The sequence below is a fragment of the Ruegeria sp. BHSA162 genome (assembly GCF_059613385.1).
This window is the reverse complement of sequence record NZ_JBXWSK010000006.1, coordinates 55,790-105,420: the sequence shown is the minus strand read 5'-3', so window position 1 is coordinate 105,420 and position 49,631 is coordinate 55,790. Positions and strand designations below refer to the sequence as shown.

49 protein-coding genes (1 of these 49 cut by a window edge) are annotated in these 49,631 nt (G+C 61.7%); 18 read left to right on the top strand and 31 right to left on the bottom strand.

Features of this window, described 5'->3' with window-relative positions; genetic code table 11:
* The coding region (locus AC2FM5_RS03970) for an ABC transporter substrate-binding protein (RefSeq protein WP_496734035.1) at positions 1-751 on the bottom strand (751 nt) is incomplete at its 3' end.
* 397 nt (positions 752-1,148) lie between these two features.
* Between AC2FM5_RS03970 and AC2FM5_RS03965 the strand changes: the two genes are divergently transcribed.
* Positions 1,149-1,811: a DNA-3-methyladenine glycosylase I gene (locus tag AC2FM5_RS03965; protein WP_170357254.1), complete on the top strand. Its 663-nt coding sequence runs from the start codon at positions 1,149-1,151 to the stop codon at positions 1,809-1,811.
* 40 nt (positions 1,812-1,851) lie between these two features.
* The gene (locus tag AC2FM5_RS03960) at positions 1,852-2,538 is read left to right on the top strand and encodes a hypothetical protein (protein WP_496734034.1); all 687 of its coding nucleotides are present in this window, start codon (positions 1,852-1,854) and stop codon (positions 2,536-2,538) included.
* Positions 2,539-2,541: 3 nt separating this feature from the next.
* On the opposite strand, the gene AC2FM5_RS03955 is transcribed toward AC2FM5_RS03960, so the two are convergent.
* A complete protein-coding gene (locus tag AC2FM5_RS03955; RefSeq protein WP_170598535.1) occupies positions 2,542-2,946 on the bottom strand; it encodes a c-type cytochrome in 405 nt (134 codons plus the stop codon).
* A 95-nt stretch (positions 2,947-3,041) separates the two neighbouring features.
* On the opposite strand from AC2FM5_RS03955, the gene AC2FM5_RS03950 reads away from it, so the two are divergent.
* On the top strand, positions 3,042-3,479 hold the full coding sequence (locus AC2FM5_RS03950; RefSeq protein WP_170340233.1) for a DMT family transporter: 438 nt from the start codon (positions 3,042-3,044) through the stop codon (positions 3,477-3,479).
* Here AC2FM5_RS03950 and AC2FM5_RS03945 read toward each other — a convergent pair.
* The 3 genes from AC2FM5_RS03945 to AC2FM5_RS03935 form a co-directional block, all read right to left on the bottom strand.
* Entirely contained in the window at positions 3,463-4,149 is a 687-nt protein-coding gene (locus AC2FM5_RS03945; protein WP_496734033.1) for an ABC transporter ATP-binding protein, read from the bottom strand. The two genes, AC2FM5_RS03950 and AC2FM5_RS03945, sit on opposite strands and share 17 nt — an antisense overlap.
* A complete protein-coding gene (locus AC2FM5_RS03940) occupies positions 4,142-5,428 on the bottom strand; it encodes a lipoprotein-releasing ABC transporter permease subunit (RefSeq protein ID WP_170404544.1) in 1,287 nt (428 codons plus the stop codon). The genes AC2FM5_RS03945 and AC2FM5_RS03940 overlap by 8 nt, the downstream gene beginning before the upstream one ends.
* 81 nt (positions 5,429-5,509) lie before the next feature.
* Positions 5,510-6,514, bottom strand: a complete 1,005-nt coding sequence (locus AC2FM5_RS03935; RefSeq protein ID WP_170527880.1) for a DUF6492 family protein — start codon at positions 6,512-6,514, stop codon at positions 5,510-5,512.
* A gap of 312 nt (positions 6,515-6,826) precedes the next feature.
* Between AC2FM5_RS03935 and AC2FM5_RS03930 the strand changes: the two genes are divergently transcribed.
* A complete protein-coding gene (locus AC2FM5_RS03930; protein WP_170340824.1) occupies positions 6,827-7,186 on the top strand; it encodes a hypothetical protein in 360 nt (119 codons plus the stop codon).
* Here AC2FM5_RS03930 and AC2FM5_RS03925 read toward each other — a convergent pair.
* Positions 7,183-8,076, bottom strand: coding sequence for a glycosyltransferase family 2 protein (locus AC2FM5_RS03925; RefSeq protein WP_496734032.1), 894 nt, complete (start codon positions 8,074-8,076; stop codon positions 7,183-7,185). The genes AC2FM5_RS03930 and AC2FM5_RS03925 overlap by 4 nt on opposite strands.
* The gene (gene proS / locus AC2FM5_RS03920) at positions 8,060-9,400 is read right to left on the bottom strand and encodes a proline--tRNA ligase (protein WP_170340821.1); all 1,341 of its coding nucleotides are present in this window, start codon (positions 9,398-9,400) and stop codon (positions 8,060-8,062) included. The genes AC2FM5_RS03925 and proS overlap by 17 nt, the downstream gene beginning before the upstream one ends.
* A gap of 165 nt (positions 9,401-9,565) precedes the next feature.
* On the opposite strand from proS, the gene AC2FM5_RS03915 reads away from it, so the two are divergent.
* From AC2FM5_RS03915 to AC2FM5_RS03895, 5 genes are all read left to right on the top strand, one after another.
* Positions 9,566-10,930 carry an FAD-dependent oxidoreductase gene (locus tag AC2FM5_RS03915; RefSeq protein ID WP_496734031.1) on the top strand — a complete coding sequence of 455 codons (1,365 nt, stop codon included), beginning with the start codon at positions 9,566-9,568 and terminating at the stop codon, positions 10,928-10,930.
* The gene (locus AC2FM5_RS03910; RefSeq protein WP_496734030.1) at positions 10,930-11,904 is read left to right on the top strand and encodes an isopenicillin N synthase family dioxygenase; all 975 of its coding nucleotides are present in this window, start codon (positions 10,930-10,932) and stop codon (positions 11,902-11,904) included. Before AC2FM5_RS03915 ends, AC2FM5_RS03910 begins: the two co-directional genes overlap by 1 nt.
* 87 nt (positions 11,905-11,991) lie before the next feature.
* Positions 11,992-13,065 (top strand): AI-2E family transporter, encoded by a 1,074-nt coding sequence (locus tag AC2FM5_RS03905; RefSeq protein ID WP_170357245.1) that lies wholly within the window; start codon positions 11,992-11,994, stop codon positions 13,063-13,065.
* Positions 13,066-13,755 (top strand): HdaA/DnaA family protein, encoded by a 690-nt coding sequence (locus tag AC2FM5_RS03900; protein WP_170460490.1) that lies wholly within the window; start codon positions 13,066-13,068, stop codon positions 13,753-13,755.
* A gap of 49 nt (positions 13,756-13,804) precedes the next feature.
* A complete protein-coding gene (locus tag AC2FM5_RS03895; RefSeq protein ID WP_170420360.1) occupies positions 13,805-15,346 on the top strand; it encodes a Ppx/GppA family phosphatase in 1,542 nt (513 codons plus the stop codon).
* Between the two features lie 9 nt (positions 15,347-15,355).
* Here the strand turns inward: AC2FM5_RS03895 and AC2FM5_RS03890 are convergent, their stop codons facing one another.
* The 6 genes from AC2FM5_RS03890 to scpA form a co-directional block, all read right to left on the bottom strand.
* On the bottom strand, positions 15,356-15,727 hold the full coding sequence (locus tag AC2FM5_RS03890; protein ID WP_170420359.1) for a hypothetical protein: 372 nt from the start codon (positions 15,725-15,727) through the stop codon (positions 15,356-15,358).
* Between the two features lie 39 nt (positions 15,728-15,766).
* Positions 15,767-16,780, bottom strand: coding sequence for an endonuclease/exonuclease/phosphatase family protein (locus AC2FM5_RS03885; RefSeq protein ID WP_170390975.1), 1,014 nt, complete (start codon positions 16,778-16,780; stop codon positions 15,767-15,769).
* A gap of 4 nt (positions 16,781-16,784) precedes the next feature.
* Positions 16,785-17,465 carry a TerB family tellurite resistance protein gene (locus AC2FM5_RS03880; RefSeq protein WP_496734028.1) on the bottom strand — a complete coding sequence of 227 codons (681 nt, stop codon included), beginning with the start codon at positions 17,463-17,465 and terminating at the stop codon, positions 16,785-16,787.
* Between the two features lie 45 nt (positions 17,466-17,510).
* Positions 17,511-17,999 (bottom strand): GNAT family N-acetyltransferase, encoded by a 489-nt coding sequence (locus tag AC2FM5_RS03875; RefSeq protein ID WP_496734026.1) that lies wholly within the window; start codon positions 17,997-17,999, stop codon positions 17,511-17,513.
* Positions 17,996-18,598, bottom strand: coding sequence for a VOC family protein (locus AC2FM5_RS03870; RefSeq protein ID WP_496734024.1), 603 nt, complete (start codon positions 18,596-18,598; stop codon positions 17,996-17,998). Before AC2FM5_RS03870 ends, AC2FM5_RS03875 begins: the two co-directional genes overlap by 4 nt.
* A gap of 155 nt (positions 18,599-18,753) precedes the next feature.
* The gene (gene scpA, locus AC2FM5_RS03865; protein ID WP_496734036.1) at positions 18,754-20,919 is read right to left on the bottom strand and encodes a methylmalonyl-CoA mutase; all 2,166 of its coding nucleotides are present in this window, start codon (positions 20,917-20,919) and stop codon (positions 18,754-18,756) included.
* 144 nt (positions 20,920-21,063) lie between these two features.
* Between scpA and AC2FM5_RS03860 the strand changes: the two genes are divergently transcribed.
* Positions 21,064-21,510: a DUF4174 domain-containing protein gene (locus AC2FM5_RS03860; RefSeq protein WP_170390971.1), complete on the top strand. Its 447-nt coding sequence runs from the start codon at positions 21,064-21,066 to the stop codon at positions 21,508-21,510.
* Between the two features lie 115 nt (positions 21,511-21,625).
* Here AC2FM5_RS03860 and AC2FM5_RS03855 read toward each other — a convergent pair whose 3' ends face one another.
* The 5 genes from AC2FM5_RS03855 to AC2FM5_RS03835 all read right to left on the bottom strand — a co-directional run bounded on the left by AC2FM5_RS03855 (position 21,626) and on the right by AC2FM5_RS03835 (position 27,047).
* Entirely contained in the window at positions 21,626-23,671 is a 2,046-nt protein-coding gene (locus AC2FM5_RS03855; protein WP_496734022.1) for an ATP-binding protein, read from the bottom strand.
* 117 nt (positions 23,672-23,788) lie between these two features.
* Positions 23,789-23,992: a hypothetical protein gene (locus tag AC2FM5_RS03850; RefSeq protein ID WP_093964781.1), complete on the bottom strand. Its 204-nt coding sequence runs from the start codon at positions 23,990-23,992 to the stop codon at positions 23,789-23,791.
* A gap of 485 nt (positions 23,993-24,477) precedes the next feature.
* Positions 24,478-24,831 carry a hypothetical protein gene (locus tag AC2FM5_RS03845; protein WP_170340793.1) on the bottom strand — a complete coding sequence of 118 codons (354 nt, stop codon included), beginning with the start codon at positions 24,829-24,831 and terminating at the stop codon, positions 24,478-24,480.
* A 127-nt stretch (positions 24,832-24,958) separates the two neighbouring features.
* Positions 24,959-25,444: a DUF6497 family protein gene (locus AC2FM5_RS03840; protein WP_170404581.1), complete on the bottom strand. Its 486-nt coding sequence runs from the start codon at positions 25,442-25,444 to the stop codon at positions 24,959-24,961.
* Between the two features lie 70 nt (positions 25,445-25,514).
* Positions 25,515-27,047 (bottom strand): acyl-CoA carboxylase subunit beta, encoded by a 1,533-nt coding sequence (locus AC2FM5_RS03835; RefSeq protein ID WP_170340194.1) that lies wholly within the window; start codon positions 27,045-27,047, stop codon positions 25,515-25,517.
* 172 nt (positions 27,048-27,219) lie between these two features.
* Between AC2FM5_RS03835 and AC2FM5_RS03830 the strand changes: the two genes are divergently transcribed.
* The gene (locus tag AC2FM5_RS03830; RefSeq protein WP_170369477.1) at positions 27,220-28,425 is read left to right on the top strand and encodes a multidrug effflux MFS transporter; all 1,206 of its coding nucleotides are present in this window, start codon (positions 27,220-27,222) and stop codon (positions 28,423-28,425) included.
* Positions 28,426-28,490: 65 nt separating this feature from the next.
* Complete coding sequence (locus tag AC2FM5_RS03825) at positions 28,491-29,891, top strand: helix-turn-helix domain-containing protein (RefSeq protein ID WP_093964777.1); 1,401 nt, start codon at positions 28,491-28,493, stop codon at positions 29,889-29,891.
* Between the two features lie 46 nt (positions 29,892-29,937).
* On the opposite strand, the gene AC2FM5_RS03820 is transcribed toward AC2FM5_RS03825, so the two are convergent.
* From AC2FM5_RS03820 to AC2FM5_RS03795, 6 genes are all read right to left on the bottom strand, one after another.
* A complete protein-coding gene (locus AC2FM5_RS03820) occupies positions 29,938-30,177 on the bottom strand; it encodes an HP1242/YdcH family protein (protein WP_093964776.1) in 240 nt (79 codons plus the stop codon).
* Between the two features lie 127 nt (positions 30,178-30,304).
* Positions 30,305-31,963 (bottom strand): choline dehydrogenase, encoded by a 1,659-nt coding sequence (gene betA / locus AC2FM5_RS03815; protein WP_496734010.1) that lies wholly within the window; start codon positions 31,961-31,963, stop codon positions 30,305-30,307.
* A gap of 86 nt (positions 31,964-32,049) precedes the next feature.
* Positions 32,050-33,558, bottom strand: a complete 1,509-nt coding sequence (betC, locus tag AC2FM5_RS03810; protein ID WP_496734008.1) for a choline-sulfatase — start codon at positions 33,556-33,558, stop codon at positions 32,050-32,052.
* On the bottom strand, positions 33,555-34,127 hold the full coding sequence (gene betI, locus AC2FM5_RS03805) for a choline-binding transcriptional repressor BetI (RefSeq protein ID WP_170369485.1): 573 nt from the start codon (positions 34,125-34,127) through the stop codon (positions 33,555-33,557). Before betI ends, betC begins: the two co-directional genes overlap by 4 nt.
* 94 nt (positions 34,128-34,221) lie before the next feature.
* A complete protein-coding gene (locus tag AC2FM5_RS03800; protein WP_170357230.1) occupies positions 34,222-35,130 on the bottom strand; it encodes a DMT family transporter in 909 nt (302 codons plus the stop codon).
* Positions 35,131-35,170: 40 nt separating this feature from the next.
* Positions 35,171-35,770 (bottom strand): LysE/ArgO family amino acid transporter, encoded by a 600-nt coding sequence (locus tag AC2FM5_RS03795; RefSeq protein ID WP_093964771.1) that lies wholly within the window; start codon positions 35,768-35,770, stop codon positions 35,171-35,173.
* An 84-nt stretch (positions 35,771-35,854) separates the two neighbouring features.
* Here AC2FM5_RS03795 and AC2FM5_RS03790 point away from each other — a divergent pair, with 84 nt between their 5' ends.
* Positions 35,855-36,739: a LysR family transcriptional regulator ArgP gene (locus AC2FM5_RS03790; RefSeq protein WP_496734004.1), complete on the top strand. Its 885-nt coding sequence runs from the start codon at positions 35,855-35,857 to the stop codon at positions 36,737-36,739.
* A 21-nt stretch (positions 36,740-36,760) separates the two neighbouring features.
* Here the strand turns inward: AC2FM5_RS03790 and AC2FM5_RS03785 are convergent, their stop codons facing one another.
* Both AC2FM5_RS03785 and AC2FM5_RS03780 read right to left on the bottom strand, forming a co-directional pair.
* Positions 36,761-38,026, bottom strand: a complete 1,266-nt coding sequence (locus AC2FM5_RS03785; protein WP_170585624.1) for a permease — start codon at positions 38,024-38,026, stop codon at positions 36,761-36,763.
* 177 nt (positions 38,027-38,203) lie between these two features.
* Complete coding sequence (locus AC2FM5_RS03780; protein ID WP_170340180.1) at positions 38,204-38,944, bottom strand: YebC/PmpR family DNA-binding transcriptional regulator; 741 nt, start codon at positions 38,942-38,944, stop codon at positions 38,204-38,206.
* Between the two features lie 110 nt (positions 38,945-39,054).
* On the opposite strand from AC2FM5_RS03780, the gene AC2FM5_RS03775 reads away from it, so the two are divergent.
* From AC2FM5_RS03775 to AC2FM5_RS03760, 4 genes are all read left to right on the top strand, one after another.
* A complete protein-coding gene (locus AC2FM5_RS03775) occupies positions 39,055-40,827 on the top strand; it encodes an SLC13 family permease (RefSeq protein WP_170365637.1) in 1,773 nt (590 codons plus the stop codon).
* Positions 40,828-40,867: 40 nt separating this feature from the next.
* Entirely contained in the window at positions 40,868-41,602 is a 735-nt protein-coding gene (locus AC2FM5_RS03770) for a glutamine amidotransferase (RefSeq protein WP_170441819.1), read from the top strand.
* Positions 41,603-41,674: 72 nt separating this feature from the next.
* Positions 41,675-42,532 (top strand): bile acid:sodium symporter family protein, encoded by an 858-nt coding sequence (locus AC2FM5_RS03765; RefSeq protein ID WP_170404604.1) that lies wholly within the window; start codon positions 41,675-41,677, stop codon positions 42,530-42,532.
* An 11-nt stretch (positions 42,533-42,543) separates the two neighbouring features.
* Positions 42,544-44,205, top strand: coding sequence for an FAD-binding dehydrogenase (locus AC2FM5_RS03760; protein WP_496734000.1), 1,662 nt, complete (start codon positions 42,544-42,546; stop codon positions 44,203-44,205).
* Positions 44,206-44,218: 13 nt separating this feature from the next.
* Here the strand turns inward: AC2FM5_RS03760 and AC2FM5_RS03755 are convergent, their stop codons facing one another.
* From AC2FM5_RS03755 to AC2FM5_RS03745, 3 genes are all read right to left on the bottom strand, one after another.
* Positions 44,219-44,956 (bottom strand): YbaY family lipoprotein, encoded by a 738-nt coding sequence (locus AC2FM5_RS03755; protein ID WP_480632720.1) that lies wholly within the window; start codon positions 44,954-44,956, stop codon positions 44,219-44,221.
* A gap of 99 nt (positions 44,957-45,055) precedes the next feature.
* Positions 45,056-46,834 carry an SLC13 family permease gene (locus tag AC2FM5_RS03750; protein ID WP_496733998.1) on the bottom strand — a complete coding sequence of 593 codons (1,779 nt, stop codon included), beginning with the start codon at positions 46,832-46,834 and terminating at the stop codon, positions 45,056-45,058.
* Between the two features lie 90 nt (positions 46,835-46,924).
* Complete coding sequence (locus tag AC2FM5_RS03745; protein WP_496733996.1) at positions 46,925-47,737, bottom strand: TIGR00282 family metallophosphoesterase; 813 nt, start codon at positions 47,735-47,737, stop codon at positions 46,925-46,927.
* A 129-nt stretch (positions 47,738-47,866) separates the two neighbouring features.
* Between AC2FM5_RS03745 and AC2FM5_RS03740 the strand changes: the two genes are divergently transcribed.
* Positions 47,867-48,097: a putative hemolysin gene (locus AC2FM5_RS03740; RefSeq protein ID WP_496733994.1), complete on the top strand. Its 231-nt coding sequence runs from the start codon at positions 47,867-47,869 to the stop codon at positions 48,095-48,097.
* 3 nt (positions 48,098-48,100) lie between these two features.
* Here the strand turns inward: AC2FM5_RS03740 and AC2FM5_RS03735 are convergent, their stop codons facing one another.
* Positions 48,101-48,658 (bottom strand): 5-formyltetrahydrofolate cyclo-ligase, encoded by a 558-nt coding sequence (locus AC2FM5_RS03735; protein WP_496733992.1) that lies wholly within the window; start codon positions 48,656-48,658, stop codon positions 48,101-48,103.
* Positions 48,655-49,631 carry the 3' portion of a magnesium transporter gene (mgtE, locus tag AC2FM5_RS03730; RefSeq protein WP_170357218.1) on the bottom strand. Its footprint extends 418 nt past the window's final position, so the window shows 977 of its 1,395 coding nt (coding positions 419-1,395); its start codon lies off the right edge, out of view; the stop codon is at positions 48,655-48,657. Before mgtE ends, AC2FM5_RS03735 begins: the two co-directional genes overlap by 4 nt.

Here is a 49,631-nt window from a genome sequence, read left to right as displayed (position 1 = left end):
TGAAGATGCGCGAGGGCGAGAAATCGCAGTCATTGACGGCATTGGGGTTTGGCCCCCAGGCCGGATCGTTGAAGCAGGCGTCTTCACCCGGCGGCAACTCAACGAATTTAACATCATAGGCCGACATGGCCCAATGCGGCTGCCAGAAGGTGATCAGCAGGGGCGACTTGCGTTCTGTCGAAGCGCGGAGTTCGGCAATCAGCGCGCCCTCGGACCCGGCAGGAATAGCCTTGAACGGCAGTTCAAGCCCGACCATGCGGTCTGCCCCGGGCGTACCCCAGTCAGCCGGATAGTCGACCAGACGTCCCATCGGCAGGGTCTCAGCCGTCGCAAAATTCTGTGCGCAGTCCTTCAGCGCTTCCCACGCGGGCAGGCCCGGGCAAAGGTCGGCGACATGGGCCGGATATGCGATGCCTTCCTTCGCATCGAGGCCAAGGTCGCCGATTTCGACCACGGTGCCCTCTTCGATTTTCTTGGCGTATTCGTCCGACACGTTCGACGACCAGATCTCGAGCGTGGCATCGATGTCCCCGTCAGCCAGCGCCTGGAACTGGTTCAACATGCCCGCGGTGACGAATTCAACCTGGTAACCGGCGGCCTTGAGCATCTCTGCAGCGACATGCGTGGTGACGTGCTGGCCCGTCCACTCGTTGATCGCCAGTTTGATCGGCTCGTCCACCGCGCCCATGTCAGCCGCGTGCGCGGCGCCAGCGACCATGATCGCCAGAAGGCTTACATTCAGTTTTTTCATGGATTTTCTCCCTGTTTCTTTGTTTTGCCCACCCCGGCGGAAACGTGCCCGCCGGCTGACTTGTCTAACGACAATACCATGTCGCAACATGCACAAATTTGGCCGGAAAAGGAAAGCGAACAGTTCGCGTCATTCCCAATAAACGGCCTCGGTACCGCATTTCATTCCTCTCGCGCCCTCGTGTCATGGGGCGGCTTGCCCGAGGTTTCGCAGACCGGACATTGATTGACGAGTCAATCACAAACCCAATTAGGGTCGTTTGTCGAGTATTTCTTGTGACGATGGGGCAAAATCCTGACTTTCCGACTGTTTTGCCCAAATGGCAGACCGTACCGGGCGGCTGCCCTTGCATTTACCGGAACAAATTGGCAACATTTGGCGCGAAGGGAGCTTTGCGATGCACCATTTCGATGAGATCTATGGGCTGGCGGCCGACCGGCACGGCGGACCGCACGCGCTTGAAGACAAACTGTCCAAGCCCAAATCCGCCAAGGAATTGGGCGCCCTGTCAGAGGATCGGTGGCTTTCGACAATCACCAAATGCATCTTCCAGGCTGGCTTCAATTGGAAGGTCATCGAGGCGAAATGGGACGGTTTCGAGGCGGCCTTTGACGGGTTCGACGTTGGGCGCTGCGCCTTCATGGATGATGAGAAATTCGACGCGCTGTTGCAGGACACGCGCATCGTGCGCAACGGCACCAAGATCGCCACCGTGCGCGACAACGCAGCGTTTCTTATGGAACTCCGCACGGAAGGCGGCGTTGGCAAAGTGTTGGGCGGCTGGCCATCGACCGACTATGTCGGACTTTTGGACATGCTCGCAAAACGTGGTTCTCGGTTGGGCGGGGCTTCAGCCCAGTATGCGATGCGCTTTACCGGAAGAGACAGCTTTATCCTGTCACGCGACGTAACCGCCCGTTTGATCGCCGAAGGCGTCATCGACAAGCCAGCCACCTCCAAGAAAGCGATGGCTGCGGTACAGGACGCCTTCAACACCTGGATGCGTCAATCCGGCAGGTCGTTGACCGAAATCAGCCGGGTGCTTGCGATGAGCCTCTAGAATCGCTTGCGACCGAACCACAGCGGGCTAGGGTTTGGTCATGGTCCGGTTGATTTCGATCCTGCTTTTTCTTGCTCTGTTGTCCTGCGGTCGCCCTCTGACCGAGAACGAGCGCGCCTTTGCAAGCAAGGTTCAAGGCGAAACGCTGGATCTTGACCGGGTTCGGCTGGTCGAAGGCGCGCCGGTCGCCTCCATCACCTACGAACGAAAAGCCAGACCGAGGCTGGCTTGCCGCGAGCGTATCCTGCCGCCGGTCAAGGACGAGATCGTAACCGGAAAACCGGCGGCGATCGCGCTGTTCAACCGGGTATACTTCACCAAGGACTGGTATCTTGACGACTACATGGCGCGGTACCCCGACCAGATGAACCTTGTGGCCGCCATGATCTTTGCCCATGAACTGACCCATGTCTGGCAATGGCAGAACAGGAAAACCACCGGCTATCACCCGTTGCGGGCGGCTGCCGAACATGGTGGCCGCAAGGATCCTTACCTGTTCGATCTGGATAACTCGGCCGATTTTCTGGACTACGGGTTTGAACAGCAGGGCGCCATCGTCGAGGAATATGTCTGCTGCCGCGCATTGGATCCGGACGCCCCGCGGACCCAGCGTTTGCATGACATGCTGGCCAAGCATTTCGCCCCGGAAAAACTGCCGGGTGCCCGGCGAGAAAGCGACGTGGTTATCCCTTGGAGCGGTGCCAAGGTGGAAGGCATCTGCAGATGAGGTTCACTTGCCTTGCAAGGTCTTTAGATACGCGACCAGATCGGCAATCGGCTTGCTGGTCAGGATCGGCTGGCCGGCATCTGTCTTGATGGCGGTGTCCTGCCCTTCGAAATATGGCCCGTAGACCGGCATCGGACTGCCATGGCTGACCAGAGGATCACGGCCGTCTATCCGCTGCACCACACGCGCGGTCGGAAATTTACCGCCCGCGTTCCCAAGCGTCTTCAGATTGGTAGGTTGGATCAACAGCACGCCGGCCATTGGCCCATGTCCAGTCGCATCCAGTCCATGACAGGTGGCGCAGTGGTGCAGGTAAAGCTGCTCCCCGGCTTCGGCATCCTGGGCTTCAGCACCTGTGGCGGCTATCGTACTGGCCATAGCCAATGCCGTAAACGTCAACAGTTTCATTGCGTTCCTCCGTTCTAACGCCAAAAGCAGGGTTGCCCGAACCGTAACGACCCGCAATGATCCAGATCAACGAAATCGGCTAAGGGGTCCGGGCCATGACACATTATGCAGCCATCATGCTCGCCGCCGGGATCGGAGTTCCGATTCTCGCCGCGCTGAATGCGGCGCTCGGAAAGCTGATCGGCTCGCCCACCACCGCTGCGGTCATCCTGTTTGCCGTGGCGTTTGGATCTTCGGCGCTGGTGATGCTGCTGTTCCCCGGAACACAAGCTTTGGCAAAGGTTGCGCAGACCCCGAAACATCTGCTGTTGGGTGGGGTTCTGATTGCCTTCTACGTGCTATCCATTACCCACGTCGCACCGCATTTCGGCGTCGGCAACGCGGTGTTCTTCGTGCTGTTGGGGCAGTTGATCAGCACCGCGGCCATCGACCATTTCGGCCTTTTCGGCGCGCAGGTCACACCGCTGACCCTGATGCGCGCCGGCGGGATCGCGGTGATGGCCGTAGGCGTCGCGATCACTCAGCTGGCCTGAGCACACCCCCATCCAGCCGCAGCATCCGGTCCATACGCGCCGCAAGGTCAAGGTTGTGCGTGGCAATCAACGCCGACAGGCCGGACTCGCGCACCAAATCCATCAGCGCGGCAAAGACCTGATCCGAGGTACCCGGGTCCAGATTCCCTGTTGGCTCGTCCGCCAGCAGGACACGCGGTTCATTGGCTAGGGCCCGGCAGAAGGCCACCCGCTGCTGCTCGCCCCCCGACAAAGCTGCCGGGCGGTGGTCGGCACGTTCGGCGACGCCGACACGTCCCAGCAGATCCATCGCGCGGGCCTTGGCCGCCCTGTCGGACACCCCGTTGGCCAATTGCGGAAGCACGACATTTTCCAGCGCGGTGAATTCCGGCAGCAGGTGATGAAACTGATAGACAAAACCCACATCCCGCCGACGCATCGCGGTGCGGGTACGGTCGCCCTTGCCGGTCGCATCCTGCCCGCCGATTTCGACCGTCCCGAAATCCGGCGTATCCAGAAGTCCGGCGATATGCAGAAGGGTCGACTTGCCCGCCCCCGAAGGCGCCACAAGCGCCACCGCCTCGCCCGCCCGCAGCTCCAGATCGGCGCCGCGCAGCACCTGCACCTCGGCGGGCGTGCCTTTCAAATAGGTCTTGGTCAGGCCGGTCAGACGCAAGGTGACATCATTCATAGCGCAGCGCCTCGACCGGGTTCAGCCGCGCCGCACGGCGGGCCGGGAAATAGGTGACGAAGAAGGACAGGCCCAGCGACAGCCCCACCGCCTTGAGCACGTCCGACAGGTGCAGCTCGGCCGGCAAGGCATAGATGCCGCGGATCGCCGGATCCCAGACGCCGCCGCCCATCACGTAGTTCACGAAAGAGAAGATCGGATCGATATAGAGCGCGAACAGGCAGCCCAGGATGACGCCCATCGCGGTGCCTATGATCCCGGTGAAGGCGCCACAGATGAAGAACACCCGCAGCACCGAACCCTCGCTCAGCCCGATAGTGCGCAGGATGCCGATGTCGCGGCCCTTGTTTTTCACCAGCATGATCAGCCCCGAGACGATGTTCATCGCGGCGATCAGCACGAGGATCGACAGGATGATGAACATCACGTTGTCCTCGACCTCGAGCGCGCGCAGAAAACCGCCTGAGGCATCCTGCCATGTCCAGATCTGCGAGCGTTCTCCCGCCGCCTCAAGGATAGGGATCAGGATGGGGTTCAGGTCCTCGGGGCGATCGACCATCACTTCGATCTCGTCGGCGACGCCCTCGCGGTTGAAAAAGCTCTGCGCCTCGGAAAACGGCATGTAAACGCGGGTGCGGTCGATGTCATAGCGCCCGGCCGAAAACACGTAGACGACTTCATAGGCACTCACGCGGGGCGAGGTACCGAAGGCGGTCTTGACCCCGTTGGGCGAGGTCAGCTTGACCCGATCCCCCACCGTTGCACCGATGGCGCGGGCCACGCCCGAGCCGATGGCGATCCCCTCTTCGAACCGGGACAGGTCGCCGTAGGCCTGATCGCTTTCGGCAATACCGGGCAGGCTGTAGAGGTCGTCGGGGCGGATACCGAACACCTCGACCCCGCTGCTGCGATCGCGGTTGGTGATCAGGACCTGCCCCTTGACCAGCGGCGCAGCGCGTTGAACGCCCGGCACCCGCGCGATGCGCTCGGCCATGGCGTCGAAATCAACTATGGTGCGATCAACCTGCCCTTGCGCGTCCAGTTCGCCGGCCGAGTAGACTGTTACATGAGCGTTGGCCCCAAGAATGGTGCCCACGAATTCGGACCGGAACCCTGACCGGACCGCCAGCGTGGCGATCAGCGCGAACACGGCCAGCGTGATCCCGATCAACGAGATCCACGTCATCACGCTTACACCGCCTTCGGCACGCCGGGCGCGCAGATAGCGCCAGGCGATCTTCCATTCGAAGGCGGCAAAGGGAGGGGGTGTTCTGGCCATTCCTGCTCCGGCAAATCTGTGGTGGGGACATTTTCGGGATTTGGCTGGATGGTCAAGCCGGTTCTGGATGTACGCGCCCGTTCAACCGGCCAGCGACGCAGTTGCACTCAGCACGGACTGGGTCGTCTCACGATCACTGATCCCCCGACGCGCCAAGGCATCGAACAAGCGATCTTGGGTTTCAGGCGTCAGCATGGAAACCGCCCGGTTGTGTAGACCAAGGCTCAACAGTTCCGGTTCGTCGATCCTGGCGATCAGGTCTTCCAGCTTCTGTTGCGAATAGGTCGGCCAAAGCCCCAGCGCAGTGCTGGTTGCGTCCTCGAACCACGGGCGCAAAGCCAGATCCGACCGGAGGCAAAATGCATTCAGCAGCATGAATTCCGAGGGTCTACGGCGCGATCCGAAGAGCGACTGCACCGAACCGTAGTGTTCGTTGATCTCGTCCAACATCTCCAGAACCAACGACCTACGCACCGGGAACGGCGTCGAAAACGTCGTGGTCTTCAAAGCCTCGATATCCGGAACGGTGACCTGCAAAGCGTCCAGGCTCTGCTGCAGCCAGTTGCGGTGAAAGTCGCTGTTGACCGAAATGAACGGAAGCCGGGCGGCTCCGCCATCCGAAAAGAACTCTGACTCAGTGAAAGTCCGCAGAAACAGGTTTTTGGTGTCCAGGATAACCATCTGCTCCGCCTCGGCGATCCGTGCGGCACCCAGCTTGAGCACCTGCTGCGCGCGGTATCCGTTGTTGCCGCGCCAGCCCCCCTTTCGCACGAAAGGGATACGGTGCCGTCCTTCAATCAGAAGCCGGTCGCCCAGTGAACGCCAGGCGCATTGACCTGCCCCAAGCAGAAGGTCATCGCCCCCGACGACCCGAACCTTGGATTGCAAAGGACCGTAGGCCGCCAATATGGGCTCGATACGCGCCCGCAATGCGGTTTCGTCGACGTCATTCAGGACAACATGGATGGATGCAACCTTGGCCGGATCAGCAAATCGCGCAAAAGAACGCGCCTGCAACTCGAGCAGCGGGTAATCCTTGGAATACACTATCGTGGCAAAACTCAGCACGGTCGGGTTGCCTTTCATAATCACTTGGCGCCGCTGTATCAGCTTCTCGACCGGCCGCCAAATCCGCTTTGCCGTGTTGGCGCAGAATCAGCCATCGGGCGCAAATTCCAGCAGCGGATGATTTTCGAAAGACGATTATACCGCTGGTTGTGAAGCCCATCACAGACAGGCCCTTATTGTTTCAGGTATGAAGTCAATGTGAGGTTCAGACATTAAACTGAACTTGAAATGCAACATTTTCACAGCAACTTTGTTTCGCATTTTGCTTCTTTTAAGAAATTTTGGCACCCTGATTGTGGGGGAATACATTTTAAAGAGCGGGGGTCGCTCATGAATATTGAAAAGGAAATTGAACAGGTTGGTGCGCCAGCCACGACGATCACTTCTCAGGACATGGATTGCGAAACCGCAGCGTTGCTGCGGGCCGTCATCCGACCGCTGTTTGCCGGTGCGGCCAGTTGGGCCAGTCTAGCCGACACGCTGCGCGAAAAAGGCTATCGCCTGGCATTCCAAAGCGGGCGCATGTGCCTGATGGACCGGGCGACCGGCAAACGGCTTTGCGGGTTGCGGTTCCTGGACATCGAATTGAAGGATCTGGTCCGACGTATGGGCCGCCCCGTCGTAGTCGCCCGAGGTGACAGGGCGGATGGGGAACTACTTCGCGCGCGTCCGGCGACGGGCGGGTCCTAGTACCGCCGCCAGAACTGGACGGACCTGCGTAGAGACTTGGCAAGGCCGTGTTTGGCGGCCCGCCGGATCGGCAGTGGCGTTTCCGGGCGCCTCAGCACCTCGATGAGCAGGTTTGCCGGCATATGCCCGCGGCGATAGAACTCCGCGAAATCATCCAGATCCAATCCTTGTGCCGCACGATAATCGGCAAAGAACCGTTGCCAGACTCGGGCATAGTCCTGCCCCGTCGCTTGCTGGTCGCTGGTCTCGCCCCGGTCCCAGAACAATGAAATCGGCTCATCCATCCTTTCGCCGCGATAGCCCCCGGCAACCAGTCGCAGCATCAGGTCATAATCGCCAGCAATACGGAACTGAGTGTCGTGTCCACCCAATTCCTGAAAAACATCTCGCCGCAAAAAAACAGAGTTATGGCAAAACGGCATCCGCTGAAGGATGGCTTTGACCGACATCCGTTTTTCCATCTTTTCGCCACCGTCAGCGGACCGGTGCAGGGTTGACCCAAAAAGATAGTCGGGGTTGGTCGCGGTCAATCGCTCGGCCGCCCGGTTCAGAACATCATCCGCTGCCAACGAGTCGTCGGAATTGAGGAACAGCACGTATTCGCCGCGTGCGGCCTTGACGCCGCGATTCATCGCGTCGTACAGGCCTTGGTCCGGTTCACTGATCAGCCGCGTGCGCGGAGCGTCGGCGATCAAATCCTGAATGAATTCGACCGTCCCGTCCGTCGATGCTCCGTCCTGAATGATGTGCTCGGAACGGTCGCAATTCTGCCGCGCCAAGCATTCGATGACGCGAGGAAATGTGTCCTGACGCCCTTGGGACAGCAGGTTCCAAGTTGCCGTGATCACCGAGATCAGCGGCGCGTCACCGGTTTCAGACGGAGCGCTCATAGATCTCGGCAATGCGGGTTACGGCGGCCTCGGGGCTCAGCTCTTCGCTTTCGCCCGTGCGGCGGCTGGTCAGTTCGACCACCCCGTTCTTCAACCCGCGCGGGCCGACGGTGATACGCCAGGGCAGGCCGATCAGGTCCATCGTGGCAAACTTGCCCCCTGCCCGCTCGTTGCGGTCGTCATAGAGCGGCTCGAGCCCAAGCGCCGTCAGGGCCTTGTAGATCTTGTCACAGGCCGCGTCGGCCTCGTCATCGCCCTGTTTCAGGTTGACGATGCCGCAGTGGAACGGGGTCACGCCCTCGGGCCAGATGATGCCCTTGTCGTCGTGGCTGGCCTCGATGATCGCACCGATCAGTCGGCTGACGCCGATGCCGTGGCTGCCCATGTGCACCGGAACCTGCTTGCCGTCGGGGCCTTGCACCGTGGCGCCCATCGGCTCGGAATACTTGGTGCCGAAATAGAAGATCTGCCCAACCTCGATGCCACGCGCGCTGCGGCGACGTTCCTCGGGCACCTGCTGGAACAGGGCCTCGTCATGGGTTTCGTCCGTGCGGGCATAGAGCGAGGTGAACTCCTCCATGATCGCCTGGCACTGGGCCTTGTCGTCATAGTCGATGTCGCGCTCGCCCAGACGGATATCAGTAACCGCGCTGTCATAGAACACCTCGGATTCGCCGGTATCGGCCAACACCAGGAATTCATGCGTGTCGTCACCGCCGATCGGGCCGCTGTCCGCGCGCATCGGGATCGCCTGCAGCCCCATGCGTTCATAGGTGCGCAGATAGCTGACCAGGTGGCGGTTGTAGGCGTGCAGCGCGTCTTCTTTCGTCAGGTCGAAATTGTAGCCGTCCTTCATGTAAAATTCGCGGCCGCGCATCACGCCGAAACGGGGGCGGATCTCGTCGCGGAACTTCCACTGGATCTGGTACAGGGTCAGCGGCAGGTCCTTGTAGCTGCTGACGTGACCGCGGAAGATGTCGGTGACCAGTTCCTCGGCGGTGGGGGTATAGAGCATATCGCGGCCGTGGCGGTCCTGCATACGCAGCATTTCCTGACCATAATCATCATATCGCCCGGATTCCCGCCACAGATCGGCCGATTGCAGGATCGGCATCTGGATCGGGATGTGCCCGGCGCGGATCTGTTCCTCGTGCACGATGTTTTCCAGTTTGCGCAGCACCTTGAAACCCAGCGGCAGCCACGAATAGATCCCGGCGGCAGCCTGCTTGATCATCCCGGCGCGCAGCATCAGCCGGTGGCTGACGATCTGGGCCTCGGACGGGTTTTCCTTGAGTACGGGCAGAAAGTAACGGCTGAGGCGCATGTTTTTACCTTGCAGGTGAGAATTCCACGGCCACGTGATTATGCGAAAGCCCCGCCGGGGGCAATCGGGCAATGGCGGATTTGCGACCTCAGGTAAGTCGGAATTTTGATTGACCCGCCAATCAGGCCTCGAAACAGTGGGAAAACTTCTGAAGACGAGGCTCCAATGCAGACCATCCGCGAACCCGCCCGAGACATCCCCGTGGTGCACAAGACTGACGTACTGGTGGTGGGCTCTGGCCCGGCAGGGCTGGCCGCGGCGCTTGCTGCCGCGCGCGCCGGGGCCGAGGTCGCTCTGCTGGACCGTTTTGGCTGCATGGGCGGCAATATCACCGCCGTCGGGGTCGAGGGCTTTGCCTGGTACCGGCACGACAAGACCATCGAGGCTGGCGGCATCGGATGGGAGTTCGAGCAACGCGCCAAGGAGATGGGCGCGGCGGTCCCGGAAAGCCAATCGCTGAGCTACGAGTTGGACAGCGAGGGTTTCAAGCTGGTGGCCGATCGGTTGGTGGAAGAGGCCGGGGTCCGCCCGATGCTGCATCGCCAGTTCGTGGCCCCGATCATGGACGGCGACCGGATCACCGGTGTGATCACCGAGTCGAAGGCGGGGCGCGAGGCGATCCTTGCCCGCATCGTGATCGACGCCACCGGCGATGCCGACGTGGCCCACCGTGCCGGCGCCCCAACCCGCAAGACCGAGCCGGAACAGATGATGGCGGCCTCGGTCATGTTCCACTTGGCCGGGGTCGACAAGCGCGCCTTCATGGATGGCGTAAAGGCCGACCCGCAGACCTACAAGGACTGGGGCGGCGGCGGCGAATGGAACATCGAGACCAGCGGCAAAGAGGACGACATGTTTTCGCCCTTCGTCTACAAGCCGTTCCAGCAGGCAATCGACCAAGGCCTGATCCCGGCGCATCTCAACACCATCGCGGGCACCTGGGGCGCAATGCATGACACAGGCGAGCTGACCTACATGAACCTGATCCACCTGGCCGGGATCGACGGAACAGACCCGGACAGCCTGACCAGGGGCGAGATCGAGGGCCGCCGCCAGACCATGCTGGCGATTGACGCTCTGCGTAGGTTCATGCCCGGATGCGAAAACGCACGGCTGCGCAACTTCGGCATGACCATCGGCATCCGTGACACCCGCAAGATCGACGCGGTCTACAACATGACCGAGGACGACGTGCGCCATCAGGGCCGGTTCGGCGACACGATCGGCATCTACCCCGAGTTCATCGACGGTTACGGCATCCTGATCCTGCCCACCACCGGGCGCTATATGCAGGTACCCTACCGCTCGATGCTGCCCAAGGGGGTGCGCGGGCTGCTGGTGGCTGGCCGGTCTCACGGGGCCGACCGCGTCGCCCACGCAGCGACACGCAACATGGCCTGCTGCGCGGTGATGGGCCAAGGGGCCGGCATCGCGGCCGCCATCGCACTGAAAAGCAATCAGGAGCTGTCCGAATTGAACCTGACCCCGGTTCATTCCGAATTGGACAGACAAGGCGTGAGGATCCACTGATGGAACACATCCCGACGATCGACATTGCGCCCTTGATGCAGGAGGCCCACCCTGACCACGGAAATACCGTCCAGCAGGTTATGGATGCGTGCACCGGGATAGGTTTCCTTTCGATCACCGGCACCGGCATCCCGCCAGAGCTGGTCGAGAGGGTCCGGGCTTGCGTTCGCGCAATCTTCGACGTGAACGAAGCCAACAAATGGCAGCAGGCGATCACCCGCGAGAACTATCGCGGATATATCCCGATGGGGTTCTTCACGCCCAATGACGGGTCGGGACATGCGGACAAGTATGAGGGCTACAAGCTGCACCACGAAGTGGCCGAGGATGCGCCCATCCGCCGGGATTGCGCGCTGTACGGACCCAACCTCTGGCCCGCAGAGGTACCGGACGCGCAGGGCACAATCCTTGAATACTGGGTGCGATTGGATCAGGTGGCCGACAGCTTGCTGGGCGCGTTGGAGGCCGGGCTGAAACTGCCTGCGGGTTGCCTACGGAATGCGTTCCGCGACCCGTTGACCAACATGACTTTGCTGCACTACCCGCCGCAGGCCCCGGAAGAGGACGGTTATGGCATCCACCCCCACAAGGACACCGACGCGTTGACCATCATCGCCCCCGACCCGGTGGGTGGGCTGGAGGTCCAGACGCGGGGCGGCGGCTGGATCACTCCCGACTGCCCAACTGGTGGGTTTGTCGTCAACATCGGGGACATGCTCGAGCTCTGGTCCGGCGGGCGCCTGAAATCGACCCCGCACCGCGTGGTCAACCGATCCGGAAAGGAGCGCTACTCTTTTCCCTATTTCGCGGCACCAAGGCACGACGTGGTGGTTTCTCCGCTGCTGCCGCCGCTGCCGGGATTTGACCGCCCGTCCGTGCATTGCGGTCACTGGTCCGCCGAGATCTGGCGCACCAACTGGTCCGACGAGACCGCTGCCGAAGACACGCCGGAACTGGGCACTCTGCACGACTGAGACACAAAAACACTGATCCATGAACCGCTTGCATCGCGGGCCTTCATCAGCCAAGAACAAGGGCAACGACGCAGTCAGGAGGCCGCGATGGCGTTGCCGGTTCGGGATCAATTCAGATATTGGGGCATCGCCGCTGCGATATTCATATTGCTGTTGTGGCTGCTGGGCGACGTTCTGCTGCCATTCGTGATCGGCGGCGCAGTGGCCTATTTCCTGGATCCCGTAGCCGATCGGCTGGAGAACATGGGGCTCTCCCGCGCGGCTGCGACGGCGATCATTACCGTCTTCAGTATTCTTGCCTTTGCCTTGATGATCCTGATGGTGGTTCCGGCCCTGATCACTCAGCTGATCGATCTGGTGGACGTACTGCCCAGCCTGTTCCAGGAAATGCGAGCCTTCGTCGAGCGGCAATTCCCGTCGCTGTTGGACCGGGAATCGAACACCCACCAGTTCCTTCTTTCAATGGGCGACACGCTGAAGGGTAAAACAGGCGACATCCTCGAAACGGTCATGGCTTCGGTCGGGTCAGCGGTGAACATCGTGGTCCTTCTGGTGATTGTGCCCGTCGTGGCCGTCTACCTTTTGCTGGACTGGGACCGGATGATCGCCCGGATCAACGATCTGCTGCCCCGGGACCATGCGCCGACGATCCGCAAGCTGGCCGCCGATATTGACGCTGTTCTTGCCTCGTTCGTGCGCGGCATGGGTACGGTTTGCCTTATCCTGGGCACCTACTACGCCGTTGCCTTGATGATCGTCGGCCTACAATTCGGCCTGGTGGTCGGTTTCATCGCCGGGTTGGTCACCTTCATTCCCTATCTGGGCGCATTGATCGGCGGTACGCTGGCCATTGGCTTGGCGCTATTCCAATTCTGGGGTGACTGGGCCTCGATCGGTCTGGTGGCAGGGATATTCGCCATCGGCCAAGTCGTCGAAGGCAATTTCCTGACGCCCAAACTGGTTGGTGACTCGGTCGGGCTGCACCCGGTCTGGTTGCTTCTGGCCTTGTCCGTTTTTGGCGCGCTATTCGGGTTTGTCGGCATGCTGATCGCCGTTCCAGTCGCTGCGGCCTTGGGCGTGCTTGCACGTTTCGGAACTTCGCAATATCTGACAAGCCGCCTGTACACGGGGCGTGACGAGCTGGATCCGGAAAGCGAGTGAATGGCCAAACAGCTGAGCTTTGATCTTCCGGCGATGACGGCGCTGGGGCGCGAGGATTTTTTCGTATCTCCCGCGAATGCGCTGGCCGTCGCAATGATTTCGGCCAATTCTTGGCCGGGCAACAAGCTGGTCCTGAGCGGCCCGGCCGGATCGGGCAAAACCCATCTTGCACATGTCTGGGCCGCCGAGACAGGCGGGCGTATCGTGCAGGCCGCTGATCTGAAACACGAAGATGTTCCCGCGCTTGCGCAAAGTCCCGTGGCGGTCGAGGACATCCCGATGATCGCCGGGGATATAGACCAGCAGAAAACCCTGTTTCACCTGCACAATCTGGTTCTGGCCGAGGGGCATGCCCTGCTGATGACCGGGCGCCTTGCCCCCAAATACTGGGAACTGCCGCTGGCCGACCTGCAGAGCCGGGTGGAAGGTGCCCATCATGTGGCGCTTGATCCGCCCGATGATGCCTTGCTGTGCGCGGTTCTGGCCAAGCTGTTCGTCGACCGACAGCTGAACCCGGGGCCGGACGTCATCGCCTACCTCGTCAAGCACATGGATCGCCGGTTTGAAACCGCAGCCGAGGTGGTGGCCCAACTTGATCAGGTCGCTTTGGCAGAAAAGCGCGAGATCACACGGACCTTGGCCGTGCGCGTTCTGAACAACGAAATCGACACGGCGGTTTCCGGTGATTGACCCGTGGGGTCCGATTTCGCATCCTGCGCGAGGCAACGTTGGGGAGATCATGGAACAGAGCGCTGCAAGGATCCCGGACTGGGGACCATTCGGAAGACCGCTGTTCGACCATCCGGGAATCCGAGATCTCTCGCGCGTTGGCGTGGTCGATGTCGGATCGAACTCGGTTCGGATGGTTATCTTTGACGGCGCGGCCCGGTCACCCGCTTATTTCTACAACGAAAAAGTCATGTGCGAGCTTGGCGCCGGGCTGTCGGAAACCGGCAGGCTGAACCCGCGCGGTCGCGTACGTGCGCTGGCGGCGCTGCGGCGCTTTGAACACCTGTCCCGCGATCTTGGCCTGCCCGGACTGCACGTTGTAGCCACCGCCGCCGTGCGCGAGGCGGAAGACGGTCCAGAGTTCTGTCAGGAGGTTCTGGCCGAGACAGGGCTGCATATCTCGGTCATCGACGGCGAGGAAGAGGCCCGATTGTCGGCACAGGGCGTCCTACTGGGCTGGCCGGGCGCCTACGGCCTGATCTGCGACATCGGCGGTTCGTCCATGGAGCTGGCAGAGATCAGCGGCGGATCGGTCGGACGGTGCGTGTCCTCGTCTCTGGGGCCGCTCAAACTCCGGGATATCAAGGGCGGACGCCGCGCCCGCAAAGCCCACATCAAGGAAACACTCGAGGCGCTTCGTGACCAGATGGGGCCGCAGCGCGACCGACTGTTCCTGGTCGGCGGAAGCTGGCGAGCCTTTGCAAGGTTGGACATGCTGCGCCGCGGATATCCGCTGAACGTGCTGCACGAATACCGCATGACCACCAAGCAGGTGCGCGAAACGATCAAATACATCGAAAAGGGCGACCACGAACACCTGCGCTCTCAGGCTGGGGTCTCAAGCTCGCGGATGGCCCTGATTCCGTATGCCATGGACGTGCTGTCGCGGCTGATCCGCACCTTCAAACCCAAAGACATCGCAATATCCAGCTATGGTATCCGCGAGGGCCTGCTGTATGAGCAGATGCCGCAGATTCTGCGGGATTGCGACCCGTTGATCGAGGCCTGCCGGTTCTCGGAGCAAAAGGACGCTCGGCTGCCCGGTTTCGGGCCGCATCTTTATGATTTCGTGATGCCGCTGTTCCGGTCCGCCCCTCCTGCCCGAGTTCGGCTGATCAAGGCAGCCTGCCTGTTGCACGATGTCAGCTGGCGCGCCCACCCCGATTATCGGGCCGAGGTCTGTTTCGACAATGTGACTCGCGCCAACCTGGGCGGCCTGAAACACTCGGAACGTGTCTTCATCGGACTTGCCCTGCAGCATCGTTACCGGAACAAGCGAGAGGGCAACCGCTTCGCCCCTCTGTACGAACTGCTGGACGAGCGCGACCAGAAGCAGGCCGAGATTCTGGGAAAGGCCATGCGTTTCGGCGCAATGCTGTGGATGCAGAACGACGCGGCCACTGGCAAGCTGCGGTTCTACCCCAAGAAGCGCGAACTGGAGTTTTACCTGCCCAAGTCGCTCAGCCCTTTGTTCAACGAAGTGGCCGAGGCAAGATTCGAGTCACTGGCGAACGCGCTCAAATCACGCCCGATAGTCAAAATGCAGGGCTGATCCGGACGATCAGATATCGGTTGCACCTTCGTCGTCCTCCTTGGGAGCAACCTCATCGGGCTGGTCGGGGGCGTCCGGTTTCCTGCGGATGATAATGTCGCCATTGGGCAGCATTTCGGGCGCCTCATAGGCGCTCCAGTCCTTGACCTTGCCGCCGATCTCGGCAAGGGCCGGGCCCATCTCCTCAATAAAGGACTGCATGGCCGGGCCGAATTGCTCGGCAAGCCCCAGAAGATCCTCGAGCGCGGGCTCCATTTCCTTTCGCAGGCCTTCGAAGAACAGCTCGGCCCCCTGCTCCATCAGGGACTTACCGCCTTCGTCCTGGGCCGCGGCCGGCGCGGCAAAAAGGGCCGTGGCACCTATCAGCATCAATCGTTTCATGACCTGAAATATAAGGGGCGGGATCAGTTGTTGAAAGGGTCAGATGTCGATGTCCAGCGTCACCGGAAAATGATCTGAGGCCGTGACCAAGGCATCGCGCAACTCCGGCACCGTCCAGCAGTGCTCGTCCCGGAACGGGTGCCAGATGCGCCAGACCGGACTGCGGACCCTCAGATCCTCGCTGATCATGATGTAGTCCAACAACGCCTCAAGATATTGGCCTTCCTTCGGGCGGGCAAAGCGCGCGGTCGATGGGATCCAGCCCGGCCGAGGTCGAAGTGCCTGTGCGGGATGCGGATCGTACAGGCCGGTTTCCAGAAGGATTTCCACCGATGACCGCCCGAAAAGATGTTCGAATTCATCCAATCCCGGCCCGTCATTCAAGTCGCCCAGCAAGATCACCGGTTCAGCAGCGGCTATGTGCGCGCGCACCCGGCGCGACAGCCAGACAGCCTGCGCCAACTGCTTGCGGCGGTTGGCGATAGAGATGCGCAAGGCTTCGTCGCGCGATTGGGCACCGTGCGGTGCCTTGGACTTCAGATGTGCACCGATCAACCGGAACTCGAACCCGGCCCGGGTTCGGACCGCCAGTTCCATGGGTGGTTTTGAAAACCGCACCAGATCCTCGGTCGCGTCAATGTCCAGATCGATCCGAAACTCGCGGTCAAAGCGTGGGAGATCGTCGGGATCGTGGCCGCCATCTTGCACTCCTTTCGGGTCGTGCCGGGCGGTCAGGGCCTCGGGATCATACAAGAGGGCCAGTTCTTGATGCGTATCGTTGGCGAAACCCATGATCGCATTGGATGTACGCAGATCGAACGTCTCGGCGAAATGCTGCAAGGCACGCACAGTGTTTTGCGATTTGCCCGTATTCGGCGCCTCGACGATCAGCATGGCGTCGGCGTCGACGGCGGTCAGCACCGTCGCAATGGCCTCGATCTGCTGTGCCTTGGTGACATTGTGCCGGCCCGACCAACTGTCATCGACAACCAGTTCATCATTGCGGTCGAACAAATTGGCGAACCATTCGATATTGTAGGTCGCCAGACGCATCGCCTCAGACCCGCGCGCCGTTGATTTCATCCCAGGCGCGGTTGATGTCGATCATCTTTTTCTCGGCAAGCCGAATTGCTTCTTCGGGAACACCACGGGCCATCATCGCATCTGGATGTGTGTCACGCACAAGCCTGCGCCAGACTTTTCGGATCTCGGGGAGCGGAGTGTCAGGGGTCACGCCCAGAACGGTGTAGGGATCCTTGGGCGCATCTGGAACGAAGCGCGCACGCAGGGCTTTGAACTGTGCATCGGTCTGGCCAAAAATCCGCGCCACATCCTCCAGAAACTCGTTCTCGTTGGGGTGATAGAACCCGTCCGCCATGGCGATGTGAAACAGCCCCTCCATTAGGTCGCACAGGGTGGTGCTGTCTTCGGCGAACATGCGCGCGATCTTGCGTGCGTATTCCTGATACCCGGCCACATCCGTCCGGGCCATGTTGAACACGCGCGCCGCGCCGGCCTCTTCCTCCGGCGGAATACGAAACACCTCGCGAAAAGCGGTCACCTCGTCGCGGGTCACCTGCCCGTCCGCCTTGGCCATCTTTGCGCCCAAGGCGATCACAGCAATCGCGAAGGCCACCGAACGTTCGGGCGGCGTGCGTAGCTTCTCAAAAACGGCCGTCAGGCTTTCACCTTTGGCAAGCGCGCTCAGCGCCTCGGATATGCGGGACCAGATCGACATGGGCGCACACTAGCGCGCCGAGTACGGACTGTCAGGTGCGACCATTCATTCCGGGGCCAGAATTTTCTGCATCAGCACAAGATCCAGCCAACGCCCCCATTTACGACCAACTTCCGGCATTCGGCCGACCGTCTCAAAACCGACCGCCGCATGAAAGGAAATCGCGCCCGGGTTCTCGGCCGAGATTCCAGCGACCAGAACATGCACGCCTTGCGATCGCGCAACCTCCTCCAAGATTCGGATCAGCGCGCGACCCGCGCCCCGCCCCCGGCCTTCAGGAGCCAGCAGGATGGTGTGTTCCCGGCTGTGCGCATATCCGGGACCCGAGCGAAAACTGCCGTAAGTCGCATATCCCGCGACACGGCCGTCAAGCTCGGCGACTTGGAACGCCAGCCCTCGCTCGTCGATATCCCGCGCGATTTCTTCGGGGCTTCGCTCGGTCGTGGTAAACGTGATCAGCGTCTCGCGGATGATCGAATTGGTGATCTCCGCAATTTCAGCCGCATCCCGGGGCAGAGCCGGGCGAATGATCATTCCAGCACCCGCGGTCCGTGCGGCGTTTCAAATTCAGCCCGCAAAGCCGCAGGCCCGGAATCGAAAACTACCCTGTCGAGCGGGCCGAGCAATTGCGCCAAATCCAGCGCGTCCGGGTGAAAGACCACCAGCCGCCGCAGGTGGCAGCCACTGGCCCGCAGCATGCCAGCCGGATGTAAGTCACCTTGCCATTGAATCAAGGCGGGAAACAGGTTGTCGAACGGCAAACGCCCCGATCCTGGCACCGCCATCTTCCACCGCAACGCACCACGATCAAGGTCATGGATATCGCCAATGTCGATTGAGAACCCATCGACATAGGTCTGCAGATCCGAAACCTGGCAGACCCAGTTGCCGAGCCGCGGCGGCCCCCCGAAACGATCAAGATCAAACCAACGTGGCCGCCCAGGATCGGCAGCGTCCGGGTCAATCGCGATCGCTTCAAGATACAGGCCCTCGTCCAGCCCAAGAAGCTTGTTGTAGGTACCGAATTTTTCATGTTTGCCACCGGGCAACATCGGAACACCCAGTGCCTGCTCTACATGCGCGACCGCCTCGTCCAAAGTCGACGCGGCCACCGCCAGATGATCAAGCTCCATAATTGCGCCTCCAGCGTCCAAAACCGACCCCATGCCATCGGATACCATGAAAAGCCTGACTTGGGCACTTCGTCTGACACCAAACATCCCAGCGGGCGATGCCCGAGGTCGCAGGCATCGCGAAAAAGGGGCCAGAAAGCCCCCAAAGTCACAGTTCAGGCGCGCGCCTCGCGGATCAGGCGCAGAATGTCCTGCGCCGCCTCGGGGATGTTGGTCCCCGGCCCGAAGATGGCCTTGACCCCGTGATCATACAGGAACTGATAATCCTGCTGGGGGATGACGCCACCACAAATCACGATGATATCCTCGGCGCCCGCCTTCTTCAGTTCTTCCACCAATTGCGGTGCCAGCGTCTTGTGGCCCGCCGCCTGGCTGGAAATGCCAACCACATGCACGTCATTGTCGATCGCGTCCTGCGCGGCTTCGGCCGGGGTCTGGAACAGCGGCCCCACGTCCACGTCGAAACCGATATCGGCGAAGGCGGTGGCGATCACCTTGGCCCCGCGGTCGTGACCGTCCTGGCCCATCTTGACCACCAGAAGACGCGGGCGGCGGCCTTCTTCCTCGGCGAATTCCTCGATCGATTTCTGGATGGCGGCAAAGCCCTCGTCACCTTCATAGGCCGCGCCATAGACACCAGCCAGCGTTTTCACTTCGGCCCGATGACGGCCGAATTCCTTTTCCAATGCCATGCTGATCTCTCCTACGGTTGCGCGGGCACGCGCGGCCTCGACCGCGGCTTCCAGCAGGTTGCCCCCCTCTTTCGCGCGCCGGGTCAGTTCGTCCAACGCAGCCTGACAGGCGGCCTCGTCCCGGGTCGCGCGGATGCGTTCCAGCCGGGCGATCTGCGCCTCGCGGACGGCCTGGTTGTCGACCTCGAGGATCTCGATCGGGTCTTCCTTGTCTTTGCGGTACTTGTTGACGCCGACGATTACTTCTTCGCCACGGTCGATCATGGCCTGACGGCGCGCGGCGCTTTCCTCGATCCGCAGCTTGGGCATGCCGCTGGCAACCGCCTTGGTCATGCCGCCCATCTCCTCGACCTCTTCCATCAGGGCCCAGGCTTTTTCGACCAGTTCATTGGTCAGGCTTTCCACATAGTAGGAGCCGGCCAACGGATCGACCACATCGGTAACGCCGGTTTCCTCCTGCAACACCAACTGTGTATTCCGCGCAATTCGGGCCGAGAAATCGGTGGGCAGAGCAATCGCTTCGTCCAGCGCGTTGGTATGCAGCGACTGCGTGCCCCCCAACACCGCGCTCATCGCCTCATATGCGGTGCGGATCACGTTGTTGTACGGGTCTTGCTCCTGCAGCGAAACGCCCGAGGTCTGGCAATGGGTGCGCAGCATCTTCGAGCGGTCCGACTTGGCCCCGAATTCGGTCATCACCCGGTGCCACAGAGTACGCGCGGCGCGCAGCTTGGCGATCTCCATGAAAAAGTTCATGCCGATGGCAAAGAAGAACGACAGACGGCCAGCGAACTTGTCCACGTCCATTCCCGCGTCGATGGCTGCACGCACATATTCGCGCCCATCGGCCAGGGTATAGGCCAGCTCCTGCACCAGGTTCGCCCCGGCCTCCTGCATGTGGTAGCCCGAGATCGAGATCGAGTTGAACTTGGGCATCTCGTTCGAGGTGTACTCGATGATGTCCGAGATGATCCGCATCGAGGGCTCGGGCGGGTAGATATAGGTGTTGCGCACCATGAACTCTTTCAGAATGTCATTCTGAATGGTGCCCGCCAGAACCGACTTGTCATGGCCCTGCTCTTCGCCGGTGACGATGAAATTGGCCAGGATCGGGATCACCGCGCCGTTCATCGTCATCGAAACCGAGACCTGATCCAGCGGAATGCCATCGAACAGGATCTTCATGTCCTCGACGCTGTCGATGGCAACACCGGCCTTGCCCACATCACCCACCACGCGCGGGTGGTCGCTGTCATAGCCGCGGTGCGTGGCCAAATCGAAAGCTACCGAAACGCCCTGCTGACCGGCCGCGAGGTTGCGGCGGTAAAAGGCATTCGATTCTTCGGCCGTGGAAAAACCTGCATATTGGCGGATGGTCCACGGGCGGCCCGCATACATGGTTGCCTTCACACCGCGTGTGAACGGCCCGAAGCCGGGCAGCGACCCGATATGCGGCAGGTTCTCGATGTCGTCCTGCGTATAAAGCGGCTTGACCTCGATCCCCTCCAGCGTCGTCTTGCTGAGGTCTTCGACAGGGCGCCCACGCAACTCTTTTTCGGCCAGGGCGCGCCAATCCTTCGTATCGGTCATAGCGTAATCCTCTTGTCTGTTCCCGTCGCGGGCCCGAATGGCGCGCCGAGGGGCTGGGTATGAATATGGAAGGGCTGACCCGGCCCACGGCAGGTCCGATCATTCAAATTTTTGATCGTCGCACGCATTTCGCCGGTCGCATTCGCGGCAACTGGGTCTATATTCAAAGGAACAGGAGACCACATGACCCGCACGCTTGCCCTTGTTTTGTCAGCTTTTTTGCCTGTGACTGCCGTCGCCGCCGACGGTGCGGCCCCGGATGAAACCGCGTATATCCGGCCAGCCGGAGACAGCGATCTGAACGAGTTTCTGTGGACACACCGCCCCATAGTGGTGTTCGCCGATACGCCAGCCGATCCCCGGTTCCAGCAGCAGATCGACATGTTGCTGGAGGGCGAAGACATGATGCGTGACCGGGATGTCATCGTGCTGACCGACACCGACCCTTCGGCGCGATCCCCGATCCGGAGGCAACTGCGCCCGCGCGGGTTCGCGATGGTCTTCGTCGACAAGGACGGTGTGGTGAAGCTGCGCAAGCCCACGCCGTGGAGCGTGCGCGAGATCAGCCGGTCCATCGACAAGACCCCCCTGCGCGAACGCGAAGTCCGCGAGCGGCGCGAGGGGCGCTGACGACCCAGACCCGCCCGGCGCAAGGGGTCTGCCACGCCCGCCTCATCCGCACCGACGGTGCAGATCTCGGCAACACGGGCAAAACCCACATTTTCCGGGCAAGCGCACATGGGCGTTATTCGAACTCCATGATCACGTCATCGACGGCGAGGCTGTCGCCCGGACCGGCGTTGATCTTGGACACCACGCCCCGGCGCTCGGCGCGCAGGATGTTCTCCATCTTCATCGCCTCGACCGTGCACAGCGCCTGACCTTCCTGCACCTCTTGGCCGACCTCGACATCGATCTTCACGATCAGGCCCGGCATCGGGCACAGCAGCATCTTCGAGGTGTCTGGCGGCAGTTTCTCGGGCATCAGCTTGGCCAGTTCGGCAGCGCGCGGCCGGCGCACATGCACCTTCAGGTCCGCCCCCCGGTTGCGGATGCGGAACCCGCCCGAGATCTTGCCCACCTTCAGCACGAGCGGGCTGCCGTCCACGTCCAGAACCGCAAGTTGGTCGCCGGGAGTCCAGTCCGAGCTGACGCGTAGGGCGGCACCGCCCTCGAACTTGACCGTGGCGCCGTCGCGGTCTGCATTCACCTGCACGGCATATTCCTGCCCCTGCAGCGTGACCACCCAGCGCTTGCCGACTTTGCGTTCGTGGTTGTCCATCCGGCCCGAAACGCGGGTGCGGCGGATCTCGGCCACCCGGTGCATCGCCGCGCACGAGGCCGCAATGCGGCGCAGGTCGCCTTCGGGCAGTTCTACACCGTTGAACCCATCGGGGTATTCCTCGGCGATGAATGCGGTGGTCATGTCACCACTGACGAATTTGGGGTGATCCATCACCGCCGACAGGAACGGCAGGTTGTGGCCGATGCCTTCGACCTCGAAACTGTCCAGCGCCACGCGCATCGCCTCGATCGCCTGCTCGCGGGTCGGCGCCCAGGTGCACAGCTTGGCGATCATCGGGTCATAGTACATGCTGATCTCGCCGCCCTCATAGACGCCGGTATCGTTGCGCACGGCTGTCTCGCCACTGGGCGCATCGCCCTGCCATTTGCCGTTTTCCAGTAGCGGCCCCGCGGCCACCTCCTGCGGCGGACGATAGCGAGTCAGCCGCCCGATCGAGGGCAGGAAGTTGCGATAAGGATCCTCGGCATACAGCCGGTTCTCGATCGCCCAGCCGGTCAGCTTGACGTCATCCGGGGTGATCGACAGCGGCTCGCCCGCGGCGACGCGGATCATCTGTTCGACCAGATCGACACCGGTGATCAGCTCGGTCACCGGGTGTTCCACCTGCAGGCGGGTGTTCATTTCCAGGAAGTAGAAATTCTTGTCGCCATCCACGATGAATTCCACCGTGCCCGCGCTGGCATAGCCCACGGCCTTGGCCAGCGCCACGGCCTGCTCGCCCATCGCGCGGCGGGTCGCCTCATCCAGGAAGGGCGACGGGGCCTCTTCCACCACTTTCTGGTTGCGGCGCTGGATCGAGCATTCCCGCTCGCCCAGGTAGATGCCGTTGCCATGGGTGTCGCACAGAACCTGAATCTCGATGTGGCGCGGTTGCGTCACGAATTTCTCGATGAAGATCCGGTCATCCCCGAACGAATTTGCCGCCTCGTTCTTCGAGCTTTGAAAACCCTCGCGCGCCTCCTCGTCGTTCCAGGCGATGCGCATTCCCTTGCCGCCGCCGCCGGCGCTGGCCTTGATCATCACCGGATAGCCGATCTGCTGGCTGATCTTCACCGCCTCGTCCGCATCCTCGATCAGGCCCATGTATCCGGGAACGGTGCTGACATCGGCCTCCTGCGCGATCTTCTTCGAGGTGATCTTGTCACCCATGGCCTCGATCGCCCCTTTCGGGGGGCCCACGAACACGACGCCTTCGGCCTCGAGCGCTTCGGCGAATTTCGCGTTTTCGGACAGGAAGCCATAGCCGGGATGCACCGCCTGCGCGCCGGTCTGGCGGATGGCGTCCATCACCTTGTCGATCACGATATAGGACTGGTTCGCCGGCGGCGGGCCGATGTGTACCGCTTCGTCGGCCATTTCCACATGCAACGCGTGCTTGTCGGCATCCGAGTAGATGGCGACAGTGCCGATACCCATCTTACGCGCGGTCTTGATGACCCGGCAGGCAATCTCGCCTCGGTTGGCGATCAGGATCTTGTTGAACATGGAACGTCCTCTGTCTTTGTGTTCTGGACAAACGAAAACGCCGTTGCCGGGCTGATGCCCTGCAACGGCGTTCCGTCAAATGATGGCCGGGACGACGCGCGCCCCGGAAAACCGGTATCAGTTACAGTTGTTTTGCGTCTTGCAATACAGCACGTTGCCGGCTGCACCGACCGCAGCGCCAAGGATCGGGTCCGCGCTGAGAACCGCAGCTCCGACAGCCCCGACACCGCCGCCAAGCAGCGCCTGTTCCCCGGTTGAATCACCGCAGGCTGCCAACCCGCCACAGGTTGCGAGCGCAAGGAAGACTCGTGAAATTCGCATGTATACTGCCCCTTTTGGTTTCTTGTCGAATTGAACAGCAAATGCCTGAATCGGGCTTTGTTATTCAATATCAAACGGGTTGAAACAGGGCTTTGCGCAGGTTTTTGCCGCCTTGGGTCCGCAGTTCGGGCAAAGAAAAGCGCGGGCAGGTCTGTGTTGGAAACACGGTCCTGCCCGCGGAAGGAAGGGGTACGGAATAGTAGGTGCATGTGCGGCGCAGGCAAAGTCGAGCCGCACGGCCCGTTCACATTGCACAGCAAAAATGCGGCCGCCAACGGATCAATTGCACGGCCGGAAATTCCGGCTGGAAATTGCCCATTCCCGGAAACGGCGCGCAGGTTCGTGCCGAAAGAGCCCGGTTTGCAACGGGTTCTGGCACAGACTTCAGCCATCACTGGGCGCCGACTGGACCGCATACCCGGTCGCCGCCGGATCGCGCTCCAAGCAGATGAACCCCTGATATTTGGCTGAAGGCTCATGCCGAACTATGCCTCCCCACCGAAGATATCGGGGAAGGATTGCCGCGCAGTCTCAAAGTCGATCTTCAGCAACGCATCATAGCTGGCCGGATCGAACGGATCCTCGGCAGGCACGACCTCGCGCCCAAACAGCCAGCTGAGGCGGCCAGCGTCCAGATTTCCGCGTTCAAACGGCTGATCTCCGAAATGCTCCCACAAAGCTTCGAGGAATGCCGTATCGGCACGCTTGTCCGCGGCTTTTCGGTCCCGATAGCGTTCACGACGGGTCAATGGCGTCACGCCCTTGGGGTTTGCCCGGCGGATCGTGAACTGGAAATCGGTTCCCGGCAGCCGTCCGGGGAAACCACGGTGCTTCAACATGCCGGCACCTCGTTCAAAAAACCGGTCCGCGACGGGCACCCGCGCAGGGATGAATGTGTCATGCGTATCTCCAAAGCCGCATCAGTTTCTCGGAATGCTCCGACGACATGAGATCGGGAAATCATGTTCAGAGTCCCTCCCAGATACATGCGGATTGCTCCAACCGGTAGGCTTCAAAATACTGCGTCGCATCCGGAGACGAGTTGCCGAATTCCACCGGGCGGTCGGACAGCGAGATCACGACCCGCGCCGGGCTGAGTTGATGGTGCGCGACATAAGGAATGGCCAGTGTCTGACACAGATGCTCCATGTCGGTCGCGGCCACGTCATAGCCGATACCGCCCACCTCATCGCCAATCTTGGGCGCGACAAATCGAAACCGCAGCCAGAGTTCGCCCGGGTTGGTATCGACCAGAACGTCCTCAAGTGTCACCGGCTGGCCGGATGGAACCGGCAACAGGTTCCCGTCCTGCGCGATACCGGGCGATCCAAAACACATGAAAGCCAGAACAAGAGCGCGACCCCGGACCTGCCACAGGCAGGCTCCTCCTTCCGGGGTCGCAGGCGCCAGGATCATCTCCTGCGCTATTCCGTATCTGGTGGCTGGGATCATGAAACGGTTTTGTGTCAGCGGTCAATCGGGAACATTCGTGGATCGAACCGGGGCAAAGCGCCCCGGCGGATTACAGCGGAATGTTGTCGTGTTTCTTCCAAGGGTTCTTCAGCTGCTTGTTGCGCAGGCTGGCAAAGGCCCGCGACACACGGCGGCGCGTCGAGTGCGGCATGATCACCTCGTCGATGAAGCCGCGTTCGGCCGCGACAAACGGGTTGGCGAACCGATCCTCATAGTCCTGAGTGTGCTTCGCGATCTTGTCCGGGTCTCCCAGATCGGCGCGGTGGATGATTTCGGTTGCACCCTTCGCGCCCATCACCGCGATTTCGGCGGTGGGCCAGGCATAGTTGAAATCACCGCGCAGGTGTTTTGACGCCATGACGTCATAGGCACCGCCGTAAGCCTTGCGGGTGATCACGGTCACCTTGGGCACAGTCGCTTCGCCATAGGCAAACAACAGTTTCGCGCCATGTTTGATGACACCGCCATATTCCTGGCTGGTGCCGGGCAAAAAGCCGGGAACGTCCACCAGGGTCAGGATCGGAATCTCAAAACAGTCGCAGAACCGTACAAACCGTGCGGCCTTGCGGCTGCTGTCAATATCCAGACACCCCGCCAGAACCATCGGCTGGTTTGCCACCACGCCGACGGTCTGCCCCTCAAGCCGAATGAAGCCAGTGATGATGTTTTTCGCGAAATCCTCCTGGATTTCATAGAAATCACCCTCATCAGCTACCTTGGTGATCAGTTCCTTCATGTCGTAGGGGGTGTTGGGGTTTTCCGGGACCAGCGTGTCCAGAGAAGTCTCGATCCGCCCCGGCTCGTCAAAAAACGGGCGCACAGGCGGCTTTTCCCGGTTGTTGAGCGGCAGGAAGTCGACCAGCCGCCGCACTTCGGCCAGCGCTTCGACATCGTTTTCGAAAGCGCCATCAGCCACACTGGACTTCTTGGTATGGGTCGACGCCCCGCCCAGTTCCTCGGCGGTGACGACCTCGTTGGTGACGGTCTTCACCACGTCGGGGCCAGTCACGAACATGTACGAGGTGTCTTTGACCATGAAGATGAAGTCGGTCATCGCCGGGCTGTAGACCGCGCCACCGGCACAGGGACCCATGATCACCGAGATCTGCGGCACCACACCCGAGGCCATGATGTTGCGCTGGAACACCTCGGCATAGCCCGCCAGCGAGGCGACACCTTCCTGGATTCGCGCCCCTCCCGAGTCGTTGATGCCGATTACAGGCGCGCCGTTCTGCATGGCCATATCCATGATCTTGCAGATCTTCTGCGCATGCGTTTCCGACAGAGACCCGCCAAACACCGTAAAGTCCTGGCTGAACACATAGACCATGCGGCCATTGATCGTACCCCAGCCGGTCACAACGCCATCCCCGGCAGGTTTTTGTTTTTCCATGCCGAAATCGGTGCAGCGATGGGTCACGAACATGTCGAACTCTTCAAAGCTGCCCTCATCGACCAGCAGCTCGATCCGCTCGCGCGCCGTCAGCTTGCCCCGCGCATGCTGCGCATCGATCCGTTTTTGCCCGCCACCCAGGCGCGCGTCCTCACGGCGGTTCTCAAGCTCGGCAAGGATGTCCTTCATCACGATTTTCCCCTGTCAAATTTGTGGCGACAATATAGATTGCTCCGCATCACCCAAAGGCCTTTTCGGCAAATTTGCAAATTTTTGGCAATTACATTTCTGGGAATTGCAAATCAGTTAATGTTTGTGCATCGGCATGGCCTTTCCCGAATAGCGGAATTATGAGTGAACCATGCAGTTCAGTTCCACGTCTACGCACCGCTCTCCGCCCAAGCTGCTAACGCTTGTCCTGCTGTCGGGATTGTCGGCGCTCAGCATGAACCTGTTCCTTCCCAGCCTGCCTTTCATGGCGGTGTACTTTGAGGCCGACTACAAGGTGATGCAGCTGTCGATTGCGTTGTATCTTCTGATCAACGCCGTTCTGCAGATCCTGATCGGTCCGATCGCTGACAAGGCCGGGCGGCGGCCGGTGCTGCTGTGGGGGCTGGTGCTGTTTCTGCTGGCAACGTTGGGGTGCATCTACGCCCCCAACGTCGAGACATTTCTTGCCTTCCGCATGGGGCAGGCCGTTATCGTCGTGGGGATCGTCCTCAGCCGTGCAGCGGTGCGCGACATGTATGACCAGGATCAGGCCGCATCCATGATCGGTTACGTCACTATGGGCATGGCCGTCGTGCCGATGATCGGACCCGCCATCGGGGGTATTCTGGAGGAAAGTTTTGGCTGGAAGGCCAATTTCTGGCTGCCTTTCGGACTGGCCGCCTTCGCGCTGGCGCTGACCTATCATGACTTCGGAGAAACCTCGGCCAAGAGCGGCAAAACCCTGATCCAACAGTTTCGGGAGTATCCCGAACTGCTGACCTCTCCGCGGTTCTGGGGGTATTCGCTGTCATCCGCGTTGTCGTCTGGCGCGTTCTTCGCCTATCTGGGCGGCGCGCCTTTCATCGGCACCGAGATCTTTGGCCTGACCGCCGCCGAAGTCGGAATCTATTTCGGCGCCCCTGCCGTCGGTTACTTCTTCGGGAACTTCATCAGCGGCCGGTACTCGGTACGCTATGGCGTGAACCGGATGGTGCGCTGGGGCTGCTGGCTGAACGCAATCGGCGTCGCGTTGTCGGCGGTTCTGTTTCTGGCGGGTTGGGGCTCGGCGCTCAGCTTTTTCGGGTTCATGACATTCGTCGGCCTGGGCAACGGCATGTCGATCCCGAATGCAACCGCCGGATCGCTGTCCGTGCGGCCACATCTGGCTGCGACCGCATCCGGGCTAAGCGGCGCGATCATGCTGGGCGGCGGCGCAGCTCTCAGCGCCCTGGCCGGTGCGATGCTGACCAATGAAACCGGCGCCATGCCGCTGTTGTGGTTGATGTTGGCCACATCGGTTCTGGCCATCGTCGCGATCAGCAGCGTGATCTGGCGGGAACGTCAACTCGGCATCTAGCCATCTTGCACCCGGGACTTTGCAAAGTTAGCCTGCGCGGGCGGAATAACTGCAAAGAAAACCCGATGGCCACTCAGAAACTCTACGCAGGTGCAAAGCTGCGCGAAATGCGGACGCGTCTGACGCTGACGCAAAAGGAATTTGCCGCCAAGCTGGGTGTTTCCCTGCCCTATCTGAACCAGATGGAGAACAACAACCGGCCGATCTCGACCACGGTTGTTCTGGCGCTGGCGCAGGAATTCGGCATGGATGTAACCGAGCTGAGCACCGGCGACAGCGAGCGTCTGGTCTCGGACATGCGCGAGGCGTTGGCCGATCCTGTCTTCGCGGATGCCATCCCCCCTCTGGCGGACCTGCGGCTAACGGCGTCCAATGCCCCCGCATTGGCGCGGTCCTTCATCGAGCTGCACAAAGCTTACCGGCAGACCCACGAGAGGCTCGCCTCGCTGGACGAGGCCCTCGGACGCGAGGATGCCCGCATTCAGGCCAGCCCGTGGGAAGAGGTGCGCGATTTCTTTCACTACTGCGACAACTACATCGACGCGGTCGATCGGGCCGCTGAACGGTTCGCCGCCCGCGCCGAAGGACCGGGAGGCATTCGGCAGGCAGCACTGGACAGCCTGAAGGAACGCGGGGTTCAGGTGATGTTCGAAGACATTCCCGCCCTGCGCAGCTATGACAACGCTACAAAAACTCTGCGCCTGTCCTCGCGCGCTGCGCCGCAGACCCAGGTCTTTCAACTGCTGCTGCAGGTCGCACTGATCAGCCAGGACAAATTGCTCGAAGCCACGCTGGACTTTGCCAAGTTTCAAAGCGACGAAGCCCGCTCGATCGCCAAGATCGGCCTCGCAAACTATTTCGCCGGCGCGTCGCTGATGCCCTACACCGCCTTTCTGTCAGCGGCCCAGGAGGACCGGCATGATCTTGAATTGCTGAGCAACCGGTTCGGCGCGTCGATCGAGCAGGTTGCCCACCGCTTGTCCACGCTGCAGCGACCGGGCGCCAAGGGCATCCCGTTCTTCTTTGTTCGGGTCGATCAGGCGGGCACGATCACCAAACGCCATTCGGCCACGCGGCTGCAATTTGCGCGGTTCGGCGGGGCCTGCCCACTTTGGAACGTCCACCGGGCCTTCGAAACGCCCGGTCATTTCCTGCTCCAATTGGCGGAAACACCCGACGGGGTTCGGTATATCTCGATCGCGCGGGACGTGTCGAAATCGGGCGGCTCCTTCGGTGCGCCAGTGCGCCGTTATGCCATCGCCCTCGGGTGTGAGGTCCGGCACGCCGAGGCACTGGTCTATGCCGACAATCTGGATATCAACAACACCAGCGCCTACGAGCCGATCGGGATTTCCTGCCGCATCTGCGAACGCCAGACCTGCCACCAACGGTCCGTCCCACCGCTGGAGCGCCGACTGAAGATCGACGCCCACACGCGCGGCACGCTGCCCTACGAAGTTACCTGAGCCGACAAACGGAAAAGGGCAGGATCAGTTCCCGCCCTTTTTTGGTTCACGCTTTGCTCAGGATCGACCAGATCTGATCCTTGAGCGCGGCCCGCTTTTTGCGCAGTTCGCCCTCGGCCAAGTCTTCCATCGGCTCAACATTGGTTTCCGCCCGATGCACCATACGGTTGAGTTCGTGATATTCGTCCGCAAGCCGGGCGAAATGGGCATCGGTCTGCTTGAGCTGGCTCATCAGTTCAACCTTGTCCGGGAATTCCTCGGCCAGTTCATGCGGGGTATGGGACATTCCTGCTCGCTCCTTGAGTTTGGTTTCGCACTACAGCTAGACCCTAATACCAAAGCTGACTTTGACTCGGATCAATTGGAAGGGGAATGTTTCCCTCGCGGTCGCATCCCCCTTCACGACAATACCTTCAACGCTGCGCCTCGGCCCATTTGGGGTGGATCCACGGCCGGTCATTGGACCGGGGCAGCGGGTCCTTGCCCAGCAAATGATCCGACATCTTTTCACCCACCATGATCGACGGCGCGTTCAGGTTGCCGTTGGTGATCTGCGGGAACACCGAGCTGTCCGCCACGCGCAGCCCATCCACCCCGATGACACGGCCCTGCGGGTCGACAACCGCGTTTGGGTCGTCCGCCCGCCCCATGCGGCAGGTGCCGCAGGGGTGATAGGCGCTCTCGGCATGTTCGGCGATGAAAGCGTTCAGTTCTTCGTCGGTCTGCACGTCCGCACCGGGCTGGATCTCTTTGCCCGCATAGGGTTTGAACGCGTCCTGGCCGAAAATCTCGCGGGTCAGGCGGATGCAGGTGCGGAAATCCTCCCAGTCCCGCTCGGTGCTCATGTAGTTGAAGTGGATCACCGGCGCGTCCTCGGGCTTGGCCGAGCGCAGCGTCACCGCCCCGCGCGAGGGTGAACGCATCGGCCCGACATGCGCCTGGAAGCCATGCCCCTCGGCTGCGGCCTTGCCGTCATAACGCACGGCGATGGGCAGGAAGTGGTACTGGATATCCGGGTACTCGACCCCCGGCTTCGACCGGATGAACGCCGCGCTTTCAAATTGGTTCGACGCGCCAAGACCGGTCTTGGTGAACAGCCACTGCGCCCCGATCAGGCCCTTGCCGAAAAGGTTCCAGTATTTGTACAGCGTGATCGGCTGCAGCGAGGCCTGCTGGATATACAGTTCCAGGTGATCCTGCAGGTTCGCGCCCACGCCGGGCCGGTCGGCGACCACGTCGATGCCGTGCTCGGCCAGATGCGCGGCCGGTCCGATCCCCGACAACATCAGAAGCTTGGGCGAGTTGATCGACGAGGCCGCCAGCACCACCTCGCGCCGGGCGCGCACGATCTGCGTGCGGCCACCGCGGATCAGTTCAACCCCGGTTGCGCGGCCGCCCTCGATCACGACGCGCGTGGCGAGGCCCCGGACGATGTCACAGTTTGGCCGTTTCAGCGCGGGCTTCAGATAGGCATTGGCCGCCGACCAGCGCCGCCCTTTCCAGACGGTCTGCTCCATCGGGCCGAAGCCTTCCTGTTTCTCGCCGTTGTAGTCGTCGGTCAGCTCGTACCCCGCCTGCCGCCCGGCCTCGACGAAGGCCTTGAACAGAGGGTTCTTGCGCGGCCCTCGCGACACATGCAGCGGGCCGTCGGTTCCGCGCCATTTCGGGTCACCGCCATGGCCACCGTCGTGCCAGCTTTCCATCCGTTTGAAATAAGGCAGAACATCCGCAAAGGACCAGCCATCCGCGCCCATATCGGCCCAGGTGTCAAAGTCGCGCGCATGGCCGCGCACATAGACCATCCCATTGATCGAGGACGACCCCCCGATCACCTTGCCACGCGGGCAGGCCAGCCGTCGGTTGTTCAGGTGGGGTTCGGGCTCGGACTGATAACCCCAGTCATAGATCGGCATGTTCATCGGATAACTCAGCGCCGCCGGCATCTGGATGAACGGCCCGGCATCGGTGCCGCCGTGCTCGATCACCAAAACCGAGGCCCCTGCCTCGCTGAGACGATAGGCCATCGCACATCCGGCGGATCCGGCGCCGACGATGACGAAATCTGCTTCCATGGTCGTGTCTCCATTGGCCCCAACCGGTGGCGCCGGATGTCCCGTGCGTTGCCACCGGTGGGCGTATCTTCAAAATTCGAAAGAGGTCATGCGCCGCGCGGGAAGCGCTGGCTTTCCTCAAGGTTGTCCAGATTCATGTGGTTGCGCATGTAGCGCTCGGACGCTTGCTGCAGCGGCTGATAATCCCACGGGTAATAGCCGCCCTGCCGCAGCGCCTCGTACACGACCCAGCGCCGCGCCTGGCTGGCGCGTACCTCGGCGTCGAACCGGTCCAGATCCCAGCGCGCCTCGGACTTGGCGCGCAGGGTTTGCAGCGTACCGGCGTGTTCGGGCTTGCCGGCCAGGTTCACCAACTCGTGCGGGTCGGCCTCGAGGTCGAACAGCTGATCGGGGTCCAGCGCGCAGCGGTTGTATTTCCACTTGCCATAGCGCATCGACACCAGCGGGGCATAAGACGCCTCGGCCGCGTATTCCATCAGAACCGGCGCCGCGCGCTCGGTGCCGTTGGCCAGCGGCACCAGGCTTTCGCCATCCGTCCACGGAGCGATCTCCGCCATGTCCACCCCCGCCAGTTCACCCAGCGTCGGGGTCACGTCGATGGTCGAAACCGGGGTGTCGATGCGGCCCGTCGGCAGGCCCGGCGCCGAGATCATCAGCGGCACCCGGGCCGAGCCTTCGTAGAAGTTCATCTTGAACCAAAGGCCCCGCTCGCCCAGCATGTCGCCGTGGTCCGAGACGAAGAGGATGATCGCCTCCTGCCGGGTGGACTCCAGCACTTCGAGGATCTCGCCGATCTTGTCGTCCAGATAGGTGATGTTGGCGAAATAGGCCCGGCGCGAGCGGCGGATGTCTTCTTCGGTGATGTCGAAACTGCGCCAGTCATTGGCGTCGAAGATGCGCTGGGAATGTGGATCTTGGTTTTCATAGCCCAGATCGCCGACCTCGGGCAGTAGGTGCTCGCAATCCTCGTACAGGTCCCAGTATTTGCGCCGCGCAACATAGGGGTCATGCGGGTGGGTGAAGCTGACGGTCACGCACCACGGGCGGTCATCCTTGCCACGGGCCAGATCATACAGCTTGGCCTTGGCGTGATAGGCGACCTCGTCGTCATACTCCATCTGGTTGGTGATCTCGGCCACGCCTGCCCCAGTGACCGAGCCCATGTTGTGATACCACCAGTCGATGCGTTCGCCCGGTTTGCGGTAATCCGGGGTCCAGCCGAAATCGGCCGGATAGATGTCGGTGGTCAGGCGGTCCTCGAACCCGTGCAATTGGTCGGGGCCGACGAAATGCATCTTGCCCGACAGGCAGGTGTAATAACCCGAGCGGCGCAGGTGGTGGGCATAGGTGGGGATGTCGCTGCGGAACTCGGCCGCGTTGTCATAGACGCCCGTGCGCGAGGGTAACTGGCCCGACATGAAGCTGGCCCGCCCCGGCGCACACAGCGGTGAGGCCGTGTAAGCGTTGGCAAACCGCGTTGACCGCGCCGCCAGTTTCTTGAGGTTGGGCGCGTGCAGCCACTCGGCGGGACCGTCGGGAAAGAGGGTTCCGTTGAGCTGATCCACCATCAGGATCAGAATGTTGGGTCGTGTCATTTTTCGGCCTCGAGCAAGGTCGTCAGGACGCGCATGGCGTGGGAAACCGCCAGTTGCGGTTCCTCAGGCGCGGACAAAGCGGCGCGGATATACAGGCCGTCGATCAGAGCGATCATGTTCTCGGCCGCTTCGACCGGGTCCTTCATCAGCGGGCGCAACGCGTGGATCAGGTTGGACCGAATCCGCGCCTGATAGATCTGCCACAGGCGCAGCGCGTCATCGTTGGTCTGGGCCAGAACGTAAAAGGTCATCCACGCGGCGATCACGTCGGGCGTAAAGCAGGACGGCGCGAAACAGGCGCGGATGATGGCCTGGGCGCGCTGGTCCGGTGCCGCGGCCTTCAGTTCGGTTCGGGCTTCGGCGCCAAAATCGCCAAGGATGCGCCGCATCGCCGCCAGAAAGATCTGGTCTTTCCCCCCGAAGTAATGGTGCGCGAGGGCGCTGGACATGCCGGCGCGTTTGGCGATCTGACTGACGGTTACATCCAGGGACTTCTTGGACCCCAACTCGGCAATCGTCGCCCTGACGATCGCATCGCGCCGGATCGGCTCCATTCCGAGTTTTGGCATAACCGCCCCCAAACCTAGTCTCAACAGAACAAACGCTAAGGGCTTTTTATTGACTCGTCAATCAATAACGTTGCCCTTGGGGGCTCCGGGGCTTTTACAGCTTGGGGGCAAGGCTTGGAGGGGTCAAGCCACTGCGGTTCAGAACGGCCTCGCGCCAGGTTATGAAACTGACCGCTGCGAGGATCAGCGTCCCCCCAGCGACGACCCAGATATCGATGCCCTCTTGAAACACAAGCGCACCTAGAAGCGTGGCCCAGATCAGCTGCAGGAAGGTGACCGGCTGGGTCACCGCGACGGGTGCAGCCTGCAAAGCCAAGGTCATGAAATAGTGCCCCGCCGTTGCAAAACTGGCGATCATGAACAGCACGCCGATGTCGCGCAGGCTGGGCGGAGTCCAGACGGCGATCGCAAAAGGGATAAGAAACAACGTCGTCCAGATCGACAGATGCGCCACAACGACCGAAGGCCGCACGTCCTGCACCATCGCTTTGGCCAGCAGGTACGACCCCCCCAACATCAGCGAGGTGCCCAGCATCGCCAGATGCCCGGCGGAAATCTCGCGGAACCCGGGTCGTAGAATGATCACAGCGCCCACGATGGCGACAAGCACGGCCGCGATACGGCGAAAGGCCATCGTCTCGCCCAGAAAAAGCGCGGCGCCCAAGGTCACATAGACCGGCGTCAGGTAGTTCATCGCAGTCACTTCCGCCAGCGGGATACGGGTCATCGCAAAGAACCACAACATGACCCCGACCGCATGTATGGCCCCACGCAGTCCAAACAAGGCGATATGCCGGCGGGTCAGATGCGTGGTCAGGATCGCCCGCATGGCTGGCAGCAGAAAGACCAGCCCCAAAGCATAACGCAGGAACGCAGCCTCAATCGGATCCATCGAGGTACCCAGAGATTTGACCAAGGCTGTCATCGCCACAAAGGACAGCCCAGCGCTGAACATCCAGAACATTCCGGCAAGAGGGCGGGATTGGGTGGCGATCGTTGTCATGGGTCCGGTTGAACACGGAAACCCGGCGACGAACAAGCCTCTACATTGCGACCAGCTTCCAGGCGATCGCCAACATGACGATACCAATCAGCACATCCAGCACCTGCCATGCCCTGGGCCTTGCGAAAATGGGAGACAGCACCCGGGACCCATATCCCAGAGAGAAGAAGAAAACGAAACTGGCGGACATGGCGCCGATGGCGAAACCCATCCGGTCTTCATACTGCGCCGAAATCGAACCGATCAGCACCACCGTGTCCAGATAGACATGCGGATTGAGCCAGGTGAAGGCCAGAACGGTCAGCAAGGCCGCGCGCAGACTTGTACGCTTCGCCTCTCCGACCTCAAGCGCGGCGCCGCCGCGCCAGGCTGACGCCAGACTGCGCAGTCCGTACCACGTCAAGAACAGCGCGCCGCCGTATCGCATCATCGGCTCGAACCACGGCGCCGCAGTTGCCAGGCTGCCGAAACCCGCGACACCTGCGGCGATCAGAATGGCGTCCGACACGGCGCATGTCAGGCACAACACAAAAACATGCTCGCGCCGGAGCCCCTGCCTGAGGACAAACGCATTCTGAGCGCCGATTGCCAGGATCAAACTGAAGCCAAGCGCAAAGCCGGCGATGACGGATGTAGACATGGACCCTCCTGTTCAGGTCTGTTGACTACGCGACAGATACGCATGTATCAAATTAAAGATAATGAGCCATAATTAGTTTTTCTAATGCACTTGGACCCACATCACCTGGCCGCGTTGGCCGCTATTCTGCGGCATGGCAGCTTTGACGCCGCCGCCGCTGAACTGGCGGTAACGCCATCTGCGATTTCGCAACGGATCAAGGCGCTGGAGGATCGGGTCGGCGTATCGTTGATTCACCGCGGCACACCCTGCACCGGAACCCCGGCTGGCTTGCGGCTTGCCCGCCATGCCGAAGACATCGGCCTGCTTGAAGCGCAACTCAATCGCGAGCTTTCGCTGGAACAGGGCACAGGCCCCACCCGAGTCAGGATCGCGGTTCCGGCGGATGTTCTTTCCACCTGGTTCATAGACGCGATGGCAGCCGTTGATGATATGCTGTTTGACCTTGTGATCGACGATCAGGATCACTCGGCTGAATGGCTGCGGCGTGGAGATGTCAGCGCTGCCATCTCGGTGGGCGGGCAGACCGTCCCGGGATGCGATTCCATTGCCCTCGGCACGCTCAGATACCTGCCGACGGCAAGCCCCGAGTTCATGGCTCGTTGGTTCTCTGGCGGAGTGAATGCTCAGAGCCTGTCGCAGGCACCCTGCCTGACCTTCAACAGGAAGGATGCCCTGCAAAAGGCCTGGATCCATGCGCAAACGGGTAGCCGGCTGTCTCCGCCGACCCACTTCCTACCCTCGTCTCACGGGTTCGTAGCCGCTGCTGCCGCAGGTTTGGGTTGGGGGATGAACCCCGCGCATCTGGTCCAAAGCGCGATCGCGGATGGCCGTCTGCGCGAGCTTGTGCCCAACACCCCGCTGGATGTGCCTCTGACCTGGCAGGTCGGGCGTATCCTTGCACCGGCGCTTTCACCGTTGACGCGAGCGGTCCGGAAAGTTGCGACGCAAGTGCTGGCAAACCCGTAACACCACGCTGTGATCGATGGCTCAGGTGGCGCGTTCCGCATCCTTCCGCTGCGGCGTGACCAGACGATAGCATGCGATTGCCGACCAGAAGCTGCACAGGGTGAGGAAAGCGACCGCCAGTGCGACCTCGTTCATATGCGCAACCGCCGCCAACCCGGCCGACCCGACAATCGCCACGAGTCTGCAAATGCTCTTGATCGCAGCAGACGCCTTGACCCGCTGTTCCTTGGGCGCGGTGTCGATGAAATACAGCTTGCGCGCACTGCCGATGCCGGTTGTCGCGACGGTCGCCACGAACAGGGCGATCGCGTGCAAGTGAACGTCGTGGTCAAGGTGCAAACAGTGAACCGCAACCAGAACGACGCCCGTCACCCCCACCATCAACGACCCGGCCACCATGACCGCCCGGTGTGACTTCATGTTCACGAGCTGCCACAGGGGCGCGGCGACCAGATAGCCGGTCGCCGACGAAATGATCAACGCCGTCAGTCCCTTGGCCGATCCATGATGCGCCTCGGCTGCGATCAATGCAAAGAACGGCACCGACAGAGAAACCCCGACCAGCGGCAGCCGCATGGTCAGATACCGTCGGAACCAGGCGAATTCGAACATGGCCCGAGCGTCCGACAGGAACTGCCCCGCCGCTCGACGACCGGTTTGCGCCTGGGGTTGCGACCGCGACAGTTCCGCAAGGGCAAGAATGGACAATCCGGACAGCACAAAGAACCCGGCAGACACCGCGATCACGGTCGAGTGACGCGAGAATGGCGGGTTGTCCGAAGTCAGATGATGCAGCGTCAGTGTCAGCCCGATGGCCCCAAGCCCCCCTGCCCCCAGTTGAAGATAGCTCATCCAGATCCGGGATTTCGAGCGCAGGTGATCCCCCCAAAGGTCAGTGAACATCAGCGCCTGGACCTCTTCGATCATGCCGATTGCAAAGAAGGCTAGGACGAAAGCCGCAGCCACCATGGGCGAGCCCCCGATCGCCGCAACCACGATGGCTGCCAGAAGGCACGCACCAATCGCGACCTCGGTCAGGGCAATGGAACGTTTCTTCTGCTGCTTCGCGGACACAGGGACCGCAAAGAACATGTCCGAAATCATGTTGCCTGCCTGACGCACGGAAACCAGCGCCCCGGCAAGAAACATGGGCATCTCCAATGAGACCGCCAGAAACGGCAAGACGATCGAAGGGCTGCCCATCGTCCACGCGACCTGGGACAGCACGCTTTGGCTTGCCAGAACCGGCACATTTCGCCGCTCCAATTCCGTGGATTTGCCTGTCATGTCCTGTCGTGCCGGCCCCGACCTGTCTGTCGCAAGGTCTCTGCCAGCTCCTTTGTGCGCGGTTCAACCCTAAGGGTATGCGCAGGACCCATATGCGCCAAGGACCAACTGCGACGCAGGCAAAAAAAGAAACCCGGCCGTGTTCGGCCGGGCTCCAAAAACAACCGAGTGCGACGCTTAGAGTTGCGCCATCACCTCGTCGGTGGCCTCGAAATTGGTGGTCACGCGCTGAACGTCGTCATCGTCTTCTAGCGCCTCGACCAGCTTCATCAGGCGCTGCATGTCCTCAAGGCCCAGTTCGGTGGTGGTCGTGGGTTTCCACACCAGCTTGGTGGATTCAGATTCACCCAGAGCCGCCTCGAGCGCACTGGACACTTCGTTCAGGTCGGTATCCGCACACCAGATGATATGACCGTCTTCCGAGCTTTCCACATCCTCGGCCCCAGCCTCGATGGCCGCCTCGAAGATCGTGTCGGCATCGCCCGCCGATGCGGGATAAATCACTTCGCCCTTCCGGTCGAACATGAACCCGACCGAGCCGGTCTCGCCCAGGTTTCCGCCATTCTTGGAAAAGGTCGAACGCACGTTCGACGCAGTGCGGTTGCGGTTGTCGGTCATCGCCTCGACGATCACGGCCACACCGTTGGGACCGTAGCCTTCGTACCGGATTTCTTCGTAATCCTCACCGTCGCCCGCCTGGGATTTCTTGATCGCGCGTTCGATCACGTCCTTCGGCACCGAGTTCGACTTGGCCTCTTTGACCGCCAGACGCAAGCGCGGGTTCTTGTCGGGATCGGGGTCGCCCATCTTGGCGGCCACGGTGATCTCTTTCGACAGCTTGGAAAACAGCTTGGACCGCGCGGCGTCCTGGCGCCCCTTGCGGTGCTGGATGTTGGCCCATTTTGAGTGGCCTGCCATGTTGCGTCCTCGTAATCGTGATTGCGTATTCGGCGCACATATAGACTTTTGCGGGGCAAAGGATCAAGACACCCGCTTGCTCGTGCAGTCAGCGCGTTTATGGTGGCCCAATGACGACAGATCAGATCATTCTCTTTGCACTCTTTATTACGGTATTCGGTCTGCTGCTTTGGGGGCGGTTCCGCTATGACCTTGTGGCGTTTGCCGCCTTGATGGTCGGCGTGATCCTGGGCGTTGTTCCGGTTGACAAAGCCTTTGCAGGGTTCGGCCATCCGGCCACGATCATCGTGGCGCTGGTGCTTGTGGTCTCGGCCGGGTTGGTGCGGTCGGGTGCGGTGTTCCTGATCACCCGCACGCTGGTCGATGCCTCGCGGGGTCTGGGTGCGCATATCGCGCTGATGGGCGGGATCGGAGCGGTTCTGTCCGCCTTCATGAACAACGTGGCGGCGCTTGCGCTGCTGATGCCTGTCGACATTCAGACCGCGCGCAAGGCGGGGCGTTCAGTTGGGCTGACGCTGATGCCGCTGAGCTTTGCCACCATTCTGGGCGGCATGGCCACGTTGATCGGCACACCGCCCAACATCATCATCGCGTCGATCCGACAGGAAACCCTGGGCGAGCCGTTCCACATGTTCGATTTCGCCCCGGTTGGCGGGCTGGCGGCCATCGCAGGTCTGGCCTTCGTCGCCCTGATCGGCTGGCGACTGATCCCCAACCGCGGCGAACAGACCGAGAGTTCGGAAACGCTGGCGGAATATATCGCTGAACTGACAATCCCGGCTGAGTCTCCCCATATCGGCAAGCGCGTCGCCGAGCTGGACGAGGTCGCCGAGAAATCCGACGTCGCCATCATCGGCCTGATCCGGGACGGCAAGCGCCGCTATGGCCGCGCAGCAAACGCGATCCTTCAGGAAGGCGACGCGCTGGTGCTGGAAGCCAGCCCCGAGGCGCTGGACGAGTTCCGTGCCGCGCTGAACCTGGATTTCTCGGATGCCCGCCGGCAAGAGCTGCTGACCGCGGCCGGCGACGGGTTGGAGGTGATCGAAGTCGTCGTACCCGAAAGCGCCCGCATCAATGGCCGAACGGCACAGGGGCTGGGGCTGGCCTGGCGGCAGAACACGATCCTGATGGGCATTTCCCGCCAGGGCCGGCGCATCACCCAACAGGTCCGCAAGACCGAGGTACAGCCGGGCGACATCCTGCTGTTGCTGTGCCCGCGCGACCGGGGCGCGGACGTGACCGAGTGGCTCGGCTGCCTGCCTCTGGCCCAACGCGGCCTGAACGTGACCGCGAATGACAAAGCGTGGCTGGCCATCGGCCTGTTCGCCGCTGCCGTTCTGGCCGCCAGCATCGGGCTGATCTATCTGCCGATCGCGCTGGGGCTGGTGGTGATCGCTTATGTGCTGACCAAGATCATCCCGATCACCGAGATCTACAATCAGATCGAATGGCCGGTCGTGGTCCTGCTGGGCTCGATGATCCCGCTGGGCAGCGCGCTGGAAAGCTCGGGCGGGACGGAACTGATCGCGAACGCGCTGGTCCAACTGACCGACGGCCTGCCGGCATGGGCCATCCTGACGGTTCTGATGGTCGTGACCATGACGCTGTCGGACGTGCTGAACAACACAGCAACCGCCATCGTGGCCGCGCCGGTGGGCATCCAGATGGCGCGCACGCTCGAGGTTTCACCCGATCCGTTCCTGATGACGGTGGCGGTGGCCGCCTCGGCGGCGTTCCTCACCCCGATCGGGCACAAAAACAATACGCTGGTGCTGGGGCCCGGCGGCTATCGTTTTGGCGACTATTGGCGTATGGGCCTGCCGCTGGAAATTCTGATCGTGGCGGTTTCGGTCCCGGCGATCCTCGTGTTCTGGCCGCTGTGAGGGCTTGCGTGACTGCCGGACCGCGCGCTAAGGGCAGCGCATGAAACGCTTTCTGATCCTGCAGCTGCGCCCCGAGACCGATGCCTCGGACGCCGAATATGCCTCGATCCTGAACCGGTCCGGGCTGACACCCGAGCGTACCCACCGCATCCGTCTGGATTCCGAGGCCCTGCCCGAAGGTCTTGACGTGACCGACTATGCTGGCGTGATCGTGGGCGGCGGGCCGGGCTGCGTCAGCGACGACCCGGCCAGCAAATCTCAGATGGATGCCCGAATCGAGGGCGCGATCATGGGGCTGATGCCGCAGATCACGGCGCACGATCATCCTTTCATGGGCTGCTGCTATGGCCTGGGCATTCTGGCCGCGCATCTGGGCGCGCCGGTCAGCAAGGACCGCTATGGCGAGCCGGTCGGCCCGTCGCGCTGCCACCTGACCGAGGATGGCGCCCGCGACCCGCTGACCGCCGGGCTCGAGCCCGACTTCGATGCCTTCGTCGGTCACAAAGAGGCAGTGCAGGCCCTGCCCGCGGGCTGCGTGCATCTGGTCGCGTCAGACCCCTGCCCGTTCCAGATGATCCGCTGGGGCCAGAATGTCTATGCCACGCAGTTCCACCCCGAAGCCGACGCCAAGGACTTTGAGCAGCGCATCCACATCTACAAGGACCACGGCTATTTCCGTCCCGAGGACGCCCAGCCGCTGATCGAACGCTGCCACGCGGCCGAGGTCACGCAGCCCGGCGAAATCCTGCGCCGTTTCGCCCAGCGCTACGGGTGACCCAACGGCGCGGTTGCCTGACCGGGGACCGCGCGCTTAGGTTGGACCGAAACGACTTTGGGAGGGGTTGTTTTGGATCTTCTGATAAACGTGGGCCTGCCGGTTTCGCTGGCCATCATCATGCTGTCTTTGGGCATCGGGCTTGAGGCGGCGGATTTCCGGCGCGTGATCAGTCGGCGTTATCCGTTTGCGATCGGCGCGGTCTGCCAGGTCGTTCTGCTGCCGGTCGCGGCCTTTGCCACGGTCAAAATGTTTGCCCTGCCGCCGGCAATTGCGGTCGGGTTCATGCTGCTCAGCTTTTGCCCGGGCGGCGTCACCAGCAACATCCTGTCGAAACTGGCGAAGGCCGATGTGGCGCTGTCGGTCAGCCTGACGGCGGTGATCAGCCTGCTGTCGATCGTCACGGTGCCGGTTCTGGCGGCCTGGTCGATCGACCACTTCATGGGCGAGGACGCACCTGAAGTGTCGATCAGCGGTCTTGCGCTGGCGATGTTCCTGATCACTACACTGCCCGTCGCCATCGGCGTTGGCCTGCGCCATTTTGCAACCGGTTTTGCCAACCGGATCGACGGCCCCCTTTCGAAACTGGCCACCATCCTGTTCGTGTTGATCGTGATCGCCGCGCTGGCTGGAAACTGGCAGCTGTTCGTCGACAATCTGGGCATCATGGGCGCCGGGCTGATCTCGCTGAACCTCGCGCTGCTGCTGATCGGGTTGGGGCTGGCGCGGGCGGCGAAACTGTCGTGGAATGAGGCCAAGACCATCTCGATCGAAACCGGCATCCAGAACTCGACCCTGGGCATCACGCTGGCGGCCCTGATCACCGGAACCGAAAGCGGCTTCAGCCCGCTGGCCCTGCCCTCGGCCGTCTACGGGATCACCATGTACGCCGTCGCGATCCCCTTCATCGCCTGGTACCGCAACCGCTGAAAGGACAGAGCATGACCGAAAACACTGCTGATGCGATCGTCGTGGGCGGCGGGCTGGCCGGGCTGGCCGCGGCAGCCGAACTGGGTGACCGCGGCAAGAAGGTGATCGTGCTGGACCAGGAACCCGAGCATTTCCTGGGCGGTCAGGCATTCTGGAGCCTTGGCGGCCTGTTCATGGTCGACACGCCCGAGCAGCGCCGTATGGGTATCCGCGACAGCCGCGACCTGGCCCTGCGCGACTGGATGGGCAGCGCCCAGTTCGACCGGGACGAGGACGCCTGGCCCCGCAAATGGGCCGAGGCCTATGTCGAATTCGCCGCCGGCGAGATGCGCCCCTGGCTGCACCAGATGGGCCTGCGCTGGTTTCCCGTGGTCGGCTGGGCGGAACGCGGCGGGTCCTATGCCGACGGTCACGGCAACTCGGTCCCGCGGTTCCATATCACCTGGGGCACCGGCCCGGGTGTGCTGGAGCATTTCATCCGCCGGGTCCGCGAGCATGTCAGCGCCGGCCTGATCCAGTTGAAGTTCCGCCATCAGGTCAGCCACATCATCATGCAGAACGGCGAGGCCAAGGGCGTCTCGGGTGAGGTTCTGGCCGATGACGCGGCCCAGCGCGGCGGCAAGACCAACCGCGACGAAGTGGGCGAGTTCGAGGTCTATGCCCCGTCGGTCATCGTCACTTCGGGCGGGATCGGCGGCAATTTCGAGATGGTGCGCCAGAGTTGGCCCCGCGACCGCCTGGGCGAACCGCCCAAGGACATGGTGGCGGGCGTGCCCTTCCACGTGGATGGTCGGATGATCGCGATCAGTGAAAAGGCCGGCGGCCACGTGATCAACGGCGACCGAATGTGGCACTACACCGAAGGCGTGCGCAACTGGGACCCGATCTGGCCCGCGCATGGTATCCGCATCCTGCCCGGCCCCAGCTCCATGTGGTTCGATGCGCGCGGCAACCGGCTGCAGCCCCCCTGCCTGCCCGGGTTCGATACGCTGGGCACCCTGCGCGAGATCCTGAAAACCGGCTATGAATACAGTTGGTTCGTCCTGACCCAGAAGGTCATCAAGAAGGAATTCGCCCTGTCCGGGTCTGAACAGAACCCCGATTTCACCTCGGGCAGTTGGAAGGAAGTGATCCGCCAGCGGGTCCTGTCGGGGTCGAAGGCCACCGGGCCGGTCGAGGCGTTCAAGGAAAAGGGCGAGGATTTCGTCGTCGCCAACACGCTAACCGAGCTGGTGAACGGGATGAACCATCTGGGCGGCGGCCTGATCGACGAGGCGCATCTGCGCGCCCAGATCGAAGCCCGCGATTCACAGGTGGACAATCCGTTCTCGAAAGATGCGCAGATGATGGCGATCTTGGCGGCGCGGAACTATCGCGGTGACAAGCTGATCCGCACCGCCAAACCGCACAAGTTCCTTGATCTGAAAAACGGCCCGCTGATCGCGGTCAAGCTGCATGTGCTGACCCGCAAGACGCTGGGCGGCTTGCAGACCAATCTGGACAGTCAGATGATCGGCGCCGATGGCCAGGTGGTGCCCGGCCTGTTCGCGGCCGGCGAAGTCGCGGGGTTCGGCGGCGGGGGCTATCACGGCTACAACGCGCTCGAGGGCACGTTCCTGGGCGGATGCATCTTCTCGGGCCGCAATGCCGGGCGGTCGAGGGCCGTCGCCTGACGGCCCTTGGGCATTATTGGTCGCGGCGGAACTGCAGAACCGGTTCACCTGCCGCATCGAGCAGAACCAGAGTGTCCCCGCGCTGAACAAAGCTTGCGACCTTTGGCAGAGCGGCAAGGAATTCCCGCTCAACCTCGTCCAGCGGCGGCGGGCAGGCCATCAGAGTGGCGGCCATGTTGTCGGGGAAGGAAATCGACTTGCCCGATATCTCGGCCTGTCCGCTGAACCGGTTGCAACCGCCTGTTCCCCCAAAGGCTCCGCCCTCGGCAAAGGTAATCTGCGGGCGTTTCTCGGTGTCCAGCGCAACGCCGTTCACCTCGGTTGCGGTCCATTGCGTGTTCTCAAGCATCGCCGCACCCCGTTCCTGCACCTTGACCATGACCAGATCGACCGAGTTTCCGGCGTCGTTGGTCAGAACCGGGTAAGCGGTATCGGTGGTGAACAGCAGCTTACCGTCCTGATGCACCGAGGCTCGCACCACATAGCGGTGCCGATCCTGAACCAACGCGTCGTCATAAGTCAGCTCGAACTGGGCAGGCACGCCCGTCAAAGCATAGCGCTGCGCAGCCAGCGTGACGGCTGGCGCGTCAGCCAGTGAAACGTCCTGCAGTTCGACGAACAGGGTTGCCCCGGGCGGAACCGCGATACGTTCGCGATATGTGGCTGTTCCCTCGACGGTCCCCGCCTGGGCGGCGCCCCACACGGCTGCCCACAACGCGGTTCCTGCCAGCAGGCTTTTTGCGGTTTGCATTGTCCGATCCCTTTGTCACCAGTTTCCAGCACAAAAGATCGGGACATCAGCGCGATTTACAAGGTTTTTCAGTTCCAAGCGGCAAATTCGTGCCGGAGATCAAAGCGGCCAGAGGAAGGGGATGATCAGCGAAGCCAGCAATCCAACCGTCAGGTTCAGCGGAATCCCGACCTTCATGAAGTCCGTGAACCGGTACCCGCCGGGGCCGTAGACCATCATGTTGGTCTGATACCCGATCGGCGTTGCAAACGAGGCCGAAGCCGCGACCATCACCGCAACCACCAGCGGCCGCGGATCCACCCCCACAGCCTGCGCCAGACCGATGGCGATCGGCGTCACGACAACCGCCACCGCGTTGTTCGAGACCAGTTCCGTCAGCACAGAGGTCAGCAGATAGATCGCCCAGACGATGAGGAACGGCGGCAGGTTGGCAAAGGACGGTGCAATCGCGTTGGCGATCAGGGTAACCGCACCCGAGCTGTCCAGCGCAGCCCCGATCGCCAGCATGGCAAAGATCAGCGCTAGCAGACGGCCTTCGACAAAGGAAAACGCCTCGTCCGCGTCGATGCATCGCGTCAGCAGCACAACCGCAACCGCCAGAATCGACAGCAGGAAAATCGGCGCCACGCCGAGCGCCGCCAACACCACGATCCCAATCAGCGCAGCAATCGCGATCGGAGCATGACCGCGCCGGAAGGCGCGGGCCGATGGCTGGGTGACGTCGACCATGTCCATGTCGGCAGCCAGTTTGCTGATATCGGCCGGCGAGCCTTCAAGCAGCAGCGTATCACCAACCCGGACGACCAGATCGTCAAGTTGCCCCCCGATATTCTGATTTCGTCGGTGCACGGCCAAGACGTAAACCCCATAGCGACGACGCAGCCGCAACGCACCCAATGTGCGCCCGACCATGCGACAACCGGGGGTGATCAGAACCTCAACCGTACGTGTTTCGACCGCCGAAACTTGATCAACGCGCTTGAGTTCCTTGTTGCTTTGCAGGCTCAGCAGCTCGGTCATTTCCGTGCGCAACACCACGCGGTCACCGACCTTCAGTTCGACCCCTTTCAGGTTCCGCCGCAATGACTCGTCGCCGCGGATCACGTCGATGAGCCGCACACCCGGACGTTTGAACAGCTGCACGCCGGTCACTTCACGGCCAATCAGGTTGCTGTCGGGCGGAATGACCGCCTCGGTGAAGAATTTCATCTTCGACCGATCGCTGAGCATGGTTGCCATGCTGTCACGTTCAGGCAGAAGGCGCGGCGCGATGAAGCGCAGGTAAATCATGCCGTAAATGACAAGAATGATGCCCAACGGCGTGACCTCGAAAATCGTGAAGGCCGGCAGGCCCTGTGCCCTTGCCACACCATCGACCAACAGGTTCGTCGAGGTTCCGATCAGGGTCAGCGTCCCGCCGAGAATCGCAGCGTAGCTGAGCGGGATCAGCAGCTTCGACCCTGAAATATTCAGCGTGCGGGCAATCTGGATGAACACCGGGATCATCACGACGACGACGGGCGTGTTCGACACGACCGCCGAGGCCAGGACGACAAATGCCATCAGCAAACCGATGGCAATGCGCGGGTTGACCTGCGCCTGTTTCTGCGCCGTCGCTGTAAAGGCGTGCAGGGCACCGGTCCGGACGAGGGCGCCCATGATGATGAACATCGCCGCGATGGTCCAGGGCGCCGGGTTCGACAGAACCGCCAGTGCGCTTTGGTAGGGAAGCACGCCGGTGACCAGCATCACCGAAACGCCGCCTATGGCAACGACCTCGGTCGGATAGACCTCGCGCATGAACATGATGAACATGCCCGCAACAACCGCCAGCGCAAGTATCGCGCTGCCCATATCTGACAATTGAAGGAGTTGCATTCGTGGTGTTCTGTCCGAAACCTGTCCCGGCCCAAGCGCCTGTGGATCAGTTTCACGTATTGCAGGCCGCAGAGCAAGCCTGACGTGCGTTCACGGTGCTGCCTGCTGCAGGCGCCCGCCAACCCGGACCATGCTGATCGTCTTGGCTTGCCCGTCACGGTCATCAGTTTCTACGAAAACGCCGCTTAGCGTCGCTTCGCCATTGGCCGGGGTGAACCGAGCCTTGGGCATCCCTGTGATGAAGCGGCGCATCGGCTCCTGCTTGTCCATTCCGATCACCGAGTCATAGTCGCCGCACATGCCCGCATCGGTCAGGTAAGCGGTGCCGCCGGGCAGGATCTGGGCATCGGCGGTCGGAACATGGGTATGGGTTCCCACGACAAGGCTGGCGCGTCCGTCGCAGTAGTGGCCCATGGCCATCTTCTCCGAAGTCGCCTCGCAATGCATGTCCACGATGATGGCATGCGCCTGACCGCCCCGCGGGTGAGACTTCAGGATCGGTTCCACCGCCGAGAACGGATCGTCGAACGGCCGTTTCATGAACACCTGTCCCAGCACCTGAACCACCAACACCTTGCGTCCGCCCGGCGCGGTGAACAGTCGATGTCCGCGACCGGGAGCACCCTTGGCGAAATTAACAGGGCGCACGATCCGGGGTTCGCGTTCGACGAATTGCAGCATGTCTTTCTGGTCGAAAGCGTGGTCGCCCAACGTCAGACAATCTGCGCCTGACTCCAACAGCAGCTTGGCATGATCGCCGGTCAACCCCATGCCGTTCGAGGCATTCTCGCCGTTGACCACCACGAAATCCAGCCGCCACTCGTCGCGCAGACGGGGCAGATGCTGTTGAACGGCGGCGCGGCCCGCGCGCCCCATCACGTCACCCAGGAACAAGATTCTCATATCGCGGTCCTAGGCCCTGCAAACGGCAATAACAAGGCGGAACGATGCAATTCGCGGGCCGCATGCGGGTTGAATTCCGGTGGAAACCTGCAATTCTGGCGCAACCGGTTTTTTCACTCGGAGATTTCGATGAAACGCATAGTCCTGACCGCAACTGTCTCTCTCGCTATATCGGGCAGCTTTGCTCACGCGACGACCAAGACCACAATGGCAAATCCGGCCGCGACCTTCTGCATCGAAAACGGCGGCGAATATCATATCCGCAAAAACACCGATGGATCGGAATACGGCGTGTGCATCCTTGAGGATGGAACCGAGGTTGATGCCTGGGACTATCTGCGGAGCCACTTTGAGAACTGACGCCTAAAACGTCAGGACCCTGGTCTCGGTAACGATCATGTCCAGCGGCTGGTCCGTCGGTTCCAGCGGCAGGGATTCGGCCTGTTGCGCGTCGAAGGCGAAACCGATGGCCAATGTGGGACGTTTGGCGCGCAGCCCTTCAAGCGTGCGGTCATAAAACCCGCCCCCATAGCCCAATCGCCCGCCTTGCGGATCGAATGCCACAAGGGGCACGATCAGGATTTCAGGGTCAAAATAGTCGTCCGTCTCGGGCACCTTGGCGCCAAATGGACCATCTTTCAGCGGCCCTTCGGGTGTCCAGCGCGAAAACCGCAGAGGCCGTCCGGCGCCTTGGATGACCGGAACACCCACGGGACCATAGGCTGCGGCCTCGGCCATCGCGGGCAGAGGGTCGATTTCGGTGCGGATCGGCATGTAGCCAGTCAGCGGAACCCCACGAAATCCGGCCAGCACCTCGGACAGGCGGCCCGCGGCGGCCGGCGGCCCCGCGTCAAAGGCCGCTTTGCGTCGGGCAAAGGCAGCCTTGCGCGCTGCGGCCTTGATTTCGGTCAGATCGGTCACAGCAGCACCACGCTTGCAAGCCCTAGAAAGATGAAGAACCCCATCACATCCGTCGTCGTCGTAACGAAGGTTCCCGAGGCCAATGCCGGGTCTACACCCAGGCGATCCAGCACCACCGGTACTACCGTACCCGCGAACCCGGCGATGATCATGTTCACGACCAAGGCGGAACCGATCACGACACCCAGCAGCGGGGATTCAAACCACATCATCCCCACCGTCCCCAGAACGATGGCGAAACACAGCCCATTCAACATGCCCACCAGCAATTCTCGGCGGATGACTCGCGCCACGTTCGAGCCCGTCAGGTCGCGGGTCGCCAACGCCCGTACGGCAACGGTCAGCGACTGTGTTCCGGCGTTGCCACCCATCGAGGCAACGATGGGCATCAGAATTGCCAGCGCCACGATCTGCTCGATTGCCGCCTCGAACTGTGAAATCACCAGCGAGGCACAAATGGCGGTACACAGGTTGACCGTCAGCCAGGGCAAACGACGACGACTGGTTGCTGCAACACTGTCTGAAATCGAGCTGTCATCACTGACACCTGCCAGTCGCAGCATGTCTTCCTCGATTTCTTCATCCAGAACGGCCATCGCGTCGTCAATCGTGATGACCCCGACCAGCCGTTTGTCACTGTCCACCACCGGCGCGGAAATCAGGTGGTATTGGTTGAAAGCATAGGCAACGTCTTCTTCATCCTGATCGACCGGGATGATGTGGAACTCGTCCTCGGCGATGTCCTGCAACTTGGTATCGCGCCGCGCGGCCATCAACTTGCCCAACATGACTTGCGCCACCGGCTTCAGCCGCGGATCGACCAGAACAACGTGATAAAACTGCTCGGGCAGATCATCCTGCGAGCGCATGTAGTCGATTGCCTGCCCCACCGTCCAATGATCGGGAGCCATGACCACTTCGCGCTGCATCAGTCGGCCTGCCGAGTTCTCGGGATAGGCCAGCGCCTGCAGGG

What these genes read in the sequence shown, in the direction of transcription:
- AC2FM5_RS03965 (WP_170357254.1), top strand. Translation starts at nt 1,149, where the DNA reads ATGCACCATTTCGATGAGATCTATGGGCTGGCGGCCGACCGGCACGGC.
- AC2FM5_RS03960 (WP_496734034.1), top strand. Translation starts at nt 1,852, where the DNA reads ATGGTCCGGTTGATTTCGATCCTGCTTTTTCTTGCTCTGTTGTCCTGC.
- AC2FM5_RS03955 (WP_170598535.1), bottom strand. Translation starts at nt 2,946, where the DNA reads ATGAAACTGTTGACGTTTACGGCATTGGCTATGGCCAGTACGATAGCC.
- AC2FM5_RS03950 (WP_170340233.1), top strand. Translation starts at nt 3,042, where the DNA reads ATGACACATTATGCAGCCATCATGCTCGCCGCCGGGATCGGAGTTCCG.
- AC2FM5_RS03945 (WP_496734033.1), bottom strand. Translation starts at nt 4,149, where the DNA reads ATGAATGATGTCACCTTGCGTCTGACCGGCCTGACCAAGACCTATTTG.
- AC2FM5_RS03940 (WP_170404544.1), bottom strand. Translation starts at nt 5,428, where the DNA reads ATGGCCAGAACACCCCCTCCCTTTGCCGCCTTCGAATGGAAGATCGCC.
- AC2FM5_RS03935 (WP_170527880.1), bottom strand. Translation starts at nt 6,514, where the DNA reads ATGAAAGGCAACCCGACCGTGCTGAGTTTTGCCACGATAGTGTATTCC.
- AC2FM5_RS03930 (WP_170340824.1), top strand. Translation starts at nt 6,827, where the DNA reads ATGAATATTGAAAAGGAAATTGAACAGGTTGGTGCGCCAGCCACGACG.
- AC2FM5_RS03925 (WP_496734032.1), bottom strand. Translation starts at nt 8,076, where the DNA reads ATGAGCGCTCCGTCTGAAACCGGTGACGCGCCGCTGATCTCGGTGATC.
- proS (WP_170340821.1), bottom strand. Translation starts at nt 9,400, where the DNA reads ATGCGCCTCAGCCGTTACTTTCTGCCCGTACTCAAGGAAAACCCGTCC.
- AC2FM5_RS03915 (WP_496734031.1), top strand. Translation starts at nt 9,566, where the DNA reads ATGCAGACCATCCGCGAACCCGCCCGAGACATCCCCGTGGTGCACAAG.
- AC2FM5_RS03910 (WP_496734030.1), top strand. Translation starts at nt 10,930, where the DNA reads ATGGAACACATCCCGACGATCGACATTGCGCCCTTGATGCAGGAGGCC.
- AC2FM5_RS03905 (WP_170357245.1), top strand. Translation starts at nt 11,992, where the DNA reads ATGGCGTTGCCGGTTCGGGATCAATTCAGATATTGGGGCATCGCCGCT.
- AC2FM5_RS03900 (WP_170460490.1), top strand. Translation starts at nt 13,066, where the DNA reads ATGGCCAAACAGCTGAGCTTTGATCTTCCGGCGATGACGGCGCTGGGG.
- AC2FM5_RS03895 (WP_170420360.1), top strand. Translation starts at nt 13,805, where the DNA reads ATGGAACAGAGCGCTGCAAGGATCCCGGACTGGGGACCATTCGGAAGA.
- AC2FM5_RS03890 (WP_170420359.1), bottom strand. Translation starts at nt 15,727, where the DNA reads ATGAAACGATTGATGCTGATAGGTGCCACGGCCCTTTTTGCCGCGCCG.
- AC2FM5_RS03885 (WP_170390975.1), bottom strand. Translation starts at nt 16,780, where the DNA reads ATGCGTCTGGCGACCTACAATATCGAATGGTTCGCCAATTTGTTCGAC.
- AC2FM5_RS03880 (WP_496734028.1), bottom strand. Translation starts at nt 17,465, where the DNA reads ATGTCGATCTGGTCCCGCATATCCGAGGCGCTGAGCGCGCTTGCCAAA.
- AC2FM5_RS03875 (WP_496734026.1), bottom strand. Translation starts at nt 17,999, where the DNA reads ATGATCATTCGCCCGGCTCTGCCCCGGGATGCGGCTGAAATTGCGGAG.
- AC2FM5_RS03870 (WP_496734024.1), bottom strand. Translation starts at nt 18,598, where the DNA reads ATGGAGCTTGATCATCTGGCGGTGGCCGCGTCGACTTTGGACGAGGCG.
- AC2FM5_RS03860 (WP_170390971.1), top strand. Translation starts at nt 21,064, where the DNA reads ATGACCCGCACGCTTGCCCTTGTTTTGTCAGCTTTTTTGCCTGTGACT.
- AC2FM5_RS03855 (WP_496734022.1), bottom strand. Translation starts at nt 23,671, where the DNA reads ATGTTCAACAAGATCCTGATCGCCAACCGAGGCGAGATTGCCTGCCGG.
- AC2FM5_RS03850 (WP_093964781.1), bottom strand. Translation starts at nt 23,992, where the DNA reads ATGCGAATTTCACGAGTCTTCCTTGCGCTCGCAACCTGTGGCGGGTTG.
- AC2FM5_RS03845 (WP_170340793.1), bottom strand. Translation starts at nt 24,831, where the DNA reads ATGTTGAAGCACCGTGGTTTCCCCGGACGGCTGCCGGGAACCGATTTC.
- AC2FM5_RS03840 (WP_170404581.1), bottom strand. Translation starts at nt 25,444, where the DNA reads ATGATCCCAGCCACCAGATACGGAATAGCGCAGGAGATGATCCTGGCG.
- AC2FM5_RS03835 (WP_170340194.1), bottom strand. Translation starts at nt 27,047, where the DNA reads ATGAAGGACATCCTTGCCGAGCTTGAGAACCGCCGTGAGGACGCGCGC.
- AC2FM5_RS03830 (WP_170369477.1), top strand. Translation starts at nt 27,220, where the DNA reads ATGCAGTTCAGTTCCACGTCTACGCACCGCTCTCCGCCCAAGCTGCTA.
- AC2FM5_RS03825 (WP_093964777.1), top strand. Translation starts at nt 28,491, where the DNA reads ATGGCCACTCAGAAACTCTACGCAGGTGCAAAGCTGCGCGAAATGCGG.
- AC2FM5_RS03820 (WP_093964776.1), bottom strand. Translation starts at nt 30,177, where the DNA reads ATGTCCCATACCCCGCATGAACTGGCCGAGGAATTCCCGGACAAGGTT.
- betA (WP_496734010.1), bottom strand. Translation starts at nt 31,963, where the DNA reads ATGGAAGCAGATTTCGTCATCGTCGGCGCCGGATCCGCCGGATGTGCG.
- betC (WP_496734008.1), bottom strand. Translation starts at nt 33,558, where the DNA reads ATGACACGACCCAACATTCTGATCCTGATGGTGGATCAGCTCAACGGA.
- betI (WP_170369485.1), bottom strand. Translation starts at nt 34,127, where the DNA reads ATGCCAAAACTCGGAATGGAGCCGATCCGGCGCGATGCGATCGTCAGG.
- AC2FM5_RS03800 (WP_170357230.1), bottom strand. Translation starts at nt 35,130, where the DNA reads ATGACAACGATCGCCACCCAATCCCGCCCTCTTGCCGGAATGTTCTGG.
- AC2FM5_RS03795 (WP_093964771.1), bottom strand. Translation starts at nt 35,770, where the DNA reads ATGTCTACATCCGTCATCGCCGGCTTTGCGCTTGGCTTCAGTTTGATC.
- AC2FM5_RS03790 (WP_496734004.1), top strand. Translation starts at nt 35,855, where the DNA reads ATGCACTTGGACCCACATCACCTGGCCGCGTTGGCCGCTATTCTGCGG.
- AC2FM5_RS03785 (WP_170585624.1), bottom strand. Translation starts at nt 38,026, where the DNA reads ATGACAGGCAAATCCACGGAATTGGAGCGGCGAAATGTGCCGGTTCTG.
- AC2FM5_RS03780 (WP_170340180.1), bottom strand. Translation starts at nt 38,944, where the DNA reads ATGGCAGGCCACTCAAAATGGGCCAACATCCAGCACCGCAAGGGGCGC.
- AC2FM5_RS03775 (WP_170365637.1), top strand. Translation starts at nt 39,055, where the DNA reads ATGACGACAGATCAGATCATTCTCTTTGCACTCTTTATTACGGTATTC.
- AC2FM5_RS03770 (WP_170441819.1), top strand. Translation starts at nt 40,868, where the DNA reads ATGAAACGCTTTCTGATCCTGCAGCTGCGCCCCGAGACCGATGCCTCG.
- AC2FM5_RS03760 (WP_496734000.1), top strand. Translation starts at nt 42,544, where the DNA reads ATGACCGAAAACACTGCTGATGCGATCGTCGTGGGCGGCGGGCTGGCC.
- AC2FM5_RS03755 (WP_480632720.1), bottom strand. Translation starts at nt 44,956, where the DNA reads ATGCAAACCGCAAAAAGCCTGCTGGCAGGAACCGCGTTGTGGGCAGCC.
- AC2FM5_RS03750 (WP_496733998.1), bottom strand. Translation starts at nt 46,834, where the DNA reads ATGCAACTCCTTCAATTGTCAGATATGGGCAGCGCGATACTTGCGCTG.
- AC2FM5_RS03745 (WP_496733996.1), bottom strand. Translation starts at nt 47,737, where the DNA reads ATGAGAATCTTGTTCCTGGGTGACGTGATGGGGCGCGCGGGCCGCGCC.
- AC2FM5_RS03740 (WP_496733994.1), top strand. Translation starts at nt 47,867, where the DNA reads ATGAAACGCATAGTCCTGACCGCAACTGTCTCTCTCGCTATATCGGGC.